Source organism: Bifidobacterium castoris (genome assembly GCF_003952025.1).
Classification (GTDB): Bacteria; Actinomycetota; Actinomycetes; order Actinomycetales; family Bifidobacteriaceae; genus Bifidobacterium; species Bifidobacterium castoris.
In genome coordinates this window covers 1-57,671 of the sequence record NZ_QXGI01000007.1, presented here as the reverse complement: position 1 = coordinate 57,671, position 57,671 = coordinate 1, and the positions used below count along the sequence as shown (strand labels likewise).

49 protein-coding genes and 1 tRNA gene (1 of these 50 running past the window's edge) are annotated in these 57,671 nt (G+C 67.2%); 41 read left to right on the top strand and 9 right to left on the bottom strand.

The window, feature by feature from the left end:
• Positions 1-1,473, bottom strand: the 5' portion of a protein-coding gene (locus D2E22_RS07970; protein ID WP_126032570.1) for a xylulokinase. Its footprint begins 57 nt before the window's first position; 1,473 of the gene's 1,530 nt are visible here — the first part of the coding sequence; its start codon is at positions 1,471-1,473; the stop codon falls past the left edge of the window.
• 193 nt (positions 1,474-1,666) lie between these two features.
• On the opposite strand from D2E22_RS07970, the gene D2E22_RS07965 reads away from it, so the two are divergent.
• The 3 genes from D2E22_RS07965 (at position 1,667) to D2E22_RS07955 (ending at position 5,038) form a co-directional block, all read left to right on the top strand.
• Complete coding sequence (locus D2E22_RS07965) at positions 1,667-2,887, top strand: ROK family protein (RefSeq protein ID WP_126032569.1); 1,221 nt, start codon at positions 1,667-1,669, stop codon at positions 2,885-2,887.
• A 163-nt stretch (positions 2,888-3,050) separates the two neighbouring features.
• Positions 3,051-3,698, top strand: coding sequence for an ECF transporter S component (locus D2E22_RS07960; protein ID WP_126032568.1), 648 nt, complete (start codon positions 3,051-3,053; stop codon positions 3,696-3,698).
• Between the two features lie 419 nt (positions 3,699-4,117).
• A complete protein-coding gene (locus tag D2E22_RS07955) occupies positions 4,118-5,038 on the top strand; it encodes a hypothetical protein (RefSeq protein ID WP_126032567.1) in 921 nt (306 codons plus the stop codon).
• A gap of 359 nt (positions 5,039-5,397) precedes the next feature.
• Here D2E22_RS07955 and D2E22_RS07950 read toward each other — a convergent pair.
• Both D2E22_RS07950 and rpmE read right to left on the bottom strand, forming a co-directional pair.
• A tRNA-Ile gene (locus tag D2E22_RS07950) sits at positions 5,398-5,471 on the bottom strand.
• A 202-nt stretch (positions 5,472-5,673) separates the two neighbouring features.
• Positions 5,674-5,886, bottom strand: a complete 213-nt coding sequence (gene rpmE / locus D2E22_RS07945) for a 50S ribosomal protein L31 (RefSeq protein ID WP_126032566.1) — start codon at positions 5,884-5,886, stop codon at positions 5,674-5,676.
• A 314-nt stretch (positions 5,887-6,200) separates the two neighbouring features.
• On the opposite strand from rpmE, the gene prfA reads away from it, so the two are divergent.
• The 12 genes from prfA to D2E22_RS07885 all read left to right on the top strand — a co-directional run bounded on the left by prfA (position 6,201) and on the right by D2E22_RS07885 (position 21,768).
• Entirely contained in the window at positions 6,201-7,292 is a 1,092-nt protein-coding gene (prfA, locus tag D2E22_RS07940) for a peptide chain release factor 1 (RefSeq protein ID WP_126032565.1), read from the top strand.
• Between the two features lie 81 nt (positions 7,293-7,373).
• Positions 7,374-8,384 carry a peptide chain release factor N(5)-glutamine methyltransferase gene (prmC, locus tag D2E22_RS07935; RefSeq protein ID WP_241218332.1) on the top strand — a complete coding sequence of 337 codons (1,011 nt, stop codon included), beginning with the start codon at positions 7,374-7,376 and terminating at the stop codon, positions 8,382-8,384.
• 95 nt (positions 8,385-8,479) lie between these two features.
• A complete protein-coding gene (locus D2E22_RS07930) occupies positions 8,480-9,139 on the top strand; it encodes an L-threonylcarbamoyladenylate synthase (RefSeq protein WP_126032564.1) in 660 nt (219 codons plus the stop codon).
• Positions 9,136-10,386, top strand: coding sequence for an MraY family glycosyltransferase (locus D2E22_RS07925; RefSeq protein ID WP_126032563.1), 1,251 nt, complete (start codon positions 9,136-9,138; stop codon positions 10,384-10,386). Before D2E22_RS07930 ends, D2E22_RS07925 begins: the two co-directional genes overlap by 4 nt.
• 193 nt (positions 10,387-10,579) lie before the next feature.
• Positions 10,580-12,121: an IMP dehydrogenase gene (guaB, locus tag D2E22_RS07920; protein WP_126032562.1), complete on the top strand. Its 1,542-nt coding sequence runs from the start codon at positions 10,580-10,582 to the stop codon at positions 12,119-12,121.
• A 564-nt stretch (positions 12,122-12,685) separates the two neighbouring features.
• Entirely contained in the window at positions 12,686-15,040 is a 2,355-nt protein-coding gene (locus D2E22_RS07915; RefSeq protein WP_164518470.1) for a vWA domain-containing protein, read from the top strand.
• A gap of 272 nt (positions 15,041-15,312) precedes the next feature.
• Complete coding sequence (gene orn, locus D2E22_RS07910) at positions 15,313-15,960, top strand: oligoribonuclease (protein ID WP_126032560.1); 648 nt, start codon at positions 15,313-15,315, stop codon at positions 15,958-15,960.
• A 105-nt stretch (positions 15,961-16,065) separates the two neighbouring features.
• Entirely contained in the window at positions 16,066-16,911 is an 846-nt protein-coding gene (locus D2E22_RS07905) for an HAD family hydrolase (RefSeq protein ID WP_241218330.1), read from the top strand.
• Positions 16,911-18,329 (top strand): PIF1 family DEAD/DEAH box helicase, encoded by a 1,419-nt coding sequence (locus tag D2E22_RS07900; RefSeq protein ID WP_126032559.1) that lies wholly within the window; start codon positions 16,911-16,913, stop codon positions 18,327-18,329. The genes D2E22_RS07905 and D2E22_RS07900 overlap by 1 nt, the downstream gene beginning before the upstream one ends.
• Before the next feature lie 149 nt (positions 18,330-18,478).
• Entirely contained in the window at positions 18,479-18,931 is a 453-nt protein-coding gene (locus tag D2E22_RS07895) for a permease (protein ID WP_126032558.1), read from the top strand.
• 126 nt (positions 18,932-19,057) lie between these two features.
• Complete coding sequence (locus D2E22_RS07890) at positions 19,058-20,860, top strand: proline--tRNA ligase (RefSeq protein ID WP_241218329.1); 1,803 nt, start codon at positions 19,058-19,060, stop codon at positions 20,858-20,860.
• 320 nt (positions 20,861-21,180) lie between these two features.
• Complete coding sequence (locus D2E22_RS07885) at positions 21,181-21,768, top strand: single-stranded DNA-binding protein (RefSeq protein WP_164518469.1); 588 nt, start codon at positions 21,181-21,183, stop codon at positions 21,766-21,768.
• A 94-nt stretch (positions 21,769-21,862) separates the two neighbouring features.
• On the opposite strand, the gene D2E22_RS07880 is transcribed toward D2E22_RS07885, so the two are convergent.
• Positions 21,863-23,935, bottom strand: a complete 2,073-nt coding sequence (locus D2E22_RS07880; RefSeq protein ID WP_126032556.1) for a M13 family metallopeptidase — start codon at positions 23,933-23,935, stop codon at positions 21,863-21,865.
• A 293-nt stretch (positions 23,936-24,228) separates the two neighbouring features.
• Here D2E22_RS07880 and D2E22_RS07875 point away from each other — a divergent pair, with 293 nt between their 5' ends.
• The 3 genes from D2E22_RS07875 to D2E22_RS07865 all read left to right on the top strand — a co-directional run bounded on the left by D2E22_RS07875 (position 24,229) and on the right by D2E22_RS07865 (position 27,358).
• The gene (locus D2E22_RS07875; RefSeq protein ID WP_126032555.1) at positions 24,229-24,837 is read left to right on the top strand and encodes an HdeD family acid-resistance protein; all 609 of its coding nucleotides are present in this window, start codon (positions 24,229-24,231) and stop codon (positions 24,835-24,837) included.
• 187 nt (positions 24,838-25,024) lie between these two features.
• Positions 25,025-25,831: a type I methionyl aminopeptidase gene (gene map / locus D2E22_RS07870; RefSeq protein WP_126032554.1), complete on the top strand. Its 807-nt coding sequence runs from the start codon at positions 25,025-25,027 to the stop codon at positions 25,829-25,831.
• 231 nt (positions 25,832-26,062) lie between these two features.
• Positions 26,063-27,358, top strand: coding sequence for a citrate synthase (locus D2E22_RS07865; RefSeq protein ID WP_126032553.1), 1,296 nt, complete (start codon positions 26,063-26,065; stop codon positions 27,356-27,358).
• A gap of 16 nt (positions 27,359-27,374) precedes the next feature.
• Here D2E22_RS07865 and rlmH read toward each other — a convergent pair whose 3' ends face one another.
• Positions 27,375-27,854 carry a 23S rRNA (pseudouridine(1915)-N(3))-methyltransferase RlmH gene (gene rlmH / locus D2E22_RS07860; protein WP_126032552.1) on the bottom strand — a complete coding sequence of 160 codons (480 nt, stop codon included), beginning with the start codon at positions 27,852-27,854 and terminating at the stop codon, positions 27,375-27,377.
• A 109-nt stretch (positions 27,855-27,963) separates the two neighbouring features.
• On the bottom strand, positions 27,964-28,953 hold the full coding sequence (gene dapD / locus D2E22_RS07855) for a 2,3,4,5-tetrahydropyridine-2,6-dicarboxylate N-succinyltransferase (protein WP_126032551.1): 990 nt from the start codon (positions 28,951-28,953) through the stop codon (positions 27,964-27,966).
• A gap of 196 nt (positions 28,954-29,149) precedes the next feature.
• On the opposite strand from dapD, the gene D2E22_RS10880 reads away from it, so the two are divergent.
• The 14 genes from D2E22_RS10880 (at position 29,150) to D2E22_RS07790 (ending at position 44,002) form a co-directional block, all read left to right on the top strand.
• Positions 29,150-29,284 (top strand): hypothetical protein, encoded by a 135-nt coding sequence (locus D2E22_RS10880; RefSeq protein WP_277600017.1) that lies wholly within the window; start codon positions 29,150-29,152, stop codon positions 29,282-29,284.
• 181 nt (positions 29,285-29,465) lie between these two features.
• Positions 29,466-30,596: a peptide chain release factor 2 gene (prfB, locus tag D2E22_RS07850; protein ID WP_126032550.1), complete on the top strand. Its 1,131-nt coding sequence runs from the start codon at positions 29,466-29,468 to the stop codon at positions 30,594-30,596.
• Positions 30,597-30,657: 61 nt separating this feature from the next.
• Entirely contained in the window at positions 30,658-31,917 is a 1,260-nt protein-coding gene (gene ftsE / locus D2E22_RS07845; RefSeq protein ID WP_126032549.1) for a cell division ATP-binding protein FtsE, read from the top strand.
• A complete protein-coding gene (gene ftsX, locus D2E22_RS07840) occupies positions 31,914-32,837 on the top strand; it encodes a permease-like cell division protein FtsX (protein WP_126032548.1) in 924 nt (307 codons plus the stop codon). The genes ftsE and ftsX overlap by 4 nt, the downstream gene beginning before the upstream one ends.
• A gap of 129 nt (positions 32,838-32,966) precedes the next feature.
• The gene (locus tag D2E22_RS07835) at positions 32,967-34,415 is read left to right on the top strand and encodes a CHAP domain-containing protein (protein WP_126032547.1); all 1,449 of its coding nucleotides are present in this window, start codon (positions 32,967-32,969) and stop codon (positions 34,413-34,415) included.
• 168 nt (positions 34,416-34,583) lie between these two features.
• Positions 34,584-35,078, top strand: a complete 495-nt coding sequence (smpB, locus tag D2E22_RS07830; RefSeq protein ID WP_126032546.1) for an SsrA-binding protein SmpB — start codon at positions 34,584-34,586, stop codon at positions 35,076-35,078.
• A gap of 114 nt (positions 35,079-35,192) precedes the next feature.
• On the top strand, positions 35,193-36,131 hold the full coding sequence (locus D2E22_RS07825; protein ID WP_241218326.1) for an ABC transporter substrate-binding protein: 939 nt from the start codon (positions 35,193-35,195) through the stop codon (positions 36,129-36,131).
• A gap of 278 nt (positions 36,132-36,409) precedes the next feature.
• On the top strand, positions 36,410-37,333 hold the full coding sequence (locus D2E22_RS07820; RefSeq protein WP_126032545.1) for an ABC transporter substrate-binding protein: 924 nt from the start codon (positions 36,410-36,412) through the stop codon (positions 37,331-37,333).
• Positions 37,334-37,369: 36 nt separating this feature from the next.
• A complete protein-coding gene (locus D2E22_RS07815) occupies positions 37,370-38,356 on the top strand; it encodes an amino acid ABC transporter permease (RefSeq protein ID WP_126032544.1) in 987 nt (328 codons plus the stop codon).
• Positions 38,357-38,412: 56 nt separating this feature from the next.
• Positions 38,413-39,240: an amino acid ABC transporter ATP-binding protein gene (locus D2E22_RS07810; protein ID WP_126032543.1), complete on the top strand. Its 828-nt coding sequence runs from the start codon at positions 38,413-38,415 to the stop codon at positions 39,238-39,240.
• A gap of 155 nt (positions 39,241-39,395) precedes the next feature.
• Entirely contained in the window at positions 39,396-41,288 is a 1,893-nt protein-coding gene (gene glmS / locus D2E22_RS07805) for a glutamine--fructose-6-phosphate transaminase (isomerizing) (RefSeq protein WP_126032542.1), read from the top strand.
• A 53-nt stretch (positions 41,289-41,341) separates the two neighbouring features.
• Positions 41,342-42,037, top strand: coding sequence for a pseudouridine synthase (locus D2E22_RS07800; RefSeq protein WP_126032610.1), 696 nt, complete (start codon positions 41,342-41,344; stop codon positions 42,035-42,037).
• Between the two features lie 89 nt (positions 42,038-42,126).
• A complete protein-coding gene (locus D2E22_RS07795) occupies positions 42,127-42,531 on the top strand; it encodes a phosphonate C-P lyase system protein PhnG (RefSeq protein ID WP_126032541.1) in 405 nt (134 codons plus the stop codon).
• A gap of 91 nt (positions 42,532-42,622) precedes the next feature.
• The gene (locus D2E22_RS07790) at positions 42,623-44,002 is read left to right on the top strand and encodes an ABC transporter substrate-binding protein (protein WP_241218335.1); all 1,380 of its coding nucleotides are present in this window, start codon (positions 42,623-42,625) and stop codon (positions 44,000-44,002) included.
• A 10-nt stretch (positions 44,003-44,012) separates the two neighbouring features.
• On the opposite strand, the gene D2E22_RS07785 is transcribed toward D2E22_RS07790, so the two are convergent.
• Positions 44,013-44,774, bottom strand: coding sequence for a type III pantothenate kinase (locus D2E22_RS07785; RefSeq protein WP_126032539.1), 762 nt, complete (start codon positions 44,772-44,774; stop codon positions 44,013-44,015).
• A gap of 166 nt (positions 44,775-44,940) precedes the next feature.
• Between D2E22_RS07785 and D2E22_RS07780 the strand changes: the two genes are divergently transcribed.
• The 8 genes from D2E22_RS07780 to D2E22_RS07750 all read left to right on the top strand — a co-directional run bounded on the left by D2E22_RS07780 (position 44,941) and on the right by D2E22_RS07750 (position 53,078).
• A complete protein-coding gene (locus D2E22_RS07780; RefSeq protein WP_126032609.1) occupies positions 44,941-46,611 on the top strand; it encodes an ABC transporter substrate-binding protein in 1,671 nt (556 codons plus the stop codon).
• 42 nt (positions 46,612-46,653) lie between these two features.
• Positions 46,654-47,616: an ABC transporter permease gene (locus D2E22_RS07775; protein ID WP_126032538.1), complete on the top strand. Its 963-nt coding sequence runs from the start codon at positions 46,654-46,656 to the stop codon at positions 47,614-47,616.
• Positions 47,617-47,713: 97 nt separating this feature from the next.
• Positions 47,714-48,556: an ABC transporter permease gene (locus tag D2E22_RS07770; RefSeq protein ID WP_241218334.1), complete on the top strand. Its 843-nt coding sequence runs from the start codon at positions 47,714-47,716 to the stop codon at positions 48,554-48,556.
• Positions 48,537-49,391 carry an ABC transporter ATP-binding protein gene (locus tag D2E22_RS07765; protein ID WP_126032536.1) on the top strand — a complete coding sequence of 285 codons (855 nt, stop codon included), beginning with the start codon at positions 48,537-48,539 and terminating at the stop codon, positions 49,389-49,391. The genes D2E22_RS07770 and D2E22_RS07765 overlap by 20 nt, the downstream gene beginning before the upstream one ends.
• Positions 49,388-50,203 carry an ABC transporter ATP-binding protein gene (locus tag D2E22_RS07760; RefSeq protein WP_126032535.1) on the top strand — a complete coding sequence of 272 codons (816 nt, stop codon included), beginning with the start codon at positions 49,388-49,390 and terminating at the stop codon, positions 50,201-50,203. The genes D2E22_RS07765 and D2E22_RS07760 overlap by 4 nt, the downstream gene beginning before the upstream one ends.
• A 429-nt stretch (positions 50,204-50,632) precedes the next feature.
• On the top strand, positions 50,633-51,649 hold the full coding sequence (locus tag D2E22_RS07755) for a pyridoxal-phosphate dependent enzyme (protein ID WP_420897251.1): 1,017 nt from the start codon (positions 50,633-50,635) through the stop codon (positions 51,647-51,649).
• A 33-nt stretch (positions 51,650-51,682) separates the two neighbouring features.
• Positions 51,683-51,814: a hypothetical protein gene (locus D2E22_RS10875; RefSeq protein WP_277600016.1), complete on the top strand. Its 132-nt coding sequence runs from the start codon at positions 51,683-51,685 to the stop codon at positions 51,812-51,814.
• A gap of 79 nt (positions 51,815-51,893) precedes the next feature.
• Entirely contained in the window at positions 51,894-53,078 is a 1,185-nt protein-coding gene (locus D2E22_RS07750; protein ID WP_126032534.1) for a cystathionine gamma-synthase, read from the top strand.
• A gap of 124 nt (positions 53,079-53,202) precedes the next feature.
• Here the strand turns inward: D2E22_RS07750 and D2E22_RS07745 are convergent, their stop codons facing one another.
• Both D2E22_RS07745 and D2E22_RS07740 read right to left on the bottom strand, forming a co-directional pair.
• Positions 53,203-55,143, bottom strand: coding sequence for a RecQ family ATP-dependent DNA helicase (locus D2E22_RS07745; RefSeq protein WP_126032533.1), 1,941 nt, complete (start codon positions 55,141-55,143; stop codon positions 53,203-53,205).
• 719 nt (positions 55,144-55,862) lie between these two features.
• Positions 55,863-56,453, bottom strand: a complete 591-nt coding sequence (locus tag D2E22_RS07740) for a GNAT family N-acetyltransferase (RefSeq protein WP_241218325.1) — start codon at positions 56,451-56,453, stop codon at positions 55,863-55,865.
• Positions 56,454-56,866: 413 nt separating this feature from the next.
• Between D2E22_RS07740 and D2E22_RS10870 the strand changes: the two genes are divergently transcribed.
• Positions 56,867-56,992, top strand: coding sequence for a hypothetical protein (locus tag D2E22_RS10870; protein WP_277600015.1), 126 nt, complete (start codon positions 56,867-56,869; stop codon positions 56,990-56,992).
• The last annotated feature ends 679 nt before the right edge of the window (positions 56,993-57,671 follow it).

Here is a 57,671-nt window from a genome sequence, read left to right as displayed (position 1 = left end):
CACCGCGTCGATCGAAATCGGCCAGTCGGGCGCGTCATCCGCGCCGCTGAGCACCCAGGCGGCCTGCCTTGCCGCGCCGATCGCCACGTATTCGTCGGTCGCCGGGCATGAGACATCCATACCCAGGATGCATGGTGCGAGCGTGCGGACCGCCATTGACTTGGCTCCGCCGCCGATGAGCAGGATCCGGTCGATTTGCGCGCCGAGCGAACGGATGAGCTCCATGCAGTCGCGCTGCGAGCACAACAGGCCCTCCACGAAGGCGCGCGCCACGTTGCGGCGCTCGGTGTTGCGCAGCGTCATGCCGCTCAATGTGGCGGTGGCGTCCGGGCGGTTCGGTGTGCGCTCGCCGTCGAAATACGGCACGAGCGTCATGCCGCCGGCGCCCGGGTGCGAATCGAGCGCGAGCGTGGTGAGCTCGTCGTAGTCCACGTCGAGCATTGCGCGTGCTGCGTCCAGAATACGCGAGGCGTTGATCGTGCATGCAAGGGGCAGGAAATGCCCGGTGCAGTCGGCGAATCCGGATACCGAGCCGCTCAGGTCGTAGACGGGCTGCTCGCTGATCGCGGCCGCCACGCCCGAAGTGCCCAACGAGACGGACACGTCACCCACGGCCATGCCCAGGCCGAGCGAAGCCATCGCGTTGTCGCCGCCGCCGGGCGCGATGATGCATCCGCCGGGCACTTGCGCGCCGGCGATGGATGGGTCCGCGTTGACCGGTGCAACTTGGTTCGGTCCAAGCACGTGGGGCAGCACGATGCGTTCGGCGTGCTCGGTGGCGGCGGCGCCCGGCGTGCAGGCGTCGTCGGGCTGCAGTCCCAGCGCGAGCAGGTCGCGCCGGTAGGTGTTGGAGGCGGCGTCGAAGTACAGTGTTCCCGAGGCGTCGGAACGGTCGGTGAACAGGGCGTCGAGATGCGCGTTTTCGCCCGGCTGCACGGGGCCGAAGCCGGCGATGCGCCAGCTCAGCCAGTCATGCGGCAGGCAGACGGCGGCGATGCGTGCCGCGTTCGCTGGTTCGTGCTGCGCCACCCATTTGATTTTGGTGAGTGTGTACGAGGCGACGGGGGAGGAGCCCACGGCTTTCACCCAACGTTCGATGCCGCGCTGGTGCGGGTCCTCTGGCTCTCCGTCGGCCGCCGGCGCGGCGCCGAGCTCATCGATGAGCGCTTCGGCCTGCGGTGCCGAGCTCGTGTCGTTCCACAGCATCGCGTCGCGGATCACCCGGCCATGTTCGTCGAGCGCCACCATGCCGTGCTGCTGGCCGCCCACGGCGATCGCGGACACATCATCCAATCCGCCGGCCTGCGAGGCGGCTTCCTGGAACGCGCGCCACCAGTGCTCCGGGCTGACGGCGGATCCGTCGGGGTGCTTCGCCTGTCCGAAGCGCACCAGTTCGCCCGTTGCGGCGTCGGTGACACGGACCTTGCAGGATTGGGTCGAAGTGTCGACCCCGGCCACGAGAACTCTGCTCATGAGATGACTCCTTTGTTCGTCCATCCGCCGTGTGCGGGGCACTGCGGCGTGCATGCGAAGCGTGCGGACGGCCTATATAGTTAGATGAATAAACTATAATGGGTAGTGTAGCATACGATATGTCGGCGAGGAAACGCCCACGCGGGTCGCAGAGTGGCTGCACACTCGGGCCGGAGCAAGCAAGGAGTGTCTTATGGCGGTTCTCAAGCGCATCAACCAGGATGACCTACGCAACCACAACCTATCCGTGGTGCTTGATACGATGCTCCGTTCCACAAGCGCTTTCAGCCGTGCAGACCTTGCCAAGGAGACCGGCCTCACGAAAGCCACGATGTCGCTGCTCATCTCCATGCTCCTTTCGCACCGCATCGTCAAGGAGGGCGCACCGCTCGTCCAGTCGGTGTACGGGCGCCCAAGCACGCCGCTGAGCATCGCGGGCGGCAGTGTGTGCGGCGTCGGCATCCAGATCAACACCGATGGCTACGGCTATGTGGTGCTCGACCTCGACGGCAGTGTCGTGGCCGAGCGCTGGATCGCGCGAGACCTGCACGACGCCGACGCTGACGCGCTGTTCGACGAGCTTGACGCCATGCTCGTCGAACAGGAGAAGACACTGCGCGCGCAGAGCTATATGATCGCCGGCGTCGGTCTTGCGTTGCCCGGACTGGTGACCGAGGACGGCCATCTGCTCATGGCGCGCAACCTGGGGTGGGAAGACCTCGACCTGAGCCGTTTCGACCTGATCCGCCGGTTCGACGTGGTGGTGGCGAACGAATCGAACATGGCCGCTGTGGCGCAGCTGCCGGGGTATGCCACGCAGCGCACCGACGAGGGGATTGTGGGGCCGAACGGATCGTTCCTGTATGTGTCGACCGACATCGGCATCGGCGGCGCCATTGTGCGCGGGGGGCGCGTGGTCACCGGCGACCATGGGTATGCCGGAGAGATCGGCCATCTTTCGGTGCAGATGGATGGGCCCGTCTGCCGTTGCGGCCGCCGCGGCTGCGTCGAGGCCTACGCCGGCCGCCGGTCCATGGTGGAGGCCGCCGGCGTGGCCGAAGGCAATGCCGCTGCCTCGCAGGCGGCGCTCGACGAATTCGGCAGGCGCGTGCAGGAAGGGGACCCGGTCGCCATGGCGGTGTTCGCCGACGCCATGCATGCCATGACGTCGATGCTCACGTCGGTGATCAATCTGGCCGACCTCGATACCGTGATCATTGGCGGCAGCTGGGCCCGCGTGCCTGCGGATGTGCTGGAGCGCATGGCGGCGCGCGTTCAGGAGCGTATCCTCGCGCGCGGCACGCTCAATGTGCGCCTGCTGCGCGCTTCGGGAATCTCTCGCCCGGCGCTGTTCGGCGCCGCACAGACCGGCTTGCGCAATTTCATCGACGACCCGCTGCGCTACCTCGGCTGAGCGCGCCCGTACTCCATCTCAATATGCAGTTCGCATAGTGGTCGTCTTGCGGTGCGGTGCTACGCTGTCTTGCGGCGTTCCCGCCCGAGCTGCGCAGGTCAAGGAACGCCGGCGATCCGCCAATACCATGCTGTGCGCAGTACCGTAAGGAAGAGGGACTTCCATGGTCGACCATACCCAACAACCAACCCCTGTCCGTTCGCGCGTCCGACTGCGCTGGACGACCGCGGACATCGCCGTGGCCGCCGCGCTCGGCATCGCCGCCGGCGTCGTCTTCTGGGGATTCAATTTCGCCTACTCATCGATCTCGCCGATCCTCGGCGGTCTGCTGCCGGGATGCGCGAGCATCCTGCACGCAGTGTGGTACTTCTCAGGCACGCTCGCCGTGCTCATCCTGCGCAAGCCGGGCTCGGCCGTGTTCGTCAACCTCGTCGGATGCGCCGCGGAGATGCTGATCGGCAGCTCGTTCGCCTTCGGATTCGTCTTCCTGTCGGCCGCGCTGCAGGGGCTGTTCGCCGAACTGCCGTTCGCGCTGACGCGGTACCGCGTCTTCAACCTGCCGATCTCGATCCTTTCCGGCGTATGCACGGCGATCGAATACGGCATCTACCTGATGCTGTTCCGCTATCAGGGCGTCGCGTTCCTCAGCCCGCGCGGCATCGTGCACATGGTGAGCGAGATCATCGGCGGCGCGCTCATCGCCGGCGTCTGCTCGTGGTACCTCTATCTGGCGATCGCGAAGACCGGCGTCCTCGACCGTTTCGCCTCCGGCCGCGCCGTCCGCGCCGCGGTCGCCGCTGACAATCGCTGACGATCCGCGCCTACGGCGGTGTTCGGGTGGGCGCACCCGCACACCGCCGCCGTTGCGATCAGTGGCAGCATATGGGTGAGGTCACCCATATGCTGCCGTTGCATGCGCCGATGGCGGTCGTTCATGGGTGAGTGTACCCGAACATCGCCGTTATGGACGCCGTCAACGGCGGTGTTCGGGTGAGCGCGCCCACGTACGCCACTGTCGCTGCAATCAGCGGCGGGGCGGGTGGAAGGCACCTGAATACCGCCGTTGCGGCTGCCATCGGCGTCCCATTACGTAAGATGGGCGCCGCCCGGACGGGAAGGCGTCCACGTACACTGATATCGACGATGTATCGGCAGGAGAGAGCGTGCATCGTGACGAGACCATGCGACATCATCGAGATGAGCGCCATCACATGAAAAGAAGGTTTGTTCATGGTGGACGACAGCACGATTGTGTACGCGGGAGCCGAAGCCGGCACGCAGACCGAACTCATCAACCCCAACGAAATCGCCGCGCTTGCGAAGAAGCCCAACCGTAAGCCGCAGAAGGACGACGAGCGCAAGTACCTGTGGGTGATCTTCGCGTCGATCGCCGTGCTCGCGCTGTTCGCCGTCGTCATCTTCGCCGGCGTGCAGATCCACAACCGCCGCCAGCAGCAGCTCGCGCAGGAGCATGCGCGTTGCGAAGGCGCGATGGCGGCGCTCGACAAGAAGGCGAAGCAGTACGAGGAGCTGCGTGCGGGGGATGGCGCATCCGCCGGAACGATCTCCGACATCCAGGTCGCGGACAGTGGCACCGTCGAGCTGCTCGACGAGCAGCTCAAGGCGCAGACGCCGGCGGCGACGAGCTGCGATGTGCCGTCGGTCGACCAGTACGACGCGCGCATCCAGCAGATCCGCGATCATGAAGAGTGGTACGACGCGCATATGCGTTCGCTGCAGGAGGCCGTCGACAGCGTCAACGATTCGAAGCGGCTCAAGGAAGTCGAAGAGGCGACGGCTGCGCTTGACGACACGTTGCGTGAGGCGCAGACGACGCTCGACCTGACGCGCGGACAGGTGGCGGACGAGGCGACGTGGAGCCGTCTGTCCGAACTCTACGACAAGGCGAAGCAGGCCGAGGCCGCCGGCGACCTCGACGAGATCACGTCGATCGAGCAGCAGATCAAGTCGGCGATCAGCGACGTCAACGCGTCGCGCGACAAGAAGATCGCCGACGACGAACGCAAAGCGCGCGAAGAGGCGCAGAAGAAGGCGCAGGCCGAAGCCGACCGCAAGAAGGCGGAAAGCCAGTCCAGCAAGGACAACGACGGTAACGCGAATCAGGACAATAAAGACAACGACCGCCGCTGACGCGCGTGGCGCGGAGTTCCGGTGACCCGTCGCGCGTATGGGTGCGCGGTGCGGGACGCTAGGGTGGGCGTCAGTGTTGCGTGGTGCGTATGGGTGCGTTGCGTGGGACGCTAGCGTGTGTGCCGGCGTTCCATGGAACGTATCCGTGCGCGGTGTGGGACGCCAGCATGTGTGTTGGTGTCGCGTGGCGCGTATGGGTGCGCGGGACGGGATGCTAAGGGACGATTCCGGCACGGATTGCGTATGGATGCGCTGCGCGGGATGCGGGGAGCGGTGGAATGGGAAGCGCACCCGGATGCGATGGCATGCATCGGGAGACGATACAGGACGGCCCGCTGTTGTCAGCGGGCCGTGACCGGTGGGGCCTCAGGGGCTTGAACCCTGGACCGGCGGATTATGAGTCCGATGCTCTAACCGACTGAGCTAAGGCCCCACGTCGTATCGCGGAAAACCGCGGATGCGACTCGCTAAAGTGTAGCAAACGACATGACCATATGGGCGGAACCGGCAAACACGGAAGGAATCGTCACGAACTTGCGGCCGCCGGCTGCGCGGCTGCGGCGCGCGGGACGCGGATGGCCGCATAACGAAAAACGCCGACCCGAAGGCCGGCGTTTTCCGTATCAGCGTGAGAGTCAGCTGCTCTTCTTGCCGTAACGCTTCTCGAAGCGAGCCACGCGGCCGCCGGTATCCAGAATCTTCTGCTTACCGGTATAGAACGGGTGGCACTTCGAGCAGACGTCCACCGTCATGTGGTCGCCGTTGGCGGTCGACTTCGTGACGAAGGTGTTGCCGCAGGAGCAGGTAACCTGCACCGCATGATAATCAGGATGGATTCCTGGCTGCATAATTTGTCTCCTAAAGATACGGGGGACCCGGGTCGCCATGCCCCGATGGCAGGCGTGAACCGGATACATGCATTGTACGGCTGTGCATTGACGCAACCGTACGGCTCGTCCCGTGGCGAACCACGAGCGTCGCCATCAGGGACAACTTCCCGGGCGCCGTGTTTATTCCGCACCCGCACCCGTGCGCGTCCGCGTTTCCTTGTGTCCCGATCGGCGCGACAACGGCTCTTGTTAGGATGGAACGGTTTGTACGGAGGGCCGTGCGTGACGCCCGGGTGGCGTGTGCCCGCGGCCGCAGCATCGAAAAGGCGAAGATGGCAGAGGAACAGTTCCCGGCGGCGCGTACCGCACTTGAGGAATACCGCAGGATCGAGCAGCAGATGGCGCAGCCGGATGTGGCGTCGTCCCCGGACGAGATGCGCAAGCTGGGACGGCGCCACGCCGAACTCGGCGCCATCGTGAGCGCGTACACCGACTACCTGCATGCCCGCGACGATGCCGAGGCCGCGCGGGAGATGGCCGGGGAGGATCCCGATTTCGAAGCCGAGGCGAAACGGCTCGAGGAGGCGCTGCCGGCCGCCGAGGAAAGGCTGCGCACGGCGCTCATCCCGCGCGACCCGGACGACGCGCGCGACGTGATCATGGAGATCAAGGCCGGTACCGGCGGCGAGGAGGCCGCGTTGTTCGCCGGCGACCTGCTGCGCATGTACACGCGCTACGCCGAGAAGCGCGGCTGGGGCACGACGGTCCAGAGTGAGAACACGACCGAGCTCGGCGGCGTCAAGGACGTGCAGCTCGCGATCCGCGCGAAAGGCACTCCGGCGCCCGAGGAGGGCGTCTGGGCGTCGCTCAAGTATGAGGGCGGCGTGCACCGTGTGCAGCGCATCCCGGTGACCGAGTCGCAGGGCCGCATCCAGACGTCGGCCGCCGGCGTCATCGTGTTCCCCGAGGCCGACGAAGACGACGACGAGATCGACATCGACCCGAAGGACCTCAAGGTAGACACCTTCATGAGCTCGGGTCCGGGCGGCCAGTCCGTCAACACGACGTATTCGGCGGTGCGCATGACGCACATCCCGACCGGCATCGTCGTGAACATGCAGGACGAGAAGTCGCAGATCCAGAACCGCGCGTCGGCGCTGCGCGTCCTCAAGAGCCGCCTGCTCGCGATGAAGCACGAGCAGGAGGCCGCCGAGGCCGCTGACATGCGCCATTCGCAGGTGCGTTCGCTCGACCGCTCCGAGCGCATCCGCACCTACAACTTCCCGGAGAACCGCATCGTCGACCACCGCACGAACTACAAGGCGTACAATCTCGACGCCGTGCTCGACGGCGACCTGCAGGCCGTCATCGACAGCGACATCCAGGCCGACGAGGCGCAGCGGCTGGCCAAGACCAACGAGTGAGCGTCGCGCACGCGCACGGAGCGCATAGGGCGCCCGACGCGGCGGACGCCACACGACATACGAAGCATGCAGGAGGCGACGATGGCATCGGCAACCGATGAAGCGATCGATGGAATGGACGACGCGACGACGGCGCGCGCGAACGGCACGACGCGCCCGGAGGCGCCCGGAGTCGACGCGCAGGGCGTCGCCGACCTCATCGCCGTCGGCGGTGACCGCCTCGCGCAGGGCGGCGTCGACACGCCGCGGCACGACGCGAAGCTGCTGCTCGCCGAGGCGACGCGCACGTCGCTGAGCGACGTCGACAAGGCGGCGCTGCTCGGCGACGGCGTCGCGAAGCTCGTCGCCGGCAGACCGATCGACGTGCCGGCCGCGCTCGCCGACTATTCGGCGATGCTCGCGCGCCGCGAGCGCCGCGAACCGCTGCAGTACATCGTCGGCCACGCGCCGTTCAGGTATCTGGACATCAAGGTCGGCCCCGGCGTGTTCATTCCGCGGCAGGAGACGGAGCTGCTCGTCGACGAGGCCATCGGCTGGATCACCCGGGGCGGCCTGTACTGCCCGCGCGTCGTCGACCTGTGCGCGGGCAGCGGCGCGATCGGCCTGTCCATCGCCACCGAAGTGCCCGGCGCGCAGGTGTGGGGCGTCGAGAAGGACGTGCTCGCCGCGCAGTGGACGCGTCGCAACGTGAGCGAGGTGGGCGCCGCGTTCCCCGACATCACCGCGAACTACCATCTCGAGATCGCCGACGCGACCTGCCCGACGACGCTCGCGCAGCTCGACGGCACCGTCGACGTCGTCGTCAGCAACCCCCCGTACATCCCGCTCACCGACGTGCCCGAACAGTTCGAGGTGCGCGAATACGACCCGCAGACCGCGCTCTACGGCGGCTCCGCCGACGGCATGATGGTGCCGGAGCGCATCATCGTGCGCGCGGCGGCGCTGCTGCGCGCAGGCGGCGTCCTTATCATGGAGCATGACGTCACGCAGGCGGACCGCACCGTCGCGTTCGCGCGTGCGAGCGGCTTCGCCGACGCGCGCACCGAGTACGACCTCACCGGCCGCCCGCGCTATCTTGTGGCGACGCGGTAGGCGGGGCGACTACAGTCGTCATCGAAGGGCGCCGCAGGCGTATGCCGCGGCGGCGCCGAAGGAACATCGGCAACGCGGAAAGGCGGGGAACAGGCATGAGCGACGTACGGGCCATCGATGAGCGGTCGCTGCGCGAGGCGAGGAAGGTCGTCGAGGGCGGCGGCCTCGTCGTGCTGCCGACCGACACCGTCTACGGCATCGCGTGCGACCCGCGCAACGCCGACGCGATCGCGCGGATCTACGCGGCCAAGCGACGCCCGCGTACGAAGGCGCTGCAGGTCATCATGGCCTCGGTCGATGATCTGGGCACCCTCGGCCTGACGCTGCCGACGCCGCTCAACCGTCTCGCCGCGCAGCTGCTGCCCGGCGCGTTCTCGCCGATCGCGCTCGCCGACGACGACTGCGCATTGTGCACGACGAGCCGCGACGCGCGCGGCGTGCGCACGCAGGCGATCCGCGTGCCGAACTCGCACGCTTGCCTCGAGGTGCTGCGCGCGACGGGGCCGCTCGCCGCGTCGAGCGCGAACCGTTCGGGCGACGAGAGCGCGCAGAGCGTCGACGAGGCGGTGCGCGCCTTCGGCGACGCCGTCGACCTGTATCTTGACGGCGGCCCGACAATCGGGCACGTCGCGAGCACCGTCGTGGCGGCCGACCCCCTCGCGCTCGACGGCGTCGAGATCCTGCGCGAGGGCGTCATCCCGGCTTCGGCCATCCGCCGCGCGATCCATATGAACGGCGGCGGTCTGGGTCTATGAAGGTCTATCTGTTCATCTGCCTGCTTGCGGCCTGCGCGACCTTCCTGTACACGCCGATCGTACGCCATGTGGCGATCCGCGTCGGCGCCGTCGGCGAGGTGCGCGCGCGCGACGTGCACACGGTGCCGACCCCGCGCATGGGCGGCGTCGGCATGCTGTGCGGCTTCCTGACGGCGATGTTCTTCGCGTCCCGCCTCAACTTCCTGCAGGGCGTCTTCCGCGACAATCATCAGGCGTACATCGTCATGGCGGGTGCGGCGCTCATCTGCCTGCTGGGGGTGTGCGACGACATCTGGGACCTCGATTGGATGCTCAAGCTCGCCGGGCAGCTGCTCATCTCAGTGTTCGTCGCGTGGGGCGGCCTGCAGATCATCACGTTGCCGATTGGCTCGCTCGTGACGGCGTCGCCGACGATCTCGATCGCGATCACGGCGCTGCTCATCGTCGTGTCGATCAACGCCGTGAACTTCGTCGACGGCCTCGACGGTCTCGCCGCGGGCATCGTCGCGATCGGCGGCGTCGCCTTCGGCATCTACTCGTACATCCTCGCGCGTTCGGCGCCGTCGTACGCGTCGATGGCGACGCTCGTCGACGTCGCGATGGTCGGCATCTGCCTGGGCTTCCTGCTGCACAACTGGCATCCGGCGAAGCTGTTCATGGGCGATTCCGGCTCGATGCTGCTCGGCTACCTGATCACCTGCGCGTCGATCATCATGACCGGCCGCATCGACCCGGCCACGGTGAACGCGTCTATCTACCTGCCCGCGTTCATGCCGATCCTGCTGCCGATCCTCGTGCTGTTCCTGCCGGTGCTCGACATGATGATGGCGATTTGCAGACGTCTGAGCAAAGGGCAGTCGCCGATGCATCCCGACCGCATGCATCTGCACCACCGCATGCTGCGCATCGGCCATTCGGTGCGCGGAGCCGTGCTCATCCTGTGGGGATGGGCGGCGCTCATCGCCTTCGGCTCGCTGATGCTGCTGTTCTTCCGGCCGATCCATGTGCTCGTCGTCTTCCTTGCGGCCGCCATCGCGCTCGCCGTCGCGACGATGTATCCGACGATTCGCCGGCGCATGAACGGCGAGGCCGAGGAACCGCCCGAGGAGCGCGATGCCGACCGTTCGGAGCATGCGCGCGGCGGCGGATGGTATCGCGCCCGGCACATGCGCGACATTGCATCGCCGTCCGATCCCGAATCGTCGTCGACGGCCGGGGAACGGCGGGGGAGCCGCCGGAACGACTGAGACGCGCCCTGGGCGGCGGTCGCGCGGCGGTCGCGTACGGCGGCCGTGCGAGGCCGAGCGATGGGTCGGCGACCGGGTGCGGGATGGCCGTGCGGGGTCCGCGCGACGAATGCCGCAAAGGTCGGCGGCGGGGCCATGTTGCATCGTGGAACGGCGAATGGCGTTCGTCGTCGTGCGTCCATATAGTAGGCCTATGGCTACAAATCCTGATATGCATGCAGAATCCCCGTACGCTCCCCTTCCCCCCATCTTCGCCCAGCTCGGCCTCGCCTATGACGACGTGCTGCTGCTGCCGAACGAGACCGACGTCATCCCCTCCGAGGTGGATACGACGACCCATCTGACCCGCAACATCACGATGAAGGTCCCTGCGATCTCCGCCGCGATGGACACCGTGACCGAGTCCGAGATGGCGATCGCGATGGCCCGCAACGGCGGCATCGGCGTGCTGCACCGCAACCTGTCGATCGACGACCAGGCGGCGCAGGTCGACTACGTCAAGCGTTCCGAATCGGGCATGATCACCGACCCGCTCACCGTGAACCCCGACGTCACGCTCGCCGATCTGGACAAGCTGTGCGGCAAGTTCCACATCTCCGGCCTGCCGGTCGTCGATCATGAGAACAAGCTCGTCGGCATCATCACGAACCGCGACATGCGATTCATTGCTTCGGACGACTACGACCATCTGCGCGTCAAGGACGTCATGACGAAGGACCATCTGATCACCGGCCCGTCGAACATCTCGAAGCGCGATGCGCACGACCTGCTCGCGGCGAACAAGATCGAGAAGCTCCCGCTCGTCGACGCCGAAGGCCATCTCACCGGCCTGATCACGGTCAAGGACTTCGTGAAGACCGAGCAGTACCCGGATGCGACGAAGGACGAGCAGGGCCGTCTGCGCGTCGCCGCCGGCATCGGCTTCCTCGGCGACGCATGGCAGCGCGCGAGCGCCCTGCTCGAGGCGGGCGTCGACGTGCTCGTCGTCGACACGGCGAACGGCGAGGCCAAGCTCGCGCTCGACATGATCCGCCGCATCAAGAACGATCCGGCCTTCAACGGCGTCGACATCATCGGCGGCAACATCGCGACGCGTCAGGGTGCGCAGGCGATGATCGACGCGGGCGTCGACGCCGTCAAGATCGGCGTGGGCCCCGGCTCCATCTGCACGACGCGCGTCGTCGCGGGCGTCGGCGTGCCTCAGCTGACGGCCGTGTACGAGGCCTCGCGCGCATGCCGCGCCGCGGGCATCCCATGCATCGCCGACGGCGGCATCCACTATTCGGGCGACATCGCGAAGGCGCTCGTCGCCGGCGCGAGCTCGGTCATGCTCGGCGGCGTGCTTGCCGGCTGCGAGGAGGCCCCCGGTGAGAAGGTGCTGCTCCACGGCAAACAGTACAAGCTGTACCGCGGCATGGGCTCGCTCGGCGCGATGGCCCCGCGCGGCAAGAAGTCGTACTCGAAGGACCGCTACTTCCAGGCGGACGTCACAAGCTCGGACAAGGTCGTGCCGGAGGGCGTCGAAGGCGAAGTGCCGTACCGCGGACCGCTCAACGCCGTGCTGTACCAGATGATCGGCGGCCTGCACCAGTCGATGTTCTACATCGGCGCGCACAACATCCCGGAGATGAGCGAGAAGGGCCGATTCATCCGCATCACCGACGCCGGCCTGCGCGAATCGCATCCGCATGACATCGTCATGACGGCAGAGGCGCCGAACTACTCCGGCCGCTGACGTTGCCGCGTGCGCATGGCGGCCGCCATGCGCGCCGGGGATCGCCGCGCGGTGCAGCGCCGCGCGGCGATTGACGCACTGCCGAACGCCGAGGGCCGTCCCCGTGACCATGCGGGGACGGCCCTCGGCGTTCGGTTTGCTTTGGCGTCCCGCCGCGCCGGCAAGCATGCCACAACGCCCGCGCCGGCGGCGGTATGTGGGCGACGTCGCCCACATACCGCCGTTGATGGGGCATATGGAGGTATTCCCTGGGTGGGTTCACCTGCAGAGTGCCGTTGACGGGGGATGTGGTGGTCGTTTACGGGTGAGGTCACCTGCGGACCGCCATGAGATGGGTTCGAGAATGGCGGCCGGCGGGGGAAGCGGCTCGACAGGGGGCAACGACGCTGTCCATACGCTGGGACGGATATGGGAATATTGTGCAAACCTTCAGATATTGTTGATGATGACATCGTATTCGTTCACCGGAGGAGAAAACCCAAGCTGTGGACGGTACGCCCAGAGAGTCAGAGAATCACGCGGTTGCAGCGATTCTCAGCACCAAGAGGCAGTAAGGAACCTTGTATGGACATCCAAGCTACGCAGAAGTCGAGGTCGCGTAATGCCATCGTTCGCATCGCCGCGCTCGTCGTGACGCTCGCGATGCTCGTCGCGACCGCCGTGTTCGGCGCCGGCCGCGCACAGGCCGCCGAACTGACGGCGACCGCGGATCCGACGACCTTCACGCAGTGGACCGAAGGCGTCGGCAACCCGCTCGACCCACGTTCGAACGGCCGCGTCTGGACCGACAAGTCGGTCACGACCGGCGACGTGACGCTTGACGCCGGCAACGGCGAACAGGTCGTCATCGGCAAGGACAAGGCCGCCGACTTCCTCGTCGGTCTCTCCGCGATGTCGAGCGCCCAGCAGATCACCGGCATGAGCAGCGGCAACAAGCCGCTCGACGTCACGCTCGTGCTCGACGTCTCCGGCTCGATGAGCAGCTGGATGGGAACGGGATACCGTCCGGCCTACGGCAACGACCTCGGCTACACGGCCTACGTCAAGGCCGAGGACGGCAGCTACAAGGCCGTCACCCTCGACTCCGCGCAGAGCGTCGACGGCGACGTCGTCTATCGCGCCGGCGACCAGCTCATCTACGCGAAGACGAGCGCCGAGGACACGAATCCGGACCATGTGCAGCTGTACAACTCCTACAACATCACCTATCTGGACGCGCTCAAGACGGCGGTGAACGGCTTCCTCGGACAGCTGGCCGCGCGCAACGCGCAGATCTCCGATCCGGCCGCGAAGAACCGTGCCGGCATCGTCACCTTCGAGAGCAACGCGAAGATCGAATCCCGCTTCACCGATGACACGGCGGCGCTCGAAGGCATCGTCAACGGCCTTCGCGACCTCGGCGGCACCAACTCCGCGAAGGGATTCAACCTCGCCCACCAGCTGATCGACGAGGACAAGCGCGCGAACGCCGATTCCGTCATCATCTTCTTCACCGACGGCGACCCGTGGGACGGCCAGGAGGCCGTCCAGGAGGCGAAGTCGCTTAAGGACTCCGGCACGCTGATCTATGCTGTCGGCACATTCAAGACCAATGACGTCAACGATCTGAACAAGTACTCCAACCGCTACATGCAGGCCGTCTCGAGCAACTACCCGAACGCGACAGGCGTCCTGGTGAGCGAACTGGGCGAGCGCGCGCCGAATTCCGACTACTACATGAACGCCGACGACGCCGACCAGCTCCAGAACATCTTCAACGACATCTGGACGGCGATCTCGAGCAAGCCGTCGTCGCCGATCGCGACGACGGCCGAGTCGGGCATGGAACGCGGCACGATCACGTTCACCGACGAACTCGGCGCCTACATGACGGTGCGCGACATGAACAGCGTCGTCTTCGCCGGCAAGCAGTTCACCGCCAAGACCGCCGAGACCTCCGAGGACGGCGCGACGACGACCTACGTCTTCGAAGGCGAGGTCGACGGCAACCCGATCTACGGCACCGCGAACCTCGCAGACCTCGTCATCACGGTGGCGCACGGCGAGACCGAGACCGTGCAGGTGCAGGTGCCCGAGCAGCTGCTGCCGCTGCGCCTGTACTCGGCGACCGTCGACCAGGACGGCAACGTGTCGACGACGATCAACGACACGTTCCCGATTCGCGTCTTCTACTCGGTCGGCCTCAAGGACGGCGTGCGCGACGCGCTCGCGGAACCGGACGAGGCGCTCGCCGCCTACATCAAGGACAACGGCGAGACCTTCACGTCGAACAAGTACGAGGAAGGCGCCGAGCGCGGCTTGACGACGGCGACGTTCACGCCGGCGAAGTCGAACGACTTCTACTACTTCGTCAACGACACGCCGCTGTACAACTCCGAGAACGCGGACGATCCGGCCAAGTCGGTCGAGGCGGGCAAGACCTACCACTATCTGCGCACCTACTACGCCGACAACGCGAAGCATGAGCAGTGGGTCGCCGTCGACGGCGCCGATGCCGCGGACAAGACGCAGACGGACGCGAACGGCGACGTCTTCGTGCCGGCCGGCACCGTGCGCATGGGTCTGGCGAACTACACGGTCGCGAAGAAGGACAATGTGACGAGGACGGCGACCGCCGCGATCGCGCCGCGTTGGGACGGCACGACCGTCGACGTCGCACTCGGCAACAACGGACGTCTCGCCGTCGCGCAGGCGCCGGCGACTCCGGAGACGACGCCGGCTGAGACGACGCCGGCTGAGACTCCGGAGCCGACGCAGCCGGAGGGCACCGTCGAGTCGGCGCCGACGACGAACGCGTCGACGGCGAACACCGGTTCAAGCGTCGCGCTCATCGTCGCCGTCGCCGCCGCGCTGCTGTGCATGGGCCTCGGCACGCTGCAGCTCAGGCGCCGTCGCTCGACCGGCCGCCACGCCGGCTGAGCGGAAGACGGCCGCTGAAAAGCCGCCGGAGCTATGACGGACGGGGCCGTGCATGCGATTCATACGCGTGCGCGGCCCCGTCCGTCATGCCGTGCCTGCATGCCGCCGTCGCCGCTCTCCCGCGCGCGGCGTCTTGTTTTGCGGTCAGGATAGAACTGGGAAAGACGCTGCCGGGTGAGGTAGGCTCGAATGTTCAATGTTGCCGCGTCCGGCGACCGCGCGGGTGTGGCAGCACGACATCGGGAACCATGATCAAAGGAAAGAGGCACGATATGGTGGACGCACATGACGACGAGGTGTATTCGGCGGCGAATTCACGGCTCATCTGGATCGACTGCGAGATGACGGGGCTCGACGTCTTCCACGACGAACTGTGCGAGGTCTCCGTCGTACCCACCGACTTCGACCTCAACGTGCTCGACGACGGCATCGACCTCGTCATCCGCCCCTCCGACGACGCCGTCGCGCATATGAACGACTTCGTGCGCGCGATGCACACCCGGTCCGGCCTCATCACCGAATGGGAGCAGGGACTGAGCGTCGAGGAGGCCGAACGGCAGGTCGTCGACTACGTCACGCGGTTCATCCCCGACGGCGTCAAGCCGCTGCTCGCCGGCAACTCCGTCGGCTCCGACAAGAAGTTCCTCGACCGCTACATGCCCGGCCTGATGAGCCATCTGCACTACCGCGTCGTCGACGTGAGCACGATCAAGGAGCTCGCGCGCCGCTGGTACCCGGCCGTCTACGCGAACCGCCCGGCGAAGAACGGCGGCCACCGTGCGCTCGCCGACATCATCGAATCGCTCGACGAACTGCGCTACTACCGCGAGGCGGTCATGGCGCCGGCTCCCGGTCCGGACGCGGCCGCGGCGAAGCGGATCGCCGAGGACGTCGAACGCACGAGCATCGCGCGTCGCTGACCGCGGCGGCGCGTGCAATGCGACCGTGACGCGGCGCAATCGCGCATACAACGCAATCGTACATTGAATCCAGCAACAACCAAGGCGAGGAGGACCATGCATATCATGACCGATGAGGAACCCAAGGATTGGAAGACGCTTGAGCCGCTCGACGACATCAGGCTCGTCGTCGCGGACATGGACGGTACGCTGCTCGACGCAGACGGCCGGATCCCGCTCGGCTTCAAGCCGATGCTCGACCGGCTCACACAACGCGGCGTGCTTTTCGTGCCGGCGAGCGGGCGCCAGTACCAGACGCTCGAGAAGATGTTCGCCGACGCGCCGCAGACGCTGCCGATCATCGCCGAGAACGGCAACGTCGTCGCGCTCGACGGCAAGGTCATCGAGACGCATGGCGTCAGCGGCGCCATCGTCGACGAGACAATCGCGATGACCGAACGCACGAGCGACGACCTCGGCCTCGTCATCTGCGCGCTCGGCGGCGCCTACGTCAGCCGTGACGACGCGCCGTTCATCGCCGAGGCGAGCAAATACTACACGAAGCTGACCGTCGTGCCCGACCTGCGCGAAGTGCTGCGCTACAAGGACAAGCAGATCCTCAAGCTCGCGATCTTCGACTTCGGCGACGCGCAGGCGATGGCCGAACGCGAACTCGGCTTCGTCACCTCCCCGTACACGGCTACCGCGTCGAGCCCGCACTGGGTCGACATCATGGACGGCCACGTCGACAAGGGCGAGGGCGTCAAGGCGCTGCAGCGCGCGCTCGGCGTCACACACGCGCAGACGATGGTCTTCGGCGACTATCCGAACGACATCGGCATGCTGCGCGAGGGCGCGTACTCGTTCGCGATGGCGAACGCGCACCCGCAGGTCAAGAAGGTCGCGCATTATCTGGCGCCGGCGAACACGGAAGAAGGCGTGATCCGCGTCGTCGATCGGCTGGTGCGCTGATGCGGCAGGCCGAGGCGCTCGAAATCATGGACGCCGGCGCGAGCGTCTTCCTCACCGGCGCGCCCGGCGCAGGCAAGACGTACACGCTCAACGAGTTCATCGCCGGCGCGCGCAGACGCGGCGCGAGCGTCGCCGTCACGGCGTCCACGGGCATCGCGGCCACGCATATCAACGGACAGACGATCCATTCGTGGAGCGGCCTCGGCGTCGCGAACGCGCTCACCGAGCAGGTGCTCAAGAACGTGCGCACTCGTCGACGCAAGGCGCTGCAGGCCACCGACGTCCTCGTCATCGACGAGGTCTCGATGATGCATGCGTGGCTGTTCGACATGGTCGACCGCGCGATGCGCATCGTGCGCCGCGACGACCGTCCCTTCGGCGGCGTGCAGGTTGTGCTCTCCGGCGACCTCTTCCAGCTGCCGCCGGTGAGCGTCGGCGCGCGCAACCGCGACGTCGTCGCGCCGAGCCCGGAGTTCGTCGCCGAACGTGAGCGCTATGCGCGCGCCGGGCTCGATCCTGAGGGCTTCGTCACGGAATCCTTCGCGTGGGCCGAGCTCGACCCGGTCGTCTGCTATCTCGACGAGCAGCACCGTCAGGACGACGGCGCGCTGCTCGGCGTCCTGACCGACATCCGCGAGGGCCATGTCACGCAGCGCGACCGCGACCTGCTCGTCACCAGGCTCGGGGCGCAGCCCCCGCAGGGACGCACGGCCGTCAACCTGTTCCCGGTCAACCGTCAGGCGGACGCGCTCAACGACCGCATGCTCGCCGCGATCGACGCGCCGGCGCATGTCTTCCATGCGACCTGCGCGGGACCGGTGAACCTCGTCGAACGGCTCAAACGCAACATGCTCGCCCCGGACGTGCTCACGCTCAAGGAGGGCGCCGAGGTCATGGCCGTGCGCAACGACACCGACCGCCAGTTCGTCAACGGCTCCCTGGGTGTCGTGCGCGGCTTCGCGCCCGAGAGCAAGGGCGGCTGGCCTATCGTCGCGTTCGAGAACGGCAACGTCGTGACGATGAAGCCGAGCGATTGGGAGCTCACCGACAACGAGAGGACGCTCGCGGCCGTCTCACAGGTGCCGCTGCGCTGCGCATGGGCGATCACGATCCACAAATCGCAGGGCATGACGCTCGACGCGGCCGTCATGGACCTCAAGCGTACCTTCGCGCCCGGCATGGGCTACGTCGCATTGTCCCGCGTCGAGAACCTCGAGGGTCTGTTCCTCGGCGGCGTCAGCGACCGCATGTTCGACGTGAGCGACGACGCCGTGCGCCTCGACGGCACGTTGCGCGAGCGTTCGGCGCAGGCGGCGCGCGCGTTGCACGAGGATGGAGCCGCATCGATCGTCGCCGTGCAGGGGCGCTCGCGGACGGCGACGGAGGACGACGAATTCGCGCAGGACGAGCTGTTCTGAGCATCCGGCGGTCCCATGTGCGCATGCGGACACGCCCGTCGTGAACACGGGCGCGGCCGTGCATCGCTACAATGTGAATCGACAATCGACGTCACCGTTGCGCGGCGCAACGCCGCCGGCATGGGCACGGCAGGCAGGAGGAAGGCATCATGAAGCGCAGGAACGCCTATTTCGTCTCAGGGATCGGCGCGATCGTGTTGTTCGCCGCCTTCCTGACGTACAACGCGAAGCCGGTGCCGCTGTGGAACTGGATCAAGCTCTCCGACATCCTGACGATCGTTGGGGGACTGATGTTCATCATCCCGTTCTATGCGCTGTCGGTGCGCATCAAGACGCAGGGGCACGCGCCGAACCCGTGGGTGTGGCAGCTGCTGCCGGTCGTCGGTATGTTCCTGATGGTCGTCGGCCTGCTCATCCCCAACGATGTCGTCAGCCTCGGCTCGCTCGCGCTGTGCGACGTGCTGTATTTCCTCGGCTGCGTCGGCATGCTGATGATCTTCGTCTATCCCTTCGGCTCGGTCAACGACGAGATCCTCACCGAGGACGTCGACGAGCGCACCGAGGACGCGGAGGATGACGAGGGGCGCCTGAAGACGAAGTGAGTCCGCACCGCCGGACGGCGTCCGTGATCGGTCGGTTTTGCGAAGCGTCCGCCGCGCATTCATGCGGTGTGCGGTGTACGCTTCGGATATGGCGCTTCGTCCCGCAAGCCGCGTAGGTTAACAGGTATGACCAAAGCTCTTCGAATGTCCACCATGTTCCTTCGTACGCTGCGCGAAGACCCCGCCGACGCAGACGTCGATTCCGCAAAGCTGCTCCAGCGCGCCGGCTACATCCGCAAAGCCGCTCCGGGCATCTGGACCTGGCTGCCGCTGGGCCTCGCCGTCCTCGACAAGATCGAGGGCATCATCCGCGAGGAAATCAACGGTATCGGCGCCCAGGAGGTGCACTTCCCGGCGCTGCTGCCGCGCGAGCCGTACGAGGCGACGCACCGCTGGGAGGAGTACGGCGACAACATCTTCCGTCTCAAGGACCGCCATGAGGCCGACTATCTGCTCGCGCCGACGCATGAGGAGATGTTCACGCTGCTCGTCAAGGACATGTACTCGTCCTACAAGGACCTGCCGGTGACGCTCTACCAGATCCAGACGAAGTACCGCGACGAGTTCCGTCCGCGCGCGGGGCTCATTCGCGGCCGCGAGTTCATCATGAAGGACGCCTACTCGTTCACCGTTGACGAGGAGGGCATGCGCAAGGCCTACATGGACGAGCGCGGCGCCTACGAGCGCATCTTCCGGCGCCTCGATCTGAAGTACGTGCCGGTGTTCGCGATGTCCGGCCCGATGGGCGGCTCGGCGTCCGAGGAGTTCCTCGCGCCGATGCCGATCGGCGAGGACACCTTCGCGCTCGCGCCGAGCGGCAAGGCGTGGAACGTCGAGGCGCTGCACACGCCCGAGGTCGAGGCGATCGACTGCTCGTCGACGCCGGCGGCCGAGAAGCGCGCGACGCCGGATGCGAAGACGATCGACGAGATGGTCACGTTCGCGAACGCGACCTATCCGCGCACCGACGGCCGTGCATGGCGGCCTGCCGACATCCTCAAGAACGTCGTCGTCGCCGTCAGGCACGCCGAGGACGACGAGCACGACGAACCGTGGCGCGAGCTGATCGTCGTCGGCATCCCCGGCGACCGCACGATCGACATGAAGCGCCTCGAGGCGCAGTTCGCCCCGGCCGAGCTCGAGGAGGCCACCGAAGAGGACCTCAAGGCGCATCCGGAACTCGTGCAGGGCTTCATCGGACCGATGGGCTTCGGTCCTCAGAGCGACGCCGACGGCGCGCTGCGCTACTTCATCGACGCGCATGTGGCCGAAGGCTCGGCATGGTTCACCGGCGCCGACGAGCAGGACGTCGACTACTACGACCTCGTCTACGGCCGCGACTTCAAGGCCGACGGCGTCGTCGAGGCCGTCGAGGTGCGTGACGGGGACATGAGCCCGGACGGCTCGGGCCCGCTGAGCTTCGAACGCGGCGTCGAGATCGGCCAGGTCTTCCAGCTCGGTCTGAAGTACTCGGAGGCGCTCGGCCTCAAGGTGCTCGACCAGAACGGCAAGACGGTGCCGGTGTGGATGGGCTGCTACGGCATCGGCGTGAGCCGCGTGCTCGCCTGCATCGCCGAGACGCATCACGACGAGCGCGGTCTGGCATGGCCGGCGAACATCGCGCCGGCCCAGGTGCACGTCGTGGCGACCGGCAAGGACGAAGCGGCCTTCGAGGCCGCCGAGCGCCTCGTCGGACAGCTCGAGGCCGACGGTGTCGAGGTCATCTACGACGACCGCAGGAAGGTCTCGCCGGGCGTCAAGTTCAAGGACGCCGAACTCATCGGCGTGCCGCTCATCGCCGTCGCCGGACGCGACACCGTCAACGACGGCACGATCGAGGTGCGCGACCGCGATGGCGGCAACAAGGAGGCCGTGCCGGCCGAATCGGCCGCGCAGGTCATCGCCGACCGCCTGCGCCGGATGCTCTGATCCTTCGCGCGCGACGCATCGGCAGGGCCCGTCACCGGAAGGTGGCGGGCCCTGCGCATACCCGCATGGCAGGGGACATGCGGTGCGAGGCGGGGAAGGGGCGACCTTGGCATGCGCGCCGTGCATATCCGCACCGATCCATCCACATCGCGCATGTGGATTGCTGTGGATGCGAGTCGCGGCCATCCACATTCCGGGCCCGACACACCCTTCCGGTCACATGGTCCCGTCCGGCTTGCCCCGCCACGGCCCCGGCGCCGATAGTGGTGGGACCGCCGCGGGCGCTCCGGCACGGCGCCGCCAGACGAAAGGACAAGACCATGGCGATACAACAGGGACAGATCACGATCACCGGATTCCTCGGCAGCGAGCCGATGCCGCTCGGCCTGCACGACGGGGCGCGCGCCGCATGCCGGTTCCGTCTCGCGTGCACGCGAGGCTACCGGGACGGCGACGGACGATGGCAGTCGCTGCCTACGACGTGGATCACCGTCAAGGCGTTCCGCGAGCTCGCGCTCAACATTGTCAACTCGCTGCACAAGGGGCAGGCCGTCATCGTCGTCGGCGTGCTGTCCACCGAGGAATGGGCGGGCGAGGACGGCAAGCCGCGCTCGCACACGTTCATCGAGGCGAGCAACGTCGGGCACGACCTCAACTACGGCGTGACGGTGGTGCGCAAGATCGCGAAGGAGCAGAGCGATGCGCAGGGGACGAGGGCGCCGCGGCAGGACGAAGGGCGCAACGACGCGCCGGTCGACCTTGGGGTGGATGCGTCTCGGATCGACCCCTGCACCGGCGAGGTCACGGCCGACGAGGCCACGCAGGCCGAGGTGGTCGCCGAGGCGAACGCCGTGGCCGCGCAGGCCGCCGAGCCGGTAGGAGCCGGCGCGGGGCACGACGATTTCTGATCGTCGGCCGCGGCCGACGATCGGCGAAAAAGGGAGGGCGCGGTTCAATGAACCGCGCCCTCCCGCCATCGCATCCGGCGCTCGGGGCGTCGGATCACCAGATGTGGACTCGTTCCTCCGGCTTGAGCCACATGCGGTCGTCGGGCGTGACTCCGAAGGCCTTGTAGAACAGCTCGACGTTGCGCGCGATGCCGTTCGTACGGCATTCGGCCGGCGAATGCGGATCGATCTGCAGATACTGCTCGGCGAGCTCATCGCGGTTCTTCGTGCGCCAGATTAGCGCGTATCCGAGGAAGAAGCGCTGCAGGCCGGTGAAGCCGTCGAGCGTCGGCGCTGTGTCGAGCGCGGCCTCGATCGCCGCCGGGTCGCCGTCGATCGGCCTGCCCTGCGCCTCGTCGAGCGAGAACGCGTAGGCCTTGAGCGCGATGTTGACGCCGGACAGGTCGCCGATGTTCTCGCCGATCGTCAGCGCGCCGTTGACATGCGGCGCCTTGTCCGGATCGTCGCCGTACTTCCCTTGCAGCTGCGCGGGCACGAAGCGGTCGTACTGCTCGATGAGCGCCTTCGTCAGCTGCTGGAAGCGCTCCTTGTCCTCGGCGGTCCACCAGTCCTCGAGCTTGCCCTCGCCATTGAACTGCGCGCCCTGGTCGTCGAAGCCGTGGCCGATCTCATGGCCGATGACCGAGCCGATGCCGCCGTAGTTGACGGCGTCCTCGGCGTCCGGGTCGAAGAACGGAGGCTGCAGGATCGCGGCGGGGAACACGATGATGTTGAGCGTCGGCTCATAGTAGGCGTTGACCGTCTGCGGGTTCATCAGCCACTCGTCCTTGTCCACCGGCTTGCCGCATTTGGCCATCTGGTAGCCGAACTCGTAGACCGAGGCGGCGCGCATGTTGTCCATCAGGCCGGCCGACATGTCGACGTCGAGCGCCGTGTAGTCGCGCCAATGGTTCGTGTAGCCGATCTTCGCCTCGAAATGGTCGAGCTTGTCTAGCGCCTTGCGCTTCGTCTCGTCGCCGAGCCAGTCGCTGTTCAGGATCGAGACGTGGTAGGCCTCGATCAGGTTATGCACGAGCTGCTCCATGCGCGTCTTCGACGACTCGGGGAAATGCTCGCGCACGTAGATACGGCCGACATCCTCGCCGCAGATGCCGTTGACGAGGGAGACGCCGCGCTTCCAGCGCACGCGCTGCTCCTTCGCGCCGGAGAGCGTCCTGCCGTAGAAGTCGAAGTTCGTAGTGTCGAAGGCGCTCGACAGCATGCTCGCACGGTCGACGATGATGTGGACGCGCGCCCACAGCCTGAGGTCCTCGAGGTCTGCGTCGGCCCAGAACCCGTCGAGCCCGGTGAGGAACGACGGCTCCATGACGTTGACGTGCGCGAGCGCGCCGAGCACGTCGACCGGATGGCTGCGCGCGGTCTTCGAACGGTCGTACGACGTCTGCATCGCCTTCGCCCACGCCTCGACGTCGAAGGAGGAGAGCATCGCCGACAATGCGGCGAAGTCGGTCGGGTTGTTCGTCTTCTGCGAGTCGCGCGTCTCGACGTTCGTCCAATGGTGGGAGGCGATCGTCGTCTCGATCTCGAGCAGACGCTGCGCCTGCGCCTGCGCGTCGTGGTCATAGCCGGCGTTTCGCAGCTGTCGGGCGACCATCGTCACATAGGCGTCGCGGATCGGCGCGTAGTGGTCCTCGCGGTAGTAGGCCTCGTCGGGCAGCCCCAGACCGCCCTGGCTCACGTGCATGATGTTGTGGTCGGGGTCGTTGAAGTCGCCGAAGATGTCGAAGCCGAACAGGTCGGGGCCGCCGTAGGGGCTCAGTTCGCCGAGCAGCGCGGTCAGCTCGGCCTTCGACCTGACGGCGTCGAGCGCGTCGAGGTCGGCGCGGATCGGCGCGACGCCGGCCTGTTCGACGGCGTCGACGTCGAGGAAGGAACGGTAGATCGCCTTCGAGACGGCGGCTTCGTCGCCATCGGACTCGAGGATGTCGCGGATCTGGGATTCGGCGTTCTCAGCGAGACGGTCGAAGGAGCCGTAGCGTGAACGGTCGTCGGGAAGCGCGTAGGTGTCGATCCACGGGCCGTTGACGTAGCGGAACAGGTCGTCCGCGGGGCGGATCACGGAGGAGAATGCGGCCGGATCGATGCCGGACTGGTAGGTGTTGCTCATGGTTCCACACTATAGAGCTTTTCTGACAACGCCGTCCGTCCCCAAGCGGCCGGACATCCCCGTGCGGGGCCGTCCGGCGGCGGCCCACACATCGGAGGATTTCGCCGCCGACTACGCGAGAAGGGAAACAATCGCGAAAACGACGCGGCGGACGGGTGGGGGAGGGCACACTGGATACATGACCGCAGGCGGGGCCTGCGGGGCAACCATGCGGTCGCGGATCCATATGACGCGCGTCGCCCGAGGGCGCCGGCCGTTCGGCCGCGACGGAATGAAAAATGAAAGGAGCCATCATGTCCAACGTCAATGATTCGCCGAACGGCAACTGGAGCCCGTTCAGACTCGTCGAGCAGTCGCTGCCGACCGGCGCGAAGAACGCCGTGCGCATCGCCTACGGTCTCATCGGCCTCGCCGCGCTCGCGCTCGGCGTCTGCCTGCTCGTATGGCCGGGCAAGACGCTCGTCGTCGCCTGCGTCATGCTCGGCATCTACTTCCTGATCTCCGGCATCGTGCGCATCGTCAGCTCGATCGTCGAGGTCGGACTGCCGGCCGGATGGCGCGTGCTCGGCATCCTCATCGGCATCCTGCTGATCATCGGCGGACTCGTCGTGCTGCGCTACACGGCGTTCTCCACGGCGACGCTCGCGATCATGTTCACGCTCATCGTCGGCATCGGCTGGATCATGGAAGGCGTCATGGCGCTCGCCGAATCGTGGTCGATGCCGAGCTCCGGCTGGGCGATCGCCTATGCGATCATCTCGATCATCGCCGGCTTCGCGATCGTGTGCATGCCGATGGCGTCGACCGTCGCCCTCATCATCTTCGGCGGCTGCGCGATGGTCGTCATGGGCATCATCGCGATCGTGCGCGCGTTCTCGTTCGGCCGCGCCGCGAAGAACTGACCCGCGGTCCCCGTCGCAAATGCACAAGGCCGGCCCCGCATCCCGCGGGGCCGGCCTTGTGCGTGAGCGCGGGCGGATCGGCGTCCCCGCGGCGCGGGACGCGGACGAATGTAAGCTGCGGGGGATAGGGTGGTACAGCAGTCGCTGCAACGATTGGCAAGCGTGACAATAAGGTGGTAGAAACTCCATGATCGAACTCAAGACCCATTCGGAAATCGAAGCGATGAAGCCGGCAGGCCGTTTCGTCGGCGGCATCCTGCACGATCTCCAGGAACGCACGACGGTCGGCACGAACCTGCTCGAAATCGATGAATTCGTGCATCAGCGCATCGTCGACCGCAAGGGCGCGCAATCGTGCTACGTCGACTACGCGCCGGACTTCGGCACCGGCCCGTTCGCGCACTACATCTGCGTGTCCGTCAACGATGCCGTGTTGCACGGCGTGCCCTACGACTACGACCTCAAGGACGGCGACCTCGTCAGCCTCGACCTCGCGATCAGCGTCGACGGCTGGGTCGCCGACTCCGCCGTGAGCTTCGTCGTCGGCAAGGACAAGGAGCCGGAGGATCTGCGCCTGATCAAGTGCACGCAGGAGGCGCTCGCCGCCGGCATCGCCGCCGCGCAACCGGGCAACCGCCTCGGCGACATCTCGCACGCCGTCGGCGACGTCGCGCGCGCCTACGGCTATCCGATCAACCTCGACTTCGGCGGCCACGGCGTCGGCCACATCATGCACGGCGACCCGCATGTGCCCAACGACGGCAAGGCGCACCACGGCTACAAGCTGCGCCCCGGCCTCGTCATCGCGATTGAACCGTGGTTCCTCAAGACGACCGACGAGATCTACCAGGACCCGAAGGACGGCTGGACGCTGCGCAGCGAGGACGGCTCGCGCGGCGCGCACAGCGAGCACACGATCGCGATCACCGAAGGCGGCCCGATCGTGCTCACGCAGCGCGAAGGCGATCCGATCTCGGCCGAGTTCAAGGGCTGAGCGCCCTCGGCGTCTTTTCCGCGGCCCCCGCGCATCCTCCGGTGCGCGGGGGCCGTCGGGCGCGACACGCGTTTTGAGACGGCGGCCCGCCGTGAAATACGGATACCCTATAGTGGTCGGCAGTGCCCGGAGCCGCGCGCGTCATGGAGCCCCTGCGGCGCATGCGCGCGCCGCGGGCTGAAGGAAGCAGCACCACACAGCAGGTCACACACCGATCACACAGGAGGCGGCATGGGCGTAGCGCAGTTGCATGTGGAGTCCAACCAGTTCGAATTGCCGGTCGTGAAGGCGAGCGCGGGACCCGACGGCATCGTCATGTCCTCGCTGCGCAACGACAAATGGGTTTCGCTCGATCCCGGATTCCTGACGACCGCGCAATGCGAGTCGAAGATCACCTACATCGACGGCGAGCATTCGATCCTGCGCTACCGCGGATACCCGATCGAGCAGCTGTGCGAGCGCTCCGACTTCCTCGAGGTCTCGTGGCTGCTGCGCCACGGTGAGCTGCCGACCCGCGCGCAGTACGAGCGCTTCGTCGACGACATCAACCACCACACGATGGTCGGCGAGGACTTCCGCACCTTCATGGGCTCGTTCCCGCGCGAGGCGCAGCCGATGAGCGTCCTTGCGTCCGCCATCAACGCGCTCGCCGCCTTCAACCCGGAGACGACCGACATCAACGATTCCGATCAGCTCGACGCTGCGGCGACGATCATCATGGCGAAGGCGCGCACGATCGTCAGCTACATCCTGCGCCGCCGGCGCGACGAGCCGATGCTCTACCCGGACTACGCGCGCGGCTACGTCGACGACTTCATCCGCATGTGCTTCGCCGTGCCGTACGAGCAGTTCGAATCCGACCCGCTCTACGTGCACGCCCTCGGCCGCCTGCTCATCATCCACGCCGACCATGAGCAGAACTGCTCGACGTCGGTCGTGCGCATCGCCGGGTCGGCGCATGCGAACCTGTACTCCGCCGTGGCGGCCGGCATCAACGCGCTGTCCGGCCCGTTGCACGGCGGAGCGAACGAGGCGGTGCTGCGCCAGCTGATGGCGATCCGCGACTCGGGCATAGGCGTGCGCGAATTCGTCGACCGTGCCAAGAGCAACGGCGAGCGCATCTCGGGGCTGGGGCACCGCGTCTACAAGTCCTATGACCCGCGCGCGGCGATCGCAAAGCACTATCTGGAGCGGATCATGGAGCAGACGGCGACGCTCAAGCTGATGCCGGGCGACGAGGAGCTCTTCGACGTGGCGCTCCGACTCGAGGAGATCGCGCTCACCGACGACTACTTCGTCTCACGCCACCTCTATCCGAACGTCGACTTCTACACCGGACTGATCTACCGCGCGATCGGCTTCGGCCCGTCGATGTTCACACCGCTGTTCGCGCTGGGGCGCATCCCCGGATGGATCGCCCAGTACCGCGAGATGATCGCCGACCCGATGACGAAGATCGGCCGGCCGCGCCAGGTCTACACCGGCGAGGTGCTGCGTGACTACGTGCCGATGGACGAACGCGGCTGAGCCGCGCCCCGCACGTTCATTTGTGGTACGGTTCGTGCGCGTTGATCTTGAACGCGCGGTAGACCTGCTCGAGCAGGATGACGCGCATGAGCTGGTGTGGGAACGTCATCTTCGAGAAGCTCAGCAGCATGTCCGCGCGCCCCAGCACGCGCGGGTCGAGACCGAGCGAACCGCCGATGACGAACTGCAGATGGCTGACGCCGTGCAGCCCCCATTGCGCGATCCTCGCCGCGAGCTGCTCGCTCGTCAGCTGGCCGCCCTCGATCGCGAGCGCGACGACGAAGGCGTTGTCGCGCAGATGCCTGAGGATGCGCTCGCCCTCCTTCGCCTTGATCTGCGCGTTGAGCGTGTCGGAGGCGTGTTCCGGCGTCTTCTCGTCGGGCACTTCGACGACGTCGACCTTCGCGAAGCGCGACAGGCGTTTGCGGTATTCGTCGATCGCGTCGCGCAGATAGCGTTCCTTGACCTTGCCGACGCAGATGATGTCGATGTTCATGGCATCCCTTCGCATGCGAACGCCCCTCCCCGGCCGCGATCCCTCCGCGGCGCCGGCGTGGCCGGCGTTTCGCGGAACCAATCCCGGCCGGGGAGGGGCATGTCCTCCGTCAGTTCTTGTGCAACGCGTCGTTGAGCGCGATGCCGACCTTGCGCGCACGCGCCTGGACGGCGCCGGTCAGCGAGTTGCGGATGAACATGATGTTGTCCTTGCCACTCAGCTCGGCGCCCTTGACGACGTCGAGCGGGACGCCGGCGGCGGCCTTCTCCTTGTCCCACACCTCGATTTTCGTGCCGGCCGTCACGTACAGGCCCGCCTCGACGACGCAGTTGTCGCCGAGCGAGATGCCGATGCCCGCGTTCGCGCCGAGCAGCGAATGCTCGCCGATCGAGTTGCGCAGCTTGCCGCCGCCCGACAGCGTGCCCATGATCGACGCGCCGCCGCCGACGTCGGAGCCGTCGCCGACGACGACGCCCTGCGAGACGCGGCCCTCGATCATGCAGGTGCCGAGAGTGCCGGCGTTGAAGTTGACGAAACCGGCGTGCATGACCGTCGTGCCTTCGCTCAGATAGGCGCCGAGGCGCACGCGGTCGCCGTCGCCGATGCGCACGCCGCTCGGCACGACGTAGTCGAGCATGCGCGGGAACTTGTCGATCGCCAGGACGTTGACGTCGGCGTGCATGCCCGGCATCGCGGCGCCGGCGTTCGCGTTCATGACGTCGAGGCGGCGCCGCGCGAAGTCCTCGACGGCGAAGGGGCCGTAGTTCGTCCACACGACGTTGTTGAGCGCGCCGAAGATGCCGTCGAGGTTCATCGAGTTCGGCTTGGCCAGGCGCATGCTCAGCAGGTGCAGGCGCAGGTAGGCGTCCGCCGCGTCGGAAATCGGGGCGTCGACGTCCACGGCGGCGAACACCGGCACGCGGCGCACGCCGCGCGCGTCGGGCCCCTCGTGCACGAGCGCGCCGAAGCCGTGCATGCCGGTCGGCGCGGACGGCTTCGCGTCGCCCATCTCAAGTTTCGGATACCAGACGTCGAGGGTGTTGCCGGCGGCGTCGACGTTGGCGAGACCCCAGCCCCATGCCCAGCGTTCATCGGTCATGTGCGCTCCTTCGGTGAAGACGGTGCCGGCCGGCGTCGCGCCGGCCGCGCTGCCACGGCGCATCCTCGCGCGCCGCGCGTTTCCACGATACAACGGGGGATGCGCGGCGAGGAGGAGGCCATCCGCGCGTGTTGCCGGCGGCGGCCGTGCGGCTCGGCGCGAACACGGGTTGGGTGTGCGGTACACTGTGGTTTCTGTGAGCGCCAAGAACCAGCATGAACCGGAACGTCGAGACGAGGGCGGCCACGACCTGCGCCGCGTCCTCACCGTCGCCGTCATCGCGGCCATCGTCGTCGGGATGTGCGTCCCGATGGTCCTGTCCGGCCTTTGAACCTCCATGTTCCCGTGACATGGACGTCCGGGAATGCGGGACCGTCCCGACCAGTTGGACGTGGTGACGGACCCGACGGCTCGATGAAACGAAACCGGCGCGGGGAACGAAAGCCCCGCCGCGCGCCCGCCGGACGCAGTCCCGGCGCGCGCACCGCAACACACGATTTTTGAGGAGCATCATGGCAGAATTTGACTTTTCCCAGGCGATCGCCGACGCACGCGCGAAATACGAGGAGATCGCGCTCGCGCTCGACGTCGACCGCCTCAAGCGGCAGGAGCAGGAGCTCGAGGTCGAGGCGGCGGAACCCGGACTGTGGGACGACCCGGAGCATGCGCAGCAGGTGACGTCGAAGCTCTCCGCCGTGCAGTCGCAGATCAAGCGTCTCTCGTCGGCGCGCACGCGTATCGACGACGTCGAGACGCTCGTCGAGCTCGGCCGCGAGGAGGACGACTCGGACACGCTCGCCGAGGCGCAGACGGAGATCGGCGCGATCGCGAAGGATCTTGAGGACATGGAGATCCAGACGCTGATGGACGGCGAATACGACGAGCGCTCCGCCGTCGTGACGATCCGCTCCGGCGCGGGCGGCGTCGACGCGGCCGACTTCGCGCAGATGCTGCTGCGCATGTACCTGCGCTGGGCGGAACGCAACGGCTACAAGGCGAAGGTCATGGACACGTCCTACGCCGAGGAGGCCGGCATCAAGTCGGCGACCTTCCAGGTGGACGCGCCCTACGCCTACGGACGCCTGTCCGTCGAGGGCGGCACGCACCGCCTCGTGCGCATCTCGCCCTTCGACAACCAGGGGCGCCGCCAGACGAGCTTCGCGGCCGTCGAGGTCGTGCCGCTCGTCGAGGCGACCGACCACATCGACGTGCCGGACAGCGAGATCCGCGTCGACACCTACTGCGCCTCCGGCCCCGGCGGCCAGGGCGTCAACACGACGTACTCCGCCGTGCGCATCACCCACCTGCCGACCGGCATCGTCGTGACGATGCAGGACGAACGCTCGCAGATCCAGAACCGCGCCGCCGCGATGGCCGTGCTGCAGTCGAGGCTGCTCGTGCTGCGCCATGAAGAGGAAGCCAAGAAGAAGAAGGAGCTCGCCGGCGACATCAAGGCCAGCTGGGGCGACCAGATGCGTTCCTACGTGCTGCATCCGTACCAGATGGTCAAGGACCTGCGCACCGGACACGAGACCTCGCAGACGCAGGCAGTCTTCGACGGCGACATCGATGAGTTCATCCAGGCCGGTATCCGCTGGCGTCACGAGCAGCGCCGCGAGGCCGCTGAGCAGGCCGCCGAGTAGACTTGCCGCATGGCGACCGACGCGTCTCGCGCAGCCGTGCGCATGATGGATTGGAGATGACATGGCGCTGATCTCGATGGACCATGTGAGCAAGATCTACCCGAACTCCACACGTCCCGCGCTCGAGGACGTCAACCTGCAGATCGACCGCGGCGACTTCGTCTTCCTCGTCGGCGCCTCCGGCTCCGGCAAGACCTCGCTGCTGCGTCTGCTGCTGCACGAGGAGGAGGCGACCGACGGCGAGATCCGCGTCGGCGGCTACGACCTGCGCCGCCTGCCGAACCGGCAGGTGCCGCACTACCGTCGTTCGGTCGGCATGATCTTCCAGGATTACAAGCTGCTGACGAACAAGACCGTCTGGGAGAACGTCGCCTTCGCGCTCGAGGTGATCGGCACGCCGCGATCGGCGATCCGCTCGCTCGTGCCGAAGGTGCTCAAGACGGTCGGCCTGACCGGCAAGGAGCGCAACAAGCCGCTCGAACTGTCCGGCGGCGAGCAGCAGCGCGTCACGATTGCGCGCGCCTACGTCAACCATCCGCAGCTGCTGCTCGCCGATGAGCCCACCGGCAACCTCGACCCGACGACGTCGCTGGGCATCATGGAGGTGCTCGACGCGATCAACCGCACCGGCACGACGATCGTCATGGCGACGCATAACGAGGAGATCGTCAACTCGATGCGCAAGCGCGTCGTCGAGCTGCACAACGGCAGGATCGTGCGCGATCAGGCGGCCGGCGTCTATGATTCGGCGCTGTATTTCCCGGACGAGCAGGTCGCGGCGCGGGCTCACGACGCGATCAGCGGCGATGCGGCGATGGTGGCGTCGCCGGCCGCCGACCTCGCGCACGCCGCGCGGCCGAAGAACCGCCGGGAGCGCATCGAGCGCGCCGAGGCGGCCGCGGACGCCGTGAGCGACGCGATCGAGCACGAGTCGAGCGAAGGCATCGCGCGGCTCGCGAAGAGCGTGCACGCAGGCAAGACCGGCCGCTACGGCGAGGCCTTCGCGCCGGTCGAGGAGACCCTCACCTGGGGCGGTGGACTCACGCTTGACGAACTCGCTCAGCGCGAGGACGGCGAGGAGCCGGACGACGCTTCCGCCGCCGCGGACGAGACGGGCGAGACGACGGAGACGACCGGGCCGGACGGGGCTGCCGAGACGGTCGAGACGGTCGAGACGGCGACGGACGAGGAAGGCGGGGCGCAGCCTCCGCAACCGCCGCTCGCGCCGCCGCAGCCGCCGCGGCCGCCGCGGCCGCCGCGTCAGGAACCGAGGCTCGGACGCGGCCATGACGGCGCGCATGGACAGGAGGACAACCGATGAGATTGCGATTCATCCTCAGCGAGACGTGGACGAGCCTGCGGCGCAACGTGCCGATGCTGCTGTCGGTCATGCTCGTGACGTTCATCTCGTTCCTGTTCATCGGCGCGTCCCTACTCACGCAGGCGCAGATCACGAAGGCGAAGGGCGACTGGTACGACAAGGTCGAGGTCGTCGTGTGGCTGTGCCCGGACGGCACGAGCCAGTCGCCGAACTGCGCGGCGGGCACGGCCGCGACGGCGCAGCAGATCAACGCGCTGCAGGACGTCATCCAGCAGGAGCTCGGCGACGACGTCTCGTCGGTGACCTACGAGAGCCCCGAGGACTTCTACAACGACTCGTTCCTCAAGCAGTACCCCAACGGCGAGTTCCAAGGGCGCACGCTCACCGCGGCGGACATGCAGGGGTCGCTATGGCTCAAGCTCAAGAACCCGGAGAAGTACAAGGTCGTCTCCGAGGTGCTCTCGGGCCGTGACGGCGTCGAGGAGGTCGTCGACCAGCGGCAGATCTTCGAACCGGTCTTCGCCGTGCTCAACCGCGCGACGGCGGCGACGGCGATGCTCGCGGCCGTCATGGTCGTCGTCGCCGTCATGCTCACCGGCACGACGATCCGCATGTCGGCGGCCTCGCGCAGCGAGGAGACCGAGATCATGCGCTTCGTCGGCGCGTCGAATTGGACGATCCGCCTGCCGTTCATCCTCGAGGGCGCCGTGGCCGCGCTGCTCGGCTCGTTGCTGTCCTGCCTGGCGCTGAGCGCGCTCGTCAAGGTCTTCATCACCGATTGGCTCGCCAAATCGGTCACATGGATCCCGTACGTCACGCAGGGCACCGTGCTGCTGATCTCGCCGGTCCTGATCGTCGGCGCCGTGCTGCTGTCCGTCATCGCCTCGTCGGTGGCGCTCAACCGCTACCTCAAGGCCTGAGCGGCGGTCATGCGCGCGAAATGTGAAGAAGCTGTGCGCAAAACCACGCGCCGTGCACGGCGCGTGGTTTTGCGCACTCAGGTGGCAATGCTAGGCTTGGGTGCCGTGAGTGAAGTCGAAAGGTGTGCAATGACTCGAGGAACTGCAAGCCGTCCCTGGATCGCGACCCTGCTCGCGGCCTCGCTGTGCACGGTCGGATTCGCGGCGCCGGTGATCGCGCCGGTCCCGCAGGCGCATGCGGACACCTACAGCGATCTCGTCAACGCGCAGAACTCGCATCAGCAGAGCGTGCAGCGCGAAGCCGAGCTGCGTGAGCAGCTCGACGGCGTCAGCAGCGATCTGGCGAACAAGATCGTCGAACTCGACGATCTGACGAACAACCAGATCCCGGCGGCCGCCAAGGAGGTCCAGGAAGCGAACGCCGCCGCCGCGTCCGCCAAGTCCGAGGCCGAATCCGCCGCGCAGCGCCTCGAGGCCGCGCAGAAGGACAAGGAGAACCTCGAAGCCGAGATCAAGAAGACCGGCGAGGACTACGACGACGCGCACGCCGCCGTGGCGCAGGTCGCCCGCGAGTCGATGCACGGCTCGGACACCTCGGACATCATGAGCGTCATGACCGGCGCGACCGACACGAAGGAGTTCATCCGCCAGATGCAGTCGCGCGACGCGCTGTCGCGCAACGAGGCGAACGCCGCCTCCGAGGCCGCCGACGGCCTGAGCATCTCGATGAACCGCGGCGAGCGCCTCAAGGCGATCGAGGCGCGCATCACGAAATACAAGTCGGACGCCGACGAGAAGTCGGCGGCCGCGCAGTCCGCGGCGGCCGACGCGCAGGCCAAGCGCGACTCGCTCGACGCGCAGCGCGTCAAAGGCGAGCAGATCCGCGCCGACCTCGAAAGCCGCAAGAGCGAGCTGAACACGGCCGCGGCGCAGCAGGCGGCAGAAACGGTCATGCTGCAGTCGCAGATCGACGCGAACAACCGCAAATACCAGGCGGAGCAGGCCGCCGAGGCCGAACGCGTGCGCCAGCAGCAGGCGCAGGGCACAACGAGTCCGCCGGCGAACACGAGCACCGGTACGACGACCGGAGGGTCGAACGCCGCCGCACCGAGCCAGCCGGCGCAGCCGGCCCAGCCGGTGACGCCGACGCAGCCGACGCAACCCACGCAGCCGTCGGGCGGTTCGAGCGGCTCGAGCGGCTCGAGCGGCTCGAGCGGCGGTCAGGGCACGTCGAACGGCGACTACGGCAACGCCTACGCCCCCGGACAGTGCACATGGTGGGCCTACGAACGCCGCAAGCAGATGGGCATCGGCACGCCGTCCTATCTCGGCAACGGCGGCGACTGGGCGACGACCGCGCCGAGCTACGGCCTGCGCGTCGACAACGTGCCGCAGGTCGGCGCCGCGCTGTCGTTCCTGCCCGGCCAGGAAGGCGCGTCCTCGCCGTGGGGGCATGTCGCCGTCGTCGAAAGCGTCGGCCCGAACTCGGTCACGATCTCCGAATCGAACGTCGCCGGCCTGTACACGATCACCTACCGCACGTTGTCCGACCCCGGACGCTTCCGCTACGTGCACTGAGCGCCGGCCCCGCGCCGAATCCGCCGTCCCGCCATGCGCGGGCGGCGGATTCGTGCATACCGCGCTAATGTGGAAGGCCGGCGCATCGCGGTCGCGCACATGCGGCGGCGGGAATACGGCAGGACCAAGACACAGGACGACGAGACACGACGAGGAAAGGAACGGAGCATGGCGAAGCAGAAGAAGGTCGAGGGCGACCTGGTCGTCGCACGCAACAAGCGCGCGCGGCATGACTACGAGATCGAGGACCGCTACGAGGCGGGCGTCGCGCTCACCGGCACCGAGGTGAAGTCGCTGCGCGAGGGGAGGGCGTCGCTCGCCGAGGCCTTCATCAGCATCGACAAGCGCGGGGAGATCTGGCTCGAAGGCGCCAACATCCCCGAATACCTCAACGGCACCTGGAACAACCACGCGCCCAAGCGCAAGCGCAAGCTGCTGCTGCACGCCGCGCAGATCGAGAAGCTCGGGCGCCAGATCCAGGCGAAGGGCTACACGATCGTGCCGCTGAGCATCTACTTCAACAAGGACGGCCGCGCCAAGATCGAGATCGCGCTCGCGCGCGGCAAGAAGGAATACGACAAGCGCCAGGCGCTGCGCGAGGAGCAGGACAAGCGCGAGGCGCAGCGCATGCTGCGCTACCGCAACATGCACGCCCGCGGCTGAACGCGTTCACATGTTGCATGGGTGAAACGCGTTCGTAGCACAAGGCGGCGTACGCTGTGTGCGGATCCGGGCGCGGGCCAGGACGGCACACAGCAGGGAAGACAGGGTATGCCTATGCAGCAGAAGAACATGTTCAGGAACCTCGCGGCGCTCGTGCTCGGCGCGTCGCTGTGCCTCGCGGCCGGCGCATGCGGCACGAGCGACGACGGGGACGGCGGCGCGAAGAACGCCGAGGGCAAGACGACGCAGGGCTACGATGTGACGAAGGTCGAGACCGTCGACGAGATCGCGGCGCTCGTGCCGGACGATGTCAAGAGCGACGGCAGGCTCACCGTCGGCATGGACACCTCCTACGCGCCTGCCGAGTTCCTCGCCGAGGACGGCAGGACGCCGGTCGGCTACGACGTCGACCTGTCGAAGGCGCTCGCGAAGGTCATGGGGCTCGAGGCGGAGGACAAGGTCGCCAGCTTCGACCTGATCATCCCGGCGGTCGGCTCGAAGTACGACATCGGCATCTCCTCGTTCACGATCACGCCCGAACGCATGGGCGCCGTCGACTTCGTCAGCATGTACAAGGCGGGATCCACCTGGGTGACGAAGAAGGGCAACCCTGACGGCATCGATCCGAAGGATGTGTGCGGCCAGACGATCGCCGTGCAGACGGCCACGACGCAGGAAGAGGAGGTCGCGGCGCTCAACGAGCAGTGCAAGGCCGACGGCAAGGAGGAGATCGAGGTCCTGACGAACAAGCTGCAGACCGACGTGACGACGAACGTGACGACGGGCAAGGCCTCCGCTTTCTACGCGGACACGCCGGTCTCCGGCTACGCGATCGCGCAGACCGACGGCCAGCTCGAGACGCTCGGCGAGGACGTCGGCGTCACCAAGCAGGGCATCGTCGTCAAGAAGGGCGACAAGCAGATGGCCGAGGCCGTGCGCAAGGCGATGCAGCATCTGATGGACGACGGCACCTATGAGGCGATCCTCGAGGAGTGGGGCGTCCAGGGCGGCGCGATCGACAAGGCCGAGATCAACCCGACAGACACGAAGTGAGCCGGCCGCCGCGCGCCGCATGGGGCCGTACGGCGCGCGGGGCGCATGGAGGCATGGCGTGGTTCGCGCACAGCGCAGAACCGCGTCATGCATGTTTATGCGAGCGACTACATATTTATTCAGTACGATGTGCGTCGTCGCGCGACGGACGGCTTAACCGTTTCGTAGCACACGATGCACTACACTGGCTGACGTATTTCGAAGGTGCGACCCCAAGCGTCAACGTCGACGGCAGACGCCGGCATGATGATGGCGCCGTCGCGCAGGAGTGGAGAAGCATGTCGATGCATGGATTGAAGAAGTTCGCCGCCGCGCTCGCCGGCGCGGCGCTGCTGTTCGGCGCCGCCGCCTGCGGCACGAGCGACGACACCGGCGACGCGAACGCGGCGAAGCAGGGCGCCTTCGATGTCGCGAGCGTCAAGAAGGACGACGCGATTGCGGCGATGGTGCCCAAATCGATCGCCGACAGCGGCAAGCTCACCGTCGGCATGGAGCTGTCCTACGCCCCGGCCGAGTTCCTCGCCGACGACGGCAAGACGCCTCAGGGCTACGACGTCGACCTCGCGAAGGCGCTCGGACGCGTCTTCGGCCTCGACACGGAGATCGTCTCGTCGACCTTCGATTCGATCGTGCCGTCCGTGGGCGCCAAGTACGACCTCGGCATCACGGCGATGACGATCACGCAGGAGCGCATGGACGCCGTCGATTTCGTCAGCTACTACCAGGCCGGGTCGAGCTGGGCCGTCAAGAAGGGCAACCCCGAGAACGTCAACACCGACGATCTGTGCGGCATGAAGATCGCCGTCCAGGTGGGCACGACGCAGGAGGAAGAGGCCAACGAGATCAAGGAGCAGTGCAAGGCCGACGGCAAGAAGGCCGTCGAGGTGCTGCCGAGCAAGCTGCAGACCGACGCGGCGACCGCCGTCGTCACCGGCAAGGCCGACGTGTTCTACGCCGACTCGCCGGTCGCCGGATACGCGATCTCGCAGACCGGCGACCAGCTCGAGGAGCTGGGCAGCGCCGAAGGCGTCGTCAAGCAGGGCATCGCGATCAAGAAGGGCGACACCGAACTCGCGAAGGCCGTGCAGGCCGGCATGCAGCATCTGATGGATGACGGCGACTACATGAAGATCCTCAAGGCCTGGGGCGTCGAGAACGGCGCGATCGACAAGGCCGAGATCGACCCGACCGACCTCGACTGAGACCCGGGGACGCAACGCAACAGCTAAGGAGAGACCATGCCGCATCATGTGGAACCGGACGGGGAGGGGCTGCCGATCCCGAACCGCATCTCAGCGAAGCCGGTCAGGCGCACAGGCTCGATCGTGGCCGCGGTCATCGTGGCGATCCTCGCCGCGATGCTCGTCAAGGGCCTCATCACGAACCCGCGCTTCGAATGGAACATCGTCTGGAAGTACCTGTTCAACGAACGCGTGCTCGAAGGCGTCGGCTACACGCTGCTGCTCACCGTGATCTCGATGGTCGTCGCGATCATCCTCGCCGTGGTCCTGGCGATCATGCGCAAGTCGGTCAACCCGGTGCTGCGCGGCGTCAGCTGGTTCTACATCTGGTTCTTCCGCGGCACGCCGGTCTACACGCAGCTCGTGTTCTGGGGCCTGTTCGCCGTGCTCATCCCGAAGCTGTCGATCGGCATCCCGCTGACCTCGGTCGAGTTCTGGAGCGTCGACTCGCAGACCGTCATCACGGCGTTCAACGCCGCCTGGATAGGCCTGGCACTCAACGAGGCCGCCTACCTCGCCGAGATCGTGCGAGCCGGCCTCGAAGCCGTCGACCCGGGGCAGGCCGAGGCCGCGCAGGCGCTCGGCATGAAACGCTCGATGATCATGCGCCGCGTCATCCTGCCGCAGGCGATGCGCATCATCATCCCGCCGACCGGCAACGAGACGATCGGCATGCTCAAGACGACGTCGCTCGTGCTCGCCGTCCCGTTCACGCTCGAACTGCAGTACGCGACGAACGCGATCGCGAACCGCATCTACAAGCCGATCCCGCTGCTGCTCGTGGCGAGCATCTGGTACCTGTTCATCACGTCGATCCTCATGGTCATCCAGTCGATGCTCGAGAAGCACTTCGGCAAGGGCTTCGAGGCGCGCCCGGTCGGCACGAAGGGCAAGCAGCCGCCGCTGCCGGGCAAGACCGAAGGAGAGCCGAAGGACGACGTCGACAAGACGAACGAGGCGGCGTTCCTCGGGTACAACGCCTAGCGCATGACGCATGGCCGCCATCGGCGGCCGTCCACGTGGAAGGATGTGACGGACAGATGAGTGACGAGAACAAGGACCTCGCGAATCAGGACACGGCGGCCGAGCGGCAGGCCGAGAGGCCGGGGCAGCCGGCCGTCGAGGCCAAGCAGGTGCACAAGGCCTTCGGCGACCTGCACGTGCTCAAAGGCGTCGACATGAAGGTCATGCCCGGCACGGTGACGGTGATCCTCGGCCCCTCGGGGTCGGGCAAGTCGACGTTCCTGCGCCTGATCAACCAGCTTGAGACGCTCACCGGCGGCCAGATCGACGTCAACGGCGAGATGATCGGCTACAAGCGGCTGCCGGACGGCGCGCTGCAGACGCTCAACGACAAGGAGGTCTCCGCCCAGCGCGCCAAGCTCGGCATGGTGTTCCAGAAGTTCAACCTCTTCCCGCACATGACGGCGCTCGAGAACGTCATGGAGGCGCCGGTGCACGTCAAGAGGACGCCGAAGGCGCAGGCGCGCGAACTCGCCGTCAAGGAGCTCACGCGCGTGGGGCTGGGCGACCGCCTCGACTACTATCCCTCGCAGCTGTCCGGCGGCCAGCAGCAGCGCGTCGCGATCGCGCGCGCTCTCGCGATGAAGCCCGAGATCATGCTCTTCGACGAGCCGACCTCGGCGCTCGACCCGGAGCTCGTCGGCGAGGTGCTCGGCGTCATGCGCCAGCTCGCCGACGAGGGCATGACGATGATCGTCGTCACCCATGAGATCGGCTTCGCGAAGGAGGTCGCCGACCAGGTCGTGTTCATGGACGGCGGCGTCGTCGTCGAATCCGGCGGCCCCGGGATCATCGACGATCCGAAGGAGCCGCGGTTCAGGGACTTCCTGCAGCACGTGCTGTGAACGGCCGGCGGCCGTCGCCCTCGGCGGCGGCCGCCCCGCGTATCGCGCGCCCGCACCGGACGTTGCGATACGCCGATGTGGACGGATTGTGACGGGGGCGGCGTTTTCGCTGCGGACGCATGCATTTGCGGCGTGCGTCCGTTATGCTGTTGCCTATGTGTGGAATCGTAGGTTATGCAGGTAATGTGAACTTCCCGTCGATGCGGCCGCTCGAGGTGTGCCTTCAGGGGCTCGAGCGCCTTGAGTACCGGGGCTATGATTCGGCCGGCGTGGCGTTGACTGCACCGGGCATGGAGCGCGTGGCCGTGCGCAAGAAGGCGGGGCGGCTGTCCAATCTCGTCGACGACATCGAGGCCGATCCGCTGCCGGAGGCGACGGTCGCGATCGGGCACACGCGTTGGGCGACGAACGGCGTGCCGAACGACGTCAACGCGCATCCGCACGCGAGCCGCGACGGCAAGGTCGCGATCATCCACAACGGCATCATCGAGAACGCCTCGCAGCTGCGGCTCGACCTGCAGGCCGAGGGCTACCGTTTCGCGTCGAGCACCGACACCGAGGTGGCCGCCAAGCTCCTGGGTAAGATCGTCGACAACGTCATCGCCGAGACCGGAGGGCCGGACCTGTTCGAGGCGATGCGGCGTCTGGGGCGCATGCTCGAGGGCGCGTTCACGATCCTGGCGGTCGATTGCCGCCAGCCGGGAGTCGTCGTCGGCGCGCGCCATGATTCGCCGCTCGTCGTCGGGCTCGGCGAGGGGGAGAACTTCCTGGGGTCGGATGTGGCCGCGTTCGTCGCGTACACGAGGACGGCGATGGAGATCGACCAGGACCAGGCCGTCATGATCTCGGCCGACGGCGTGGCCGTGACCGATTTCGACGGCAACGCGGTGTCGGACCCGGCCGTCTACCGGATCGACTGGGACGCGTCGGCGGCCGAGAAGGGCGGCTGGGACTCGTTCATGGACAAGGAGATCCACGAGGAGCCGGCGGCCGTGCAGCGCACGTTGTTCGGCCGCCTCGACGACGAGGGCAGCATCAACCTCGATGAGGTGCGCATCGACGAGCACGACTTCAAGGCGATCGACAAGATCATCGTCATCGGTTGCGGCACGGCGAGCTATGCGGGCATGGTCGCCAAGTACGCGATCGAGCATTGGGTGCGCATCCCGGTCGAGGTCGAGCTGGCGCACGAGTTCCGCTACCGCGACCCGATCCTGACTCCGCGCACGCTCGTCGTCGCGATCTCGCAGTCGGGCGAGACGATGGACACGCTCATGGCGCTGCGCCACGCGCGCGAGCAGGGCTCGAAGGTGCTCGCGATCTGCAACACGCAGGGCGCGAGCATCCCCAGGGAGGCCGACGCCGTGCTGTACACGCACGCCGGCCCCGAGGTGGCCGTCGCCTCGACGAAGGCGTTCGTCGCCCAGATCACGGCCGCCTACATCCTGGGCCTGTACCTCGCCCAGCTCAAGGGCACCGTCTTCCGCGACGAGATCCACCAGACGCTCGACTCGCTCAAGGCGATGCCGCAGAAGATCCAATGGGTGCTCGACACGCAGCCGCCGCGCGTCGCCCGGGCCGCCGAGCATCTCGCCGACGCCAACTCGTTCCTGTTCCTCGGACGCCATGTCGGCTATCCGGTGGCGCTCGAGGGCGCGTTGAAGCTCAAGGAGATCGCCTACACCTTCACCGAGGGCTTCGCCGCCGGCGAGCTCAAGCACGGCCCGATCGCGCTCGTCGACGAGGGCGAGCCGGTCGTCTTCATCGTGCCGCCGGCGCGCGGGCGCAACATCCTGCACTCGAAGGTCATCTCCGGTATCGAGGAGGTCAAGGCACGCGGCGCGTTCATCATCGCCGTCGCCGAGGAGGGTGACAAGGACGTCGAACGCTACGCCGACATCATCTTCTGGCGTCCGCAGTGCCCGACGCTGATGAGCCCGCTCGTCGACGTCGTCCCGCTGCAGCTGCTCGCGATGGACATGGCCAAGCAGAAAGGCTACGACGTCGACAAGCCGCGCAACCTCGCCAAGTCGGTCACCGTCGAGTGAGCGCGCCGCATGCGCACCGCTGGGTCGTCGACGAGCCGGACATCCCCTTCGCGATGCCGGTGCTGTACGAGGACGCGGCGATCATCGTCGTCGACAAGCCGCATTTCCTCGCGACGATGCCGCGCGGCATGTGGTACCGGCAGACGGCGCTGATGAGGCTGCGCGAACGATACGACGACCCGCGGATCACGCCCGCCCATCGGCTCGACCGGGCCACGGCGGGCGTGCTCGTGTTCGTGCGCGACCCGGCGGCGCGCGGCGCCTACCAGACGATGTTCCAGGAGCGGCGCGTCGTGAAGACCTACGAATGCGCGGCGCCGCTGGCGATCCCCGCGCGTCCCGCCACCGGCACCGTGTCCAGGCTCGCGCCGCCGCGGCCGTTTCCGCTCGAACGGCGTTCGCGCATCGTCAAGACGCGGGGCGTGCTGCAGGCGCGCGAGACGCGTGGCGCCGTCAACGCCGAGACGCGCATCGAACGCGCGCAGCGCCTCGGACATGCGGCTGACGGCACGCCGATCGCCCGCTACGTGCTCACGCCGCGCACCGGCAAGACGCACCAGCTGCGCGTGCACATGAACGCGCTCGGCCTGCCGATCGTCGGCGACGACCTCTATCCGCGGGTCGAGGAGCGTGCCTGGGACGACTTCGGTCGTCCGCTCGAACTCGTCGCGCGCCGTCTGGAGTTCACCGACCCGCTGAACGGCCAGACGCGCGTCTTCACGTCGCGGGTGCCGCTGCCGCAAGGCTGACGGGGCGCCGCCCCCGCTTGTGCACGTAGCGCAAAACGCTCCGGCGGCTGCGCGGATTTGTTACAACGGTAGTGACGTAAGGAGCAGACATGGGATATCTAATCACGATGTGCGTCGTCGTGCTCGCCGCTTTCGCGGCGATCGCCTACGTGCTGGGACGCGACGACGGCGAACGGGAGGAACGGTACTTCGCCGTCGTTGACGCGGACAAGCAGGACGAGCTCTACCGCACGCCGATCATCTACGACGACGATTCGCGCAGCACCTGGCATCAGAAGGGCATCGTCAACCACATCGAGCCGAAGTCCGACGGCACCGCCGACGTGCGGATCCTGTGGTACAACGCCCATCCGAGCAAGACGAACCGCAAGACCGAGACCGGCGTGGACAAGCTCACCGTCCCCCAGCAGCGCATCAGGAAGCAGGGCGTCAAGGAAGGGGACATCGTGCGCATCGCCGTGCGCCCCGGCGAAGGCGTGAGCATCGACATGTGAGCGCGCGCCCGGCCCCGTCGGCCAGATGCACGGCTATATTGAAACGGTGGAGTTTTTTCGCATCCCCAAGGCCCGTGGCGCGCGCCGGCGGCTGACGCGCGCGCTCGCGGCGCTGCTCGCGCTCGCCGGCGCCGTGTCCGCGGCCGGCTGCGGACACGGCGACACGCGCACGCAGATCAGCGTGTGGTCGTGGGAGCCGAGCATGGCCGCGCTCATCCGGGATTTCGAGGCGGACAACCCGGACATCCATGTGACGCAGATCGGCACCGCCGACTACGCCAAGCTCAACGCCGCGATCCAGGACGGCTACGGCACGCCCGACGTCGTGCAGCTCGAGTACTTCGCGCTGCCGCAGTACGCGGTCAGCGGCCAGCTGCGCGACCTGACCGACCGCACGAAGGGGTACGCCGACTTCTACACGCCCGGCACGTGGGCGTCGGTGCAGCTGGCGGGACGCGTCTACGGCGTGCCGATGGATTCGGGTCCGATGGCCTTCTTCTACAACGAGGACGTGTTCCGTCAGGCCGGCGTCGACGCGACGGCGATCCGCAGCTGGGACGACTACCGCGAAGCCGCAGTGAAACTCAAGAAGATCGGCGTGTCGATCGCCGCCGACGCCGGCGACGCGAGCTTCTACAACGCGATGATCTGGCTCGCCGGCGGCACGCCCTACCATACGAGCGCGGACGGCAAGGACGTCTCGATCACGCTCGACACCGATGCCGGCACGCAGGCCTTCACCGAGTTCTGGCAGCAGATGATCGACGACGACCTCGTCGACACGACGCTCGTCACCTGGTCGGACCGTTGGAAGAGCGCGCTCGGATCGGGACAGGTCGCGTCGATCTTCGCGGGCGCGTGGATGCCGTCGCTGCTGCTCGCCGACGTGCCCGGCACGGCCGGCCTGTGGCGCGTCACGCAGATGCCGACGCGCGACGGCTCACCGACGAACGCCGAGAACGGCGGCTCCGCGCTCGGCGTGCTCAATTCGAGCCGCAAGCCCGACGCCGCGTTCCGCTTCATCGACTACGTATGCCACAGCCGCGCCGGCATTCGCACGCGCGTCGACGGCGGCTCGTTCCCCGCGGACAACGCGACACTCGACAGCGACGCGTTCCTCGACAAGACGACCGTCACCGACGCGCGCGGCATCGACGTGCCGTATTTCGGCGGCCAGAAGTTCAACCGCGTGCTCGCGGACGCCGCAAGCCGTGTGAGCACGCGCTTCAGCTACCTGCCCTTCGAGGTGTACGCGCGCGCCGACTTCCGTGCGACCGTCGGCACCGCGTACACGTGGGCGAACGAGGCGGAGCGCTACAACGACGCGATACGCCGGCTGCAGGAGGGCCTCATCGACGTCGAGGACCTGCCCGAGAAGCCGGGCGCGAAGGTCACGCTGCGCGACGGCATCGCGCTGTGGCAGTCCGACCTCAAGGAGTACGGCACCAACCAGGGCTTCACGATGCGCTGAGCGGCGCGGCTCACACGTTGCGGCGGTATATCGCGAGCATCCCCTTGAAGATGAGGTCGGGGTCGACGACGTCGATCATCGGCGTCTCGATGACGCGCGAGAGGCCGCCGGTGGCGATGACGCGGAACCCCTCGTCGATCTCGCGGCGGAACTGCGTGATGATCCGTTCGATGCCGCCGAGGAAATCGTAGTAGAGCCCCGCCTGGATCGCCGTCGTCGTGTTCTTCGCGAGGATCGTCGTCGGACGCGCGATCTGCACTTCCGGCAGCTGCGCCGTCGCCGAGGCGAGCGCCTCGCTGGCCGTGCGGATGCCGGTCGTCACGAGGCCGCAGGTGATCGTGCCGTGCGCGTCGACGTAGTTGTACGTCGTCGCCGTGCCCATGTCGATGACGAGGACGCGCCCGCCGTAGCATGCGTAGGCGCCCGCGCAGTCGGCGAGGCAGTCGGCGCCGAGCGAACGCGGGTCGTCGATGCGGATGTTCATGCCGGTCCTTATGCCCGGTCCGACGACGATCGGGTCGATACCGAGGAACTTGATGATGCTCGACGTGAACGAATGCATGACCTTCGGCACGACCGAGGCGATGATGACGTCCTCGACGTCCGCCGGCTTGAGCTTGTTGAGGGAGAGGAACTGCAGCAGCATCAGGCCGTATTCGTCCGACGTGCGGTTCGCCTTCGTCGTGATGCGGTAGGTGCCGATGATCCGTTCGTCGTCGTCGACGAATCCCATGACGATGTTCGTGTTGCCGATGTCGACAGCGATCAGCATGTGCGCTCCTTCGCTCGGTGGTGACGGCCGCGTCGGGCGCGGCAGATATGGACCCTCCTCTACAATAACGCGTGGTGGCCGACCCATGGCGGCGGCCAACCGCCCGACGCGGGCCGTACGCGGCCGTGTACGGGGAACCCTACCGATGATTGAGAAAGACCAGAAGATGACATCACCAGATGGTGCGCACGGCGAGACCGGCGCAACCGAGAACCAGCACAGCGACCAGCATCCGCGGCGGACGGACGCGGACACGGCGATGACGACCGACACGTCGCTCGCCGCGAAGTCGAAGAAGCCGGGCGGCCCTAGGAAGGCGGCGCCGTGGATCGGCGTCGTCCTCGTCGTCGCCGTCCTCATCGCCGTCATCCTCGGCGTGCGCGCAGCCGGCACGCAAGGCGCGGACACGGCCGACGGCGGCCCCGCGGACAGCGTCACGATCGGCCTCAAGCTCGCGCCGACGAACCTCGACATCCGCAACACGGCCGGCTCGAGCCTCGACCAGATCCTCATCGGCAACGTCTACGAGGGCCTTGTGGCGCGCGACAGCGAGAACAACGTCGTCCCGGCGCTCGCCGAAAGCTGGGAGGTGTCCGACGACGGCCTCAAGTACACGTTCCACCTGCGCGACGGCGTCACGTTCTCGAACGGCGACGCGCTGACGGCCGAGGACGTCGTCTGGTCGCTCGACGAACTCGTCGCGAAACAGTACCACGACGCCGACTCGCTCAAGAACCTCGAGACGGTCGGCGCGAGCGGCGACGACACCGTCGTCATCACATTGTCGCAGCCGTATTCGCAGCTGCTGTGGGCGCTCACCGGCCGCGCAGGGCTCGTCTTCGACAAGGACGCGAAGTACGTCGCGAAGACGCAGGCCGTCGGCTCCGGGCCGTACCTCGTCAAGGAGTTCAAGCCGAACACGATGATCACGCTCGAGGCGAACACGAAGTACTGGGGCGCCCAGCCGAAGACGCCGAACGTCGTCGTACGCTACTACGCCGACGACAACGCGGCCGTGAACGCGCTCAAGTCCGGCGAGGTGCAGGTGCTCTCGCCGATCGGCGCACAGCTGGCCGAGCCGTTCAGGAAGGACTCCGCCAAGTACGTCGTCGAGACCGGCGAAGGCACCGACAAGTACGTGCTCGGCATGAACAACGCCGCCGGCCGGCCGACGGCCGACAAGAAGGTGCGCCAGGCGATCCGCTACGCGATCGACCACGACCAGCTCATCGCGGCGCGCGGCGGCGTCGACAAGGCGCTCGGCGGCCCGATCCCGTCGCTCGACCCCGGCTACGAGGACCTGACGACGCTCTACCCGCACGACGCGGAAAAAGCGCAGGAGCTGCTCAAGGAGGCCGGCTACACGAAGGAGCATCCGCTCAGCCTCACGCTCACCTACTCGAACACCTACGGCAGCGAGATCGGCGACCAGCTGCGCTCGCAGCTCAAGGAGGTCGGCATCGACCTCAAGGTCAACGTCGTCGAGTTCTCGACATGGCTGCAGGACGTCTACACCGACAAGGACTACGACCTCTCGCTCGTCGACCACAACGAAAGCCACGACTTCACGCAGTGGTCGAACCCCGACTACTACTACGGCTACGACAACGAGGACGTCCGCAAGCTCACCGACGAGGCACTGCGCGCGACCGACGACGCGACGCGCGACGCGAAGCTCGCGCAGGCCGCCCGCATCGTCAGCGAGGACGCGGCCGCCGACTGGCTGCTCAACTACCGCATCACGACGGCGATGGACAAGGGCGTGACCGGCTTCCCGCTCAACATGAACCAGACGTATCTGCCGCTGTGGAACGTCGCCTACACGCCGGCGAAGTGACGCGGCCGTCCGATCCGATGACCGAAGGCTGAGGAGCCGCCGATGCTCAAGTACCTCGCACGCCGATGCGCGCTGTTTGCGCTCGCGCTGTTCGTCGTCTCCGTCGTCGTGTTCCTCGCGCTGCGTGTGCTGCCGGGCGATCTCGCGACGATCATGGCGGGACTCAACTCGCCGCCCGAACGCGTCGAGGCGCTGCGCGCCGAACTCGGCCTCGACCGTCCGCTCGCCGCCCAATACGGCGACTGGATCACCGGACTCATGCACGGCGACTTCGGCACGACGATGCTCACCGGGCAGCCGGTCGCATCCGTTGTCGGCTCGCGCGTGCAGATCACGTTCCCGCTCATCGTGCTGGGACTGCTGGTCGCGATCGCGCTCGGCGTGCCGCTCGGCTGCGCGTCGGTGATGGCGAAGTCGGCGCGCGCCCGCGGCCTGTACCAGGCGGTCGCGATCGTCGGCGGCGCCGTGCCTGCGCTGTGGGCGGGCCTCGTGCTCATCCTGCTGTTCGGACGCGGCGCCGGCCTGCTGCCGATCCTGCCGGCCTCGGGCTTCCCGCAGGCCGGCTGGGGCGATCCGTCTCAGGCCGTGCTCGCGCTTGTGCTGCCGGCGGTCACCGTCGGCGTCATCGTCGGCGCCTCGATCATGCGCTACACGCGCTCGGCGCTGCAGTCGGTCGCCTCGACCGGCGCGATCGAGATGGCGATGGCCTGCGGCATGACGCGGCGCCATGCGCTCACACACGTCGGGCTGCGGCTCGCGATGCCGCAGCTCGTCTCCGTCGTCGGACTCACCTTCGCCGAGATGATCACCGGCGTCATGGTCATCGAGAACCTGTTCGCGCTGCCAGGCATCGGCTCCGGGCTCGTCGACGACCTGACGCACCGCGACCTCATCGCCGTGCAGAGCGAACTGTTCATGCTCGCGGCCTTCTTCCTCGTCATCGGCCTGCTCGTCGACCTGACGCACCGCGCGCTCGACCCGAGATTGGGGGAGGACGATGAATAGACCCGATCAGCGACGCGTCCCCGAGGCGACCGCGCGCCTCGCCGCCGAACATGGCCCGCGCGGCAGGCTGCGGCGCGCCGGCGTCGTCGTCGCGTCGATGTGGGCGCATGGCGCCGGCCGCTTCGCGCTCGTCGCGCTCGGCTTGTGGATCCTCGTCTCGCTCGTCTCGCTCGTCTGGACGCCGCGTTCGCTGTGGGAGACGAACGGATACGACGTCTGGGCGGAGCCGTCCTCCGACCACTGGCTCGGCACCGACGGCGTAGGCGCCGACGTCTTCAGCTGGCTGATGGCCGGTTCGCGCACCGACCTCGTCATCGTCGTGCTCACCGTCCTCGTCGCGCTCGCGCTCGGGCTGCTGCTCGTCGCCGCGATGACGTCACGCGCCGCGGCGCTCGCGCACGGTTCGGTCGTGCTCATCGACGCGTTGATCTCGATCCCGACCGTGCTCATCGCGCTGATGCTCGCCGTGCCGCTCGGCGCGTCGGTCGCCGTCATCGTGCTCGCCTGCGGTTTCGGCTACGGGCTCAACCTCGCGCGCGTCGCACGCCCCTCGGCGATGCTCGCCGCGGGCAGCATGTACGTCGAGTCGGCGCGTGCGAACGGCGCAAGCGCGATGCGCGTCTTCGCCACGCACATCGTGCCTAACATCATGCCGACGCTCGTCGTGCAGTGCTCGCTGTCGGCGGGCACCGCCGTCCTCGCCGAGGCCGGGCTGACGTACCTCGGCGTCGGCGTGCCGTCGGGGGTGCCCAGCTGGGGGCATTCGCTGAGCACGTCGGTGCGCTTCATCAACATCTATCCGCTGACGGTGCTGTGGCCGGGTCTGCTCGTGACCGTCGTCGTCGTGGCGCTCAACCTCTTCGGCGACGCGCTGCGCGAGGCCGCCGACCCACTCACCAACCCGAGATTGCGAGGTGACGATGGGCATCGTCGTCGATGATCTGCAGGTGGCGATCGGTGCGCGGCCGATCCTGCACGGCGTGCATCTCGAGGTGCGCGACGGGCAGCGCGTGGGGCTCGTCGGGCCTTCGGGCTCGGGCAAGTCGATGATCTCGCGCGCGATCATGGGACTGCTGCCGCCGACGGCCGGTTGCGCCGGATCGATCGAACTGAACGGCCGTCAGCTCGTCGGGCTGCCGGACGCCGGGATGGCGGCGCTGCGTGGCGCCGCCGTCGGCATGGTCTTCCAGAACCCGGGCACCGCGCTCAACCCGCTGCTCACCGTCGGCCGGCAGATCGCGCTGCCGCTCGAGCTGCATTACGAGCTGACGGCCGACGAACGCGAAGGGCGCGTGCGTGCGATGATGCGCAAGGTCGGACTGCCCGACGAGCTGTACGGCAGGCGCCCGCACGAGCTGTCCGGCGGCCAGCAGCAGCGCGTCGGCATCGCGACGGCGCTCATCACGTCGCCGCGCCTGATCATCGCCGATGAGCCGACGACGGCGCTCGATTCGATGACGCAGCGGCAGATCGTCGACCTGCTCGTCTCGCTCGTCGACGAGGCCGGCGCGGCGCTGCTGTTCATCACGCACGATTTCTCGGTGCTCGCGCGCGCCACGCGCTACTGCTACGTGCTCGACGCCGGACGGATCGTCGAACAGGGGCGCACGGCGGCGCTGCTCGAGGCGCCGCATACGCCGCAGGCGCGCACGCTCGTCGAGGCGGCGCGCCGCTTGACGCTGCACGTCGGCGCCCCGGATGTGGCCGCCGGGGAACGCATCGAGGTCGAGGGGACGACGGCCGACAGGACGACGGAAGCGAGGGAGCGGCGATGAGCGGGACGGACGCAACGGCCGTGGCGGACGTGGGCGGCGCGACGACGCTGCTCGACGGCGTCGACATCCATAAGGGCTTCGGCAGGGGCAGGCGGCGGCATGAGGTGCTCCACGGCTGCTCGATCCGGGTGCACGAGGGCGAATGCGTCGCCGTCATCGGCGGTTCGGGCTCGGGCAAGTCGACGCTGACGCGGATCCTGCTCGGCCTCGAGACGCCCGACTCGGGCGTCGTGCGCTTCGGCGGCGAGCCGATCGCGTCGCCGGAAGGGCTGCGCCGGCTGCGGCACGCCTCGGGCGTCGTCTACCAGGACCCCTTCGCGTCGCTCGATCCCAGATGGACGGCCTACGAATCGGTGAGCGAACCGTTGCGGCTGCGCCGGACGCGGCATCAGCGGACGGACGGGGAGGAGCTCGTCGCGCGGGTGTGCGATGCGCTGCGTCTGATGGCGCTCGACCCGCATGAGTTCCTTGACCGTTATCCGATTGACATGTCCGGCGGTCAGGCGCAGCGCGTCGCGATCGCGCGCGCGATCGTCACCGGGCCGCGGCTGTTGCTCGCCGACGAGGCGATGAGCGCGATCGACGTCGCCGCGCGCCTGCAGATCCTCGACGCCTTCGCCTCCGTGCGCGCGCACGACCCGCGCGTGGGGATGCTGCTCGTCTCGCACGACCTCGGCGTCGTGCAGTCGATCGCCGACACGATCGTCGTGCTCCACGACGGCGTCGTCGTCGAGCGGGGGAGCGCCGCCGCCGTCCTCGACGACCCGCAGGCCCCGTACACGCGCGAGCTCGTCGCCGCGGCGACGCTGTGAGCGGCCGCCCCATGGGCGGTGGTGTTCAGTATACGGACAGCGTATTTTTTGATTGTCGGCGCGACGCTATATTCTTGCAACCATGATCAATCGCTCATGTTGTTGTTGTCGCTGACCGACGCCTCTGGCGCGCGGATATCGACGCATAACTTGAGACAGCAGGATCATTCATCGGCGCGATTCGGTGCCAATATCTGATGATTCATCTGCGAACCCCAATGATTCCAAAACTTCTCGGCCTTCGTCGACATGGTTTCGGCGTCGGGGGATTCGCTGGGTCTGTGGGATCTCTTAACGAAAAACTGTGCGTAATACGATTCCAATGCGAGCTTGTGGCGTCATGAACACCGCCGGACGAATAGGGAAATTCATTCCGACGGAGAGCGCAAACAGACCACAAACCAGAAATCGAACGCCGAAGGAACCATCATGCTGCAGGAAACCATCGCCGAGAACATCGGAGACACCCCGATCGTCAAGCTTCACCACGTCACCGACGGCGTGCGCGCCACGATCGCCGTCAAGGTCGAATACTTCAACCCGGGCGGCTCGTCGAAGGACCGCATCGCCGAACGCATCATCGACGCCGCCGAGCGCGACGGCGGACTCAAACCCGGCGGCGTCATCGTCGAGCCCACCTCCGGCAACACCGGCGTCGGGCTCGCGCTCGTCGCCCAGCAGCGTGGCTACCGCGCGATCTTCGTGCTGCCGGACAAGGTCAGCGAGACGAAGCGCGCCGTGCTGCGCGCCTACGGCGCCGAGGTCGTTGTGACGCCGACCGACGTCGCCCCCGACGACCCGCGCTCCTACTACCGCGTCTCCGACCGCCTCGCGCAGCAGATCCCGGGCGCGTTCAAGCCGAACCAGTACTTCAACCCGGCGGGCCCGCGCAGCCATTACGAGACGACCGGCCCGGAGATCTGGGAGCAGACCGACCATCAGGTCACGCATTTCGTGGCCGGCATCGGCACCGGCGGCACGATCTCCGGCACCGGCAACTACCTCAAGGACGCCTCCGACGGCGCCGTCACCGTCATCGGCGCCGATCCGGAAGGCTCGATCTACTCGAATCCGGACGACATCCACGGCTACGACATCGAAGGCGTCGGGGAGGACTTCATGCCCGGCGCCTACGACCAGCGCATCGCCGACGAGATCGTGCGCATCACCGACGCCGAGGCGTTCCTGATGACGCGGCGCCTCGCCTCCGAGGAGGGGCTGCTCGTCGGCGGGTCGAGCGGCATGGCCGTCGCGGCCGCCGTCAAATACGCGAAGGCGCACGACCTCGACGAGACGCAGACCGTCGTCGTGCTGCTTCCCGACTCCGGCCGCGGCTACCTCGAGAAGATCTTCGACGACGCATGGATGATCGACCACGGCTACGCGGACGTCGTCGCCGCGACGGCGCGCCCGTCGATCGTCGACGAGGCGCTGCTGCAAGCCTGAACGCAGGACGGAACGACAAGGGGAGGACGACGTATGAAGCACGACACGACACGCACGACGACCCGGACGGCCGGCGGCACGACCTTCATCATCCACCACGCGCCGCTGCGCGCCCACGGCCACGGCAGCGTCACAAGCTACATCGCGCGGCCTCGCCGTACATGAGGGCGCGCATGGACGACCACGCGGACATGCATCACCACGAACCCACCAATCGCAGAACACCAAAGGAGCGACAGCAACCATGAGCGACTTCGACGTCAACGAAACCACGACCTACGGCATCGCGACGCGCGGCATCCACGCCGGGCAGGAACCGGATCCGACCACCGGCGCCGTCTCCACACCGATCTACATGACATCCACGTTCAAGCAGGACGGCGTCGGCGGCCTGCGCCACGGCTACGACTACAGCCGCTCGGTCAACCCGACGCGCGACTCCTTCACCGAGCAGCTCGCCGCCGTCGAAGGCGCGAAGCACGCGATCGCGTTCTCCTCCGGACTCGCCGCGATCGACGTGCTGCTGCGTTCGACGCTCAGACCGGGCGACGCGATCCTCATCGGCAACGACGTCTACGGCGGCACCTACCGCCTGCTCGCGAAAGTCTTCGTGCCGTGGGGCGTCGAACTCGACGTCGTCGACATCACCGACCCGGCCGCCGTCAACACGGCGCTCGCGCGCAAGCCGTACCGCTACATCTGGGTGGAGACGCCGTCGAACCCGCTGCTGGGCATCACCGACATCGCATTGACGGCGGCGCTCGCGCACGAGCACGGCACGCGCGTCGTCGTCGACAACACCTTCGCGTCGCCGGTCCTGCAGCATCCGCTCGCCGACGGCGCCGACGCCGTCGTCTATTCGACGACGAAGTACATCGGCGGCCATTCGGACGTCGTCGGCGGCGCCGTCGCCACGAACGACGACGAGCTCGCGCAGCGGGTCGCGTTCCTGCAGAACGCGGCCGGCGCCGTGCCGTCGCCCTTCGATTCGTGGCTCGACATCCGCGGGCTCAAGACGCTCGACCTGCGCGTGCGCAAGCACAGCGAGAACGCGATGACGATCGCGCACTGGCTCGAAGGGCACACCGGTGTGGAACGTGTCTGGTATCCGGGGCTCGAATCGCATCCGGGCCATGAGATCGCCGAGCGGCAGATGCACGGCGGCTTCGGCGGCATGATCTCGGTCGAGGTCGCGGGCGGCAAGGAGGCGGCGGAGCGCTTCGCCGCATCGACGCGGCTGTTCACGCTCGCCGAATCGCTTGGCGGCGTCGAATCGCTCATCGAGGTGCCGGCCGCGATGACGCACATGTCCGTCGCGGGCACCGCGCTCGAAGTGCCCGCGAACCTTGTGCGCCTGTCCGTCGGCATCGAGGACGTCGACGACCTCATCGGCGACCTCGAAGGCGCCTTCGCCGCGCTCGGTGACTAGGCTCCACGGGAGGTTTCACGGACGGGGCGGCGTTGATGGGGCCTTATGAGGCCCGGCACTCGCCGGCGTGCACCTGACGCGCCGCCCCGGCCCGGAAACCCATACGGGCCGCCCGGTCCGGCGCTCAGTCCTCGAAGTCGGCGATCGCCTGCATGAAGCGCTCGCCGTATTTGCCAAGCTTCGACGCGCCGACGCCGCTGACCTCGAGGAACTCGTCGTCGGTGTGCGGGCGGCGCGCCGCCATGTCGCGCAGGGAGCGGTCCGAGAACACGATGTACGGAGGCTTGCCGATCTCGCGCGCGATGTCGCGGCGCAGTCCACGCAGACGCTCGAACAGCGCCTCGTCGGTGCCGCCGTGGCCGCCGCCGAAGGTCGTCGGTTCCACGGCCGGGATCGACGGGCATGGGGAGGAGGCCGGCTTCGGACGCGTGATGCTCTTCATCTCGTAGTGGAACGCCGGGTCGATCGTCTCGGCCGCGCGTGCGCCGAACATGACGATCGGCAGCCGTCCCTCGGTGATCGTCAGGAATCCGTCCGAGACCATCTGGTTGAGCACGTCGCGCACCGTCGACTGCGGCACGTCGGCGAGCGCGCCGAAGGTCGGCGCATGGTCGAGTCCGCGCTCGAGCACGTCCTTCGCCTGCGAGCCTCGCAGCACGGCGACGATCTTGCCGCTGCCGTACGTCTGCCCCAGATCGTGCACGCATCGGCTGATCGTGCGCGCGATGCGCGAGACGTCGGTCGTCGAGAACGTGCTGTCGCAGTTCACGCAGCCGCCGACGCAATGCGCGCCGGAGGACGCGTCGCCGTCCTCGCCGAAGTAGCGCGTCATATAGCGGTGCAGGCATGCGGTCGTGCGGCAGTAGCCGACCATCGCGTCGAGCAGGTGCCGTTTCCACCGGCGCACCTGCTCCTGCTCGTCCTCGGTGAGGCGTTCGTTGGCGCCGCCGTTGTCGAGCAGCCTGCGGCGCGTGACGATGTCCGACTCGTTCCACAGCAACGTGCAGCGGCTCGGTTCGCCGTCGCGTCCGGCGCGCCCCGCCTCCTGGTAGTAGGCCTCGATGCTCTCCGGCATGTTGTGGTGGATGACGTAGCGCACGTTCGACTTGTCGATGCCCATGCCGAACGCATTCGTCGCGACGACGAGCGGCACCGCGTCGGTCACGAAGTCGCGTTGCGCGCGCTCGCGCTGCGCCGGCGGAAGACCTGCGTGGTAGGCGACGGCGATCGGGGAGGAGGGCGGCGTCGTGCCGGCGCCGGATGCGGCGCGCAGCTGCGGGACGAGCGCGTTGATCGTATCGGCGAGCTCCTCGGTCTGCTTCCTCGTCGCGCAGTAGATGATGCCGGATTCGTCGGCGTGCCCGGCCACGTAGCGCGCGATCCAGTTCGCCTTGTCCCGCGTGCCGAGCTTGAGGACGTCGAAGTACAGGTTCGTGCGGTCGAAGCCGGTGACGACGACCTCAGGGTCGCGCAGGCGGAGCATCTGGATGATGTCGCGGCGCACGCGTTCGGTGGCCGTCGCCGTGAATGCGGCGAGCGTCGGGCGGTCGGGCAGCGCGTCGATGAAGTCGCCGATGCCGAGATACGACGAACGGAAGTCCTGACCCCATTGGGACACGCAGTGCGCCTCGTCGACGGCGACGAGCGCGATGTCCGCATGGGTCGCGAAGTTCACGAAGCGCTGCGTCTCCAGTCGTTCCGGCGCCACGTACAGCAGGCGGACGCGGCCGGAGTTCGCGGCGGCGAACACGTCCTCCTGCTCGTCGATCGACTGCGAGCCGTTGATGAAGGCCGCCGGGATGCCGATCTCGTTCGCGCCGTCCACCTGGTCCTTCATCAATGAGATCAGCGGGGAGATGACGATCGTCAGACCGTGCAGCAACAGCGACGGGATCTGGTAGCACAGCGACTTGCCGGAGCCGGTCGGCATGACGCCGAGCACGTCGCGGCCCTCGAGGATGGCGTGGATGAGCGCGCCCTGGCCGGGGCGGAAATCCTCATAACCGAAGTATTGGCGCAATGTCTCGAGCGCCTGTGCGTCGAGCTTCTCCTGCGAAATCGTCATAACGCACCAGTGTAACCGCCGGGCGGTGTTTGGCCCAGATGCGCGCGTGTGGTTCGGCGCGCGGTGGGTTGGTGCGCGCCGCGTGCTGGCATGCATCTTAGTGCGCGTATGCGTGCGCGGCGTGGAGCGCTGCGGGGCTGGTTTGCGTCTCAGTGCGCGTATGCGTGCGTGGGATGGGATGCTGCGGGTTCGGTGAGTGACTCGGGTAGCGTGTGTGTGCGCCGTACAGGACGTTGCGGGATTGGTATGCGATCCGGGCAGCGTAGCTGTGCGCGGTCTGGGACGCTGGCGGGGTAATGACGTCCCAGACCGCGTATCTGTGCGCTATGCATGACGCTGCAGGGTGGCTGCGCGTCGCGGGGTGCGTATGTGTGCGCGGTCTGGGACGCTGTAGGGGCAGCATGCGTCGCGGATCGCGTATGCGTGCACTAGGCATGACGCTGCAGGGTGGCTGCGCGTCGCAGGGGACGTATGTGTGCGCGGTCTGGGACGCGGTGGGGTGTCTGAGTGCGTCCTGGATTGCGCATGTGTGCGCAAGTCGCGACGCGGCAACGCCTGTACGCGTCCTGGATGGCGTATGTGTGCGCGGTCTGGGACGCCGGACGATGCTCATATGCGGTCCGGAAGGTAGCGGTTATGCGATTTGGAGGGTAGGCCTTATGCAATTTGCATGGCAGCATCGGCAAAACCTTGCCGATGCTTGGTCTCGCCGCATCTCGTCAACGGGTCTGGAGCTCCTGCCAGCGGGAGCGCGTCATCCGATTGGCATGGCTGGTGCGCGTTTCATGCAGCAACGGCACCGGCACGTCCGGTATGACGCTTACGGGTTCGAAACCGATCTTCTGCTGGGCGCGTGCCGATTTCACGTTGCCGTCGTAGTACGCACACCAGATCGCCGTCAGGTCCAGATCCTCGAAGCCGTGTCGCAGCAGCTCACGGGCCGCTTCGGGAATGTAGCCGTTGCCCCAGAACGGTTCGCCGATCCAGAATCCCATTTCCGCCTGCGTCGTGTCGTCCGCCGGGAAGAGATCGGAGCCACCGGCGAGCTTGAGCGCGATTGCGCCGATCGCCGTGTCCGGATCTTCGACGAGCGTGATGGCATAGTCCTCCGGCCCGTTGAGCACGTTGCGGATCACGTCGAGGCTTTCCTCGACGTTTCGGTGGGGCGGCCATCCGGCGATCGGCCCGATGTTCGGGTTCTTCGCGTATTCATACAGCGCCGCCGCGTCCGATTCCTGCCACGGCCTGAGTGCGAGCCGTTCCGTCGTCAAGGTGTTCGTCGTATTCATCGGGTCCATCATGTCCGTCATGGCCCCAAACATAGCGCTTCGCCATGGCGAACGCCCTGCGAGGCGCCCCGGATGAGCCGACGAGCCCGCGAACGGGTTTCCCCGAACGCATCTCGGCTGAAGCGGAGCATTTTCTTCGCTCCCGGCGAGTACAAGGCCCCACATCGGCGATCCCGCGGCGCCGCTATCCGAGCCTACCGCAGAAAATGCTCCGCTTCAGCCGAAATGCAAGCAGGCATGCGGCAATCGCCGTCCCTACGAGCCCCTCATCTCCGCGCATCATCCTTGGCCCTCATCCTCGAGGCTGAGGGGGGCGCCTCAACGTCCCGAGGATTCATCCCGCAGCCCGATGGGAAGCCCCGCGCGCAGACCGTATTTTTGTAATCATCAAGCAACAAGGACGGCGCCGCAGGCGCCACGAATGAAAGGACAGGATGATGAGCTTCCTCAACATGATCTTCGGTTTCGACCACACGACAGCCGGCGTCCCGACGACGTCGATGAACTCGGCGGCCACTGTCTCCGTGATGAGCGAGATCGCGGAGCGCCAGGCGAAGTGACGGCCCGAACACATCGCATGACGCATACACCACGCAAGCGCATACACGGAGCACCCATGGAATCCCCAATCCCCGAAGGGCGCCGACGATGAAGCCGGCGCCCTTCTTTCGTATCTTCCCCGATGGCCGATCGCGGGAAGGAGGTCTTCTCCGAACCGCCCATGCGATTCCCCTCGCCGTGCAGCGTCGCCGTGCGCTTGCGGCCGACCTTGTAGGCGGCTTCTCCCCTCGCGCCGCTGATGCTCATGCCCGGCGGCCGCAAGCTCATGCGGAGCATTGCGAGGCTGCCGTCGAACATCGGCGGCAGCACGGTCGGGGCGATTAACGTGGCTAACAGTGGTCTGACGTTCTTCCGGCAGAACGTCGTCGCCGACATCAGGGCGCGCGTCCGATTGCCGCCTTCGGAGCCCTGCGTGGGACGGCCTGCAAGCTGGCTGCTCCATTCCGTGGTTCCGTTGCCGGTGGAACAGACGCGATAATGATGACTATGCCGTAGGGGGGATGTCATGTGAATCATCGTCATGCATCTTCGCAGGGGGGGGATGCTTATATGGCTCTTCCCTTTTTAGTGTGTAAGGATGTCTTTGATTCTTCCGGAGTGGATGAGGCTTCGTTGGCGGTAGTGTTCGAAGTTGTCGAATCCCATGGCGATGCCGCGCAGGGTCTCGAGGCGGCCGTT

Coding starts and splice junctions, on each gene's coding strand:
- map (WP_126032554.1), top strand. CDS start 25,025: ATGATCGAACTCAAGACCCATTCGGAAATCGAAGCGATGAAGCCGGCA.
- D2E22_RS07930 (WP_126032564.1), top strand. CDS start 8,480: ATGAGCGACGTACGGGCCATCGATGAGCGGTCGCTGCGCGAGGCGAGG.
- D2E22_RS07750 (WP_126032534.1), top strand. CDS start 51,894: ATGAGCGACTTCGACGTCAACGAAACCACGACCTACGGCATCGCGACG.
- dapD (WP_126032551.1), bottom strand. CDS start 28,953: ATGACCGATGAACGCTGGGCATGGGGCTGGGGTCTCGCCAACGTCGAC.
- D2E22_RS07820 (WP_126032545.1), top strand. CDS start 36,410: ATGTCGATGCATGGATTGAAGAAGTTCGCCGCCGCGCTCGCCGGCGCG.
- D2E22_RS07885 (WP_164518469.1), top strand. CDS start 21,181: ATGGCGATACAACAGGGACAGATCACGATCACCGGATTCCTCGGCAGC.
- prfB (WP_126032550.1), top strand. CDS start 29,466: ATGGCAGAATTTGACTTTTCCCAGGCGATCGCCGACGCACGCGCGAAA.
- D2E22_RS07810 (WP_126032543.1), top strand. CDS start 38,413: ATGAGTGACGAGAACAAGGACCTCGCGAATCAGGACACGGCGGCCGAG.
- D2E22_RS07745 (WP_126032533.1), bottom strand. CDS start 55,143: ATGACGATTTCGCAGGAGAAGCTCGACGCACAGGCGCTCGAGACATTG.
- prfA (WP_126032565.1), top strand. CDS start 6,201: ATGGCAGAGGAACAGTTCCCGGCGGCGCGTACCGCACTTGAGGAATAC.
- D2E22_RS07835 (WP_126032547.1), top strand. CDS start 32,967: ATGACTCGAGGAACTGCAAGCCGTCCCTGGATCGCGACCCTGCTCGCG.
- ftsE (WP_126032549.1), top strand. CDS start 30,658: ATGGCGCTGATCTCGATGGACCATGTGAGCAAGATCTACCCGAACTCC.
- D2E22_RS07775 (WP_126032538.1), top strand. CDS start 46,654: ATGCTCAAGTACCTCGCACGCCGATGCGCGCTGTTTGCGCTCGCGCTG.
- D2E22_RS07890 (WP_241218329.1), top strand. CDS start 19,058: ATGACCAAAGCTCTTCGAATGTCCACCATGTTCCTTCGTACGCTGCGC.
- D2E22_RS07815 (WP_126032544.1), top strand. CDS start 37,370: ATGCCGCATCATGTGGAACCGGACGGGGAGGGGCTGCCGATCCCGAAC.
- D2E22_RS07925 (WP_126032563.1), top strand. CDS start 9,136: ATGAAGGTCTATCTGTTCATCTGCCTGCTTGCGGCCTGCGCGACCTTC.
- D2E22_RS07795 (WP_126032541.1), top strand. CDS start 42,127: ATGGGATATCTAATCACGATGTGCGTCGTCGTGCTCGCCGCTTTCGCG.
- D2E22_RS07785 (WP_126032539.1), bottom strand. CDS start 44,774: ATGCTGATCGCTGTCGACATCGGCAACACGAACATCGTCATGGGATTC.
- smpB (WP_126032546.1), top strand. CDS start 34,584: ATGGCGAAGCAGAAGAAGGTCGAGGGCGACCTGGTCGTCGCACGCAAC.
- D2E22_RS07875 (WP_126032555.1), top strand. CDS start 24,229: ATGTCCAACGTCAATGATTCGCCGAACGGCAACTGGAGCCCGTTCAGA.
- D2E22_RS07960 (WP_126032568.1), top strand. CDS start 3,051: ATGGTCGACCATACCCAACAACCAACCCCTGTCCGTTCGCGCGTCCGA.
- orn (WP_126032560.1), top strand. CDS start 15,313: ATGGTGGACGCACATGACGACGAGGTGTATTCGGCGGCGAATTCACGG.
- D2E22_RS10875 (WP_277600016.1), top strand. CDS start 51,683: ATGAAGCACGACACGACACGCACGACGACCCGGACGGCCGGCGGCACG.
- guaB (WP_126032562.1), top strand. CDS start 10,580: ATGGCTACAAATCCTGATATGCATGCAGAATCCCCGTACGCTCCCCTT.
- D2E22_RS07800 (WP_126032610.1), top strand. CDS start 41,342: ATGCCGGTGCTGTACGAGGACGCGGCGATCATCGTCGTCGACAAGCCG.
- D2E22_RS07760 (WP_126032535.1), top strand. CDS start 49,388: ATGAGCGGGACGGACGCAACGGCCGTGGCGGACGTGGGCGGCGCGACG.
- D2E22_RS07740 (WP_241218325.1), bottom strand. CDS start 56,453: ATGACGGACATGATGGACCCGATGAATACGACGAACACCTTGACGACG.
- D2E22_RS07965 (WP_126032569.1), top strand. CDS start 1,667: ATGGCGGTTCTCAAGCGCATCAACCAGGATGACCTACGCAACCACAAC.
- D2E22_RS07895 (WP_126032558.1), top strand. CDS start 18,479: ATGAAGCGCAGGAACGCCTATTTCGTCTCAGGGATCGGCGCGATCGTG.
- prmC (WP_241218332.1), top strand. CDS start 7,374: ATGGCATCGGCAACCGATGAAGCGATCGATGGAATGGACGACGCGACG.
- rpmE (WP_126032566.1), bottom strand. CDS start 5,886: ATGCAGCCAGGAATCCATCCTGATTATCATGCGGTGCAGGTTACCTGC.
- D2E22_RS07915 (WP_164518470.1), top strand. CDS start 12,686: ATGGACATCCAAGCTACGCAGAAGTCGAGGTCGCGTAATGCCATCGTT.
- D2E22_RS10870 (WP_277600015.1), top strand. CDS start 56,867: ATGATGAGCTTCCTCAACATGATCTTCGGTTTCGACCACACGACAGCC.
- D2E22_RS07755 (WP_420897251.1), top strand. CDS start 50,633: ATGCTGCAGGAAACCATCGCCGAGAACATCGGAGACACCCCGATCGTC.
- D2E22_RS07765 (WP_126032536.1), top strand. CDS start 48,537: ATGGGCATCGTCGTCGATGATCTGCAGGTGGCGATCGGTGCGCGGCCG.
- D2E22_RS07905 (WP_241218330.1), top strand. CDS start 16,066: ATGACCGATGAGGAACCCAAGGATTGGAAGACGCTTGAGCCGCTCGAC.
- D2E22_RS07770 (WP_241218334.1), top strand. CDS start 47,714: ATGTGGGCGCATGGCGCCGGCCGCTTCGCGCTCGTCGCGCTCGGCTTG.
- ftsX (WP_126032548.1), top strand. CDS start 31,914: ATGAGATTGCGATTCATCCTCAGCGAGACGTGGACGAGCCTGCGGCGC.
- D2E22_RS07865 (WP_126032553.1), top strand. CDS start 26,063: ATGGGCGTAGCGCAGTTGCATGTGGAGTCCAACCAGTTCGAATTGCCG.
- D2E22_RS07900 (WP_126032559.1), top strand. CDS start 16,911: ATGCGGCAGGCCGAGGCGCTCGAAATCATGGACGCCGGCGCGAGCGTC.
- glmS (WP_126032542.1), top strand. CDS start 39,396: ATGTGTGGAATCGTAGGTTATGCAGGTAATGTGAACTTCCCGTCGATG.
- D2E22_RS07880 (WP_126032556.1), bottom strand. CDS start 23,935: ATGAGCAACACCTACCAGTCCGGCATCGATCCGGCCGCATTCTCCTCC.
- D2E22_RS07780 (WP_126032609.1), top strand. CDS start 44,941: ATGACATCACCAGATGGTGCGCACGGCGAGACCGGCGCAACCGAGAAC.
- rlmH (WP_126032552.1), bottom strand. CDS start 27,854: ATGAACATCGACATCATCTGCGTCGGCAAGGTCAAGGAACGCTATCTG.
- D2E22_RS07825 (WP_241218326.1), top strand. CDS start 35,193: ATGCAGCAGAAGAACATGTTCAGGAACCTCGCGGCGCTCGTGCTCGGC.
- D2E22_RS07955 (WP_126032567.1), top strand. CDS start 4,118: ATGGTGGACGACAGCACGATTGTGTACGCGGGAGCCGAAGCCGGCACG.